Annotated in this window: 44 protein-coding genes and 7 pseudogenes; 29 read left to right on the plus strand and 22 right to left on the minus strand. The window is 69.2% G+C overall.

Going from position 1 to position 56,744, the window contains the following annotated elements:
• Window positions 1–141, plus strand: a pseudogene (locus ACFU5O_RS04825) (hypothetical protein); the annotation flags it as partial.
• 258 nt (window positions 142–399) lie between these two features.
• Here ACFU5O_RS04825 and ACFU5O_RS04830 read toward each other — a convergent pair.
• The 3 genes and pseudogenes from ACFU5O_RS04830 to ACFU5O_RS04840 all read right to left on the minus strand — a co-directional run bounded on the left by ACFU5O_RS04830 (window position 400) and on the right by ACFU5O_RS04840 (window position 4,141).
• On the minus strand, window positions 400–1,509 hold the full coding sequence (locus ACFU5O_RS04830) for a hypothetical protein (RefSeq protein WP_384236452.1): 1,110 nt from the start codon (window positions 1,507–1,509) through the stop codon (window positions 400–402).
• Window positions 1,510–1,522: 13 nt separating this feature from the next.
• Complete coding sequence (locus tag ACFU5O_RS04835) at window positions 1,523–2,881, minus strand: FAD-dependent oxidoreductase (RefSeq protein WP_384236456.1); 1,359 nt, start codon at window positions 2,879–2,881, stop codon at window positions 1,523–1,525.
• Between the two features lie 469 nt (window positions 2,882–3,350).
• Window positions 3,351–4,141, minus strand: a pseudogene (locus ACFU5O_RS04840) (IS5 family transposase).
• Window positions 4,142–4,495: 354 nt separating this feature from the next.
• On the opposite strand from ACFU5O_RS04840, the gene ACFU5O_RS04845 reads away from it, so the two are divergent.
• From ACFU5O_RS04845 to ACFU5O_RS04890, 10 genes are all read left to right on the plus strand, one after another.
• Window positions 4,496–5,005, plus strand: coding sequence for a PhzA/PhzB family protein (locus ACFU5O_RS04845; RefSeq protein ID WP_384236459.1), 510 nt, complete (start codon window positions 4,496–4,498; stop codon window positions 5,003–5,005).
• Window positions 5,006–5,052: 47 nt separating this feature from the next.
• Window positions 5,053–6,219 carry a 3-deoxy-7-phosphoheptulonate synthase gene (locus tag ACFU5O_RS04850; protein WP_384236462.1) on the plus strand — a complete coding sequence of 389 codons (1,167 nt, stop codon included), beginning with the start codon at window positions 5,053–5,055 and terminating at the stop codon, window positions 6,217–6,219.
• Window positions 6,220–6,243: 24 nt separating this feature from the next.
• The gene (locus ACFU5O_RS04855; protein WP_384236465.1) at window positions 6,244–6,867 is read left to right on the plus strand and encodes an isochorismatase family protein; all 624 of its coding nucleotides are present in this window, start codon (window positions 6,244–6,246) and stop codon (window positions 6,865–6,867) included.
• The gene (locus tag ACFU5O_RS04860; protein WP_384236468.1) at window positions 6,864–8,729 is read left to right on the plus strand and encodes an anthranilate synthase family protein; all 1,866 of its coding nucleotides are present in this window, start codon (window positions 6,864–6,866) and stop codon (window positions 8,727–8,729) included. Before ACFU5O_RS04855 ends, ACFU5O_RS04860 begins: the two co-directional genes overlap by 4 nt.
• A complete protein-coding gene (locus tag ACFU5O_RS04865) occupies window positions 8,726–9,079 on the plus strand; it encodes a hypothetical protein (protein WP_384236470.1) in 354 nt (117 codons plus the stop codon). Before ACFU5O_RS04860 ends, ACFU5O_RS04865 begins: the two co-directional genes overlap by 4 nt.
• Before the next feature lie 11 nt (window positions 9,080–9,090).
• The gene (locus ACFU5O_RS04870) at window positions 9,091–9,912 is read left to right on the plus strand and encodes a PhzF family phenazine biosynthesis protein (RefSeq protein WP_384236473.1); all 822 of its coding nucleotides are present in this window, start codon (window positions 9,091–9,093) and stop codon (window positions 9,910–9,912) included.
• Between the two features lie 13 nt (window positions 9,913–9,925).
• Window positions 9,926–10,564, plus strand: coding sequence for a phenazine biosynthesis FMN-dependent oxidase PhzG (gene phzG / locus ACFU5O_RS04875; protein ID WP_384236475.1), 639 nt, complete (start codon window positions 9,926–9,928; stop codon window positions 10,562–10,564).
• Window positions 10,565–10,670: 106 nt separating this feature from the next.
• On the plus strand, window positions 10,671–11,771 hold the full coding sequence (locus ACFU5O_RS04880; protein WP_384236478.1) for a phenazine antibiotic biosynthesis protein: 1,101 nt from the start codon (window positions 10,671–10,673) through the stop codon (window positions 11,769–11,771).
• A complete protein-coding gene (locus tag ACFU5O_RS04885; RefSeq protein ID WP_384236481.1) occupies window positions 11,771–13,135 on the plus strand; it encodes an aldehyde dehydrogenase family protein in 1,365 nt (454 codons plus the stop codon). Before ACFU5O_RS04880 ends, ACFU5O_RS04885 begins: the two co-directional genes overlap by 1 nt.
• Window positions 13,136–13,251: 116 nt before the next feature.
• Entirely contained in the window at window positions 13,252–14,766 is a 1,515-nt protein-coding gene (locus ACFU5O_RS04890; RefSeq protein ID WP_384236483.1) for a GMC family oxidoreductase, read from the plus strand.
• A 355-nt stretch (window positions 14,767–15,121) separates the two neighbouring features.
• Here ACFU5O_RS04890 and ACFU5O_RS04895 read toward each other — a convergent pair whose 3' ends face one another.
• Window positions 15,122–16,102 carry an Lrp/AsnC family transcriptional regulator gene (locus ACFU5O_RS04895; RefSeq protein ID WP_384236486.1) on the minus strand — a complete coding sequence of 327 codons (981 nt, stop codon included), beginning with the start codon at window positions 16,100–16,102 and terminating at the stop codon, window positions 15,122–15,124.
• Between the two features lie 702 nt (window positions 16,103–16,804).
• Between ACFU5O_RS04895 and ACFU5O_RS04900 the strand changes: the two are divergent.
• Window positions 16,805–18,010: pseudogene (locus ACFU5O_RS04900) on the plus strand (hypothetical protein).
• Window positions 18,011–18,781: 771 nt separating this feature from the next.
• On the opposite strand, the gene ACFU5O_RS04905 reads toward ACFU5O_RS04900, so the two are convergent.
• Window positions 18,782–19,336 (minus strand): NAD(P)H-dependent oxidoreductase, encoded by a 555-nt coding sequence (locus ACFU5O_RS04905; protein WP_384236488.1) that lies wholly within the window; start codon window positions 19,334–19,336, stop codon window positions 18,782–18,784.
• Between the two features lie 534 nt (window positions 19,337–19,870).
• On the opposite strand from ACFU5O_RS04905, the pseudogene ACFU5O_RS04910 reads away from it, so the two are divergent.
• Both ACFU5O_RS04910 and ACFU5O_RS04915 read left to right on the plus strand, forming a co-directional pair.
• Window positions 19,871–20,011 (plus strand): annotated as a pseudogene (locus ACFU5O_RS04910) (ISAs1 family transposase); the annotation flags it as partial.
• 169 nt (window positions 20,012–20,180) lie between these two features.
• Window positions 20,181–20,462 (plus strand): transposase, encoded by a 282-nt coding sequence (locus tag ACFU5O_RS04915; protein ID WP_384236491.1) that lies wholly within the window; start codon window positions 20,181–20,183, stop codon window positions 20,460–20,462.
• 158 nt (window positions 20,463–20,620) lie between these two features.
• Here the strand turns inward: ACFU5O_RS04915 and ACFU5O_RS04920 are convergent, their stop codons facing one another.
• Window positions 20,621–21,784 carry a magnesium and cobalt transport protein CorA gene (locus ACFU5O_RS04920; RefSeq protein ID WP_384236494.1) on the minus strand — a complete coding sequence of 388 codons (1,164 nt, stop codon included), beginning with the start codon at window positions 21,782–21,784 and terminating at the stop codon, window positions 20,621–20,623.
• Window positions 21,785–21,964: 180 nt separating this feature from the next.
• On the opposite strand from ACFU5O_RS04920, the gene ACFU5O_RS04925 reads away from it, so the two are divergent.
• Window positions 21,965–23,095 carry a winged helix DNA-binding domain-containing protein gene (locus ACFU5O_RS04925; RefSeq protein ID WP_384236497.1) on the plus strand — a complete coding sequence of 377 codons (1,131 nt, stop codon included), beginning with the start codon at window positions 21,965–21,967 and terminating at the stop codon, window positions 23,093–23,095.
• Between the two features lie 292 nt (window positions 23,096–23,387).
• Here ACFU5O_RS04925 and ACFU5O_RS04930 read toward each other — a convergent pair whose 3' ends face one another.
• The 3 genes from ACFU5O_RS04930 to ACFU5O_RS04940 all read right to left on the minus strand — a co-directional run bounded on the left by ACFU5O_RS04930 (window position 23,388) and on the right by ACFU5O_RS04940 (window position 25,632).
• Window positions 23,388–23,840, minus strand: coding sequence for an SAV_915 family protein (locus tag ACFU5O_RS04930; RefSeq protein WP_384236499.1), 453 nt, complete (start codon window positions 23,838–23,840; stop codon window positions 23,388–23,390).
• A gap of 160 nt (window positions 23,841–24,000) precedes the next feature.
• Window positions 24,001–24,666: a LysE family translocator gene (locus ACFU5O_RS04935; RefSeq protein WP_384236502.1), complete on the minus strand. Its 666-nt coding sequence runs from the start codon at window positions 24,664–24,666 to the stop codon at window positions 24,001–24,003.
• A gap of 120 nt (window positions 24,667–24,786) precedes the next feature.
• Window positions 24,787–25,632, minus strand: coding sequence for a response regulator transcription factor (locus tag ACFU5O_RS04940; protein WP_384236505.1), 846 nt, complete (start codon window positions 25,630–25,632; stop codon window positions 24,787–24,789).
• A 105-nt stretch (window positions 25,633–25,737) separates the two neighbouring features.
• Between ACFU5O_RS04940 and ACFU5O_RS04945 the strand changes: the two genes are divergently transcribed.
• Both ACFU5O_RS04945 and ACFU5O_RS04950 read left to right on the plus strand, forming a co-directional pair.
• Window positions 25,738–27,414 (plus strand): AMP-binding protein, encoded by a 1,677-nt coding sequence (locus ACFU5O_RS04945; protein WP_384236508.1) that lies wholly within the window; start codon window positions 25,738–25,740, stop codon window positions 27,412–27,414.
• On the plus strand, window positions 27,411–29,024 hold the full coding sequence (locus ACFU5O_RS04950; protein WP_384236511.1) for an AMP-binding protein: 1,614 nt from the start codon (window positions 27,411–27,413) through the stop codon (window positions 29,022–29,024). The genes ACFU5O_RS04945 and ACFU5O_RS04950 overlap by 4 nt, the downstream gene beginning before the upstream one ends.
• Window positions 29,025–29,078: 54 nt before the next feature.
• Here ACFU5O_RS04950 and ACFU5O_RS04955 read toward each other — a convergent pair whose 3' ends face one another.
• Window positions 29,079–29,597 (minus strand): GNAT family N-acetyltransferase, encoded by a 519-nt coding sequence (locus ACFU5O_RS04955; RefSeq protein WP_384236514.1) that lies wholly within the window; start codon window positions 29,595–29,597, stop codon window positions 29,079–29,081.
• Window positions 29,598–29,843: 246 nt separating this feature from the next.
• A complete protein-coding gene (locus ACFU5O_RS04960) occupies window positions 29,844–30,674 on the minus strand; it encodes a hypothetical protein (protein ID WP_384236518.1) in 831 nt (276 codons plus the stop codon).
• A gap of 262 nt (window positions 30,675–30,936) precedes the next feature.
• Here ACFU5O_RS04960 and gcl point away from each other — a divergent pair, with 262 nt between their 5' ends.
• Window positions 30,937–32,721 (plus strand): glyoxylate carboligase, encoded by a 1,785-nt coding sequence (gene gcl / locus ACFU5O_RS04965; RefSeq protein WP_384236520.1) that lies wholly within the window; start codon window positions 30,937–30,939, stop codon window positions 32,719–32,721.
• 87 nt (window positions 32,722–32,808) lie between these two features.
• Here gcl and ACFU5O_RS04970 read toward each other — a convergent pair whose 3' ends face one another.
• Window positions 32,809–34,425 (minus strand): phospholipase D-like domain-containing protein, encoded by a 1,617-nt coding sequence (locus ACFU5O_RS04970; protein ID WP_384236522.1) that lies wholly within the window; start codon window positions 34,423–34,425, stop codon window positions 32,809–32,811.
• A 285-nt stretch (window positions 34,426–34,710) separates the two neighbouring features.
• Between ACFU5O_RS04970 and ACFU5O_RS04975 the strand changes: the two genes are divergently transcribed.
• A complete protein-coding gene (locus ACFU5O_RS04975) occupies window positions 34,711–35,517 on the plus strand; it encodes an alpha/beta fold hydrolase (RefSeq protein WP_384236524.1) in 807 nt (268 codons plus the stop codon).
• 255 nt (window positions 35,518–35,772) lie between these two features.
• Here the strand turns inward: ACFU5O_RS04975 and ACFU5O_RS04980 are convergent, their stop codons facing one another.
• Window positions 35,773–36,828, minus strand: a complete 1,056-nt coding sequence (locus tag ACFU5O_RS04980; RefSeq protein WP_384236526.1) for an aldo/keto reductase — start codon at window positions 36,826–36,828, stop codon at window positions 35,773–35,775.
• Window positions 36,829–37,216: 388 nt separating this feature from the next.
• On the opposite strand from ACFU5O_RS04980, the pseudogene ACFU5O_RS04985 reads away from it, so the two are divergent.
• Together ACFU5O_RS04985 and ACFU5O_RS04990 are read left to right on the plus strand one after the other, a co-directional pair.
• Window positions 37,217–37,381: pseudogene (locus ACFU5O_RS04985) on the plus strand (ferredoxin); the annotation flags it as partial.
• Window positions 37,382–37,441: 60 nt separating this feature from the next.
• Window positions 37,442–38,058, plus strand: a pseudogene (locus ACFU5O_RS04990) (FAD-dependent oxidoreductase); the annotation flags it as partial.
• A gap of 34 nt (window positions 38,059–38,092) precedes the next feature.
• Here the strand turns inward: ACFU5O_RS04990 and ACFU5O_RS04995 are convergent.
• Complete coding sequence (locus tag ACFU5O_RS04995) at window positions 38,093–38,707, minus strand: TetR/AcrR family transcriptional regulator (RefSeq protein WP_384236528.1); 615 nt, start codon at window positions 38,705–38,707, stop codon at window positions 38,093–38,095.
• Window positions 38,708–38,841: 134 nt separating this feature from the next.
• On the opposite strand from ACFU5O_RS04995, the gene ACFU5O_RS05000 reads away from it, so the two are divergent.
• Window positions 38,842–39,186, plus strand: a complete 345-nt coding sequence (locus ACFU5O_RS05000) for a DoxX family protein (RefSeq protein WP_384236530.1) — start codon at window positions 38,842–38,844, stop codon at window positions 39,184–39,186.
• 96 nt (window positions 39,187–39,282) lie between these two features.
• Here the strand turns inward: ACFU5O_RS05000 and ACFU5O_RS05005 are convergent, their stop codons facing one another.
• On the minus strand, window positions 39,283–39,735 hold the full coding sequence (locus ACFU5O_RS05005; protein ID WP_384236531.1) for an organic hydroperoxide resistance protein: 453 nt from the start codon (window positions 39,733–39,735) through the stop codon (window positions 39,283–39,285).
• A 316-nt stretch (window positions 39,736–40,051) separates the two neighbouring features.
• Between ACFU5O_RS05005 and ACFU5O_RS05010 the strand changes: the two genes are divergently transcribed.
• The 4 genes and pseudogenes from ACFU5O_RS05010 to ACFU5O_RS05025 form a co-directional block, all read left to right on the plus strand.
• Window positions 40,052–40,687, plus strand: a complete 636-nt coding sequence (locus ACFU5O_RS05010; RefSeq protein WP_384236533.1) for a metal ABC transporter ATP-binding protein — start codon at window positions 40,052–40,054, stop codon at window positions 40,685–40,687.
• Entirely contained in the window at window positions 40,684–41,550 is an 867-nt protein-coding gene (locus ACFU5O_RS05015) for a metal ABC transporter permease (RefSeq protein WP_384236535.1), read from the plus strand. The genes ACFU5O_RS05010 and ACFU5O_RS05015 overlap by 4 nt, the downstream gene beginning before the upstream one ends.
• On the plus strand, window positions 41,508–42,314 hold the full coding sequence (locus ACFU5O_RS05020; RefSeq protein ID WP_384236537.1) for an ABC transporter substrate-binding protein: 807 nt from the start codon (window positions 41,508–41,510) through the stop codon (window positions 42,312–42,314). The genes ACFU5O_RS05015 and ACFU5O_RS05020 overlap by 43 nt, the downstream gene beginning before the upstream one ends.
• Before the next feature lie 874 nt (window positions 42,315–43,188).
• Window positions 43,189–43,824 (plus strand): annotated as a pseudogene (locus tag ACFU5O_RS05025) (PepSY domain-containing protein); the annotation flags it as partial.
• 62 nt (window positions 43,825–43,886) lie between these two features.
• Here the strand turns inward: ACFU5O_RS05025 and ACFU5O_RS05030 are convergent.
• Complete coding sequence (locus ACFU5O_RS05030; protein WP_384236539.1) at window positions 43,887–45,572, minus strand: class I adenylate-forming enzyme family protein; 1,686 nt, start codon at window positions 45,570–45,572, stop codon at window positions 43,887–43,889.
• Window positions 45,569–47,350, minus strand: coding sequence for a CoA transferase (locus tag ACFU5O_RS05035; protein ID WP_384236540.1), 1,782 nt, complete (start codon window positions 47,348–47,350; stop codon window positions 45,569–45,571). Before ACFU5O_RS05035 ends, ACFU5O_RS05030 begins: the two co-directional genes overlap by 4 nt.
• 142 nt (window positions 47,351–47,492) lie before the next feature.
• Between ACFU5O_RS05035 and ACFU5O_RS05040 the strand changes: the two genes are divergently transcribed.
• Window positions 47,493–48,701, plus strand: a complete 1,209-nt coding sequence (locus ACFU5O_RS05040) for an acyl-CoA dehydrogenase family protein (RefSeq protein WP_384236542.1) — start codon at window positions 47,493–47,495, stop codon at window positions 48,699–48,701.
• Here ACFU5O_RS05040 and ACFU5O_RS05045 read toward each other — a convergent pair.
• Entirely contained in the window at window positions 48,688–49,770 is a 1,083-nt protein-coding gene (locus ACFU5O_RS05045; protein ID WP_384236543.1) for a sugar ABC transporter permease, read from the minus strand. The genes ACFU5O_RS05040 and ACFU5O_RS05045 overlap by 14 nt on opposite strands.
• Entirely contained in the window at window positions 49,767–50,963 is a 1,197-nt protein-coding gene (locus ACFU5O_RS05050) for an MFS transporter (protein ID WP_384236544.1), read from the minus strand. The genes ACFU5O_RS05045 and ACFU5O_RS05050 overlap by 4 nt, the downstream gene beginning before the upstream one ends.
• A gap of 181 nt (window positions 50,964–51,144) precedes the next feature.
• On the opposite strand from ACFU5O_RS05050, the gene ACFU5O_RS05055 reads away from it, so the two are divergent.
• Together ACFU5O_RS05055 and ACFU5O_RS05060 are read left to right on the plus strand one after the other, a co-directional pair.
• Window positions 51,145–51,930, plus strand: a complete 786-nt coding sequence (locus ACFU5O_RS05055; RefSeq protein ID WP_384236545.1) for a hypothetical protein — start codon at window positions 51,145–51,147, stop codon at window positions 51,928–51,930.
• A 138-nt stretch (window positions 51,931–52,068) separates the two neighbouring features.
• On the plus strand, window positions 52,069–52,767 hold the full coding sequence (locus ACFU5O_RS05060) for a sigma-70 family RNA polymerase sigma factor (protein ID WP_384236546.1): 699 nt from the start codon (window positions 52,069–52,071) through the stop codon (window positions 52,765–52,767).
• Window positions 52,768–53,137: 370 nt separating this feature from the next.
• Here ACFU5O_RS05060 and ACFU5O_RS05065 read toward each other — a convergent pair whose 3' ends face one another.
• The 3 genes from ACFU5O_RS05065 to ACFU5O_RS05075 all read right to left on the minus strand — a co-directional run bounded on the left by ACFU5O_RS05065 (window position 53,138) and on the right by ACFU5O_RS05075 (window position 56,641).
• On the minus strand, window positions 53,138–54,595 hold the full coding sequence (locus ACFU5O_RS05065) for a catalase (RefSeq protein WP_384236548.1): 1,458 nt from the start codon (window positions 54,593–54,595) through the stop codon (window positions 53,138–53,140).
• Between the two features lie 208 nt (window positions 54,596–54,803).
• Complete coding sequence (locus ACFU5O_RS05070) at window positions 54,804–55,745, minus strand: 2-hydroxy-3-oxopropionate reductase (protein WP_384236550.1); 942 nt, start codon at window positions 55,743–55,745, stop codon at window positions 54,804–54,806.
• Window positions 55,746–55,783: 38 nt separating this feature from the next.
• The gene (locus tag ACFU5O_RS05075) at window positions 55,784–56,641 is read right to left on the minus strand and encodes a TIM barrel protein (RefSeq protein WP_384236552.1); all 858 of its coding nucleotides are present in this window, start codon (window positions 56,639–56,641) and stop codon (window positions 55,784–55,786) included.
• Between the last annotated feature and the right edge of the window lie 103 nt (window positions 56,642–56,744).

Genomic DNA, 56,744 nt, shown 5'->3' on the forward strand with positions numbered 1-56,744 from the left:
CGTCAGATGTGTATAAGAGACAGGCCCCGGACGATCGACTTCGCAGGCTTCGCCGCGATCGCCCACGAGGTGGGCGCGGTCCTGGTCGCCGACATCGCCCACATCGCCGGCCTGATCGCGGGCGGCGCCCCCCCCCCCCCCCCCGACCGGTAGAAGACGAGCGGGCCTTGATTATTCGTGAAATCTTCGAGTTTTTCACAAATAGTCAAGTTATTTACTCTGAGGCCGAGCCTCAGATCCCTCGTTCCTGCACGTCACCGCCGCTTCCTTGGCTGAACTCGACGGGAGTTCAGCCAGGGAAGCTCGCCGCGAGGTACGGCGAGCGCCGCGCCTGATGCATTCACGGCCGCGCCCAAACCTCCTGAAGCAGCATGCAGAGACTAGCGGCACACCGGCGGTTCATGCGACGAACGCTGCCGGATTGTTTCCGGTAGCCGCCTTGGCGGCGTCATCCTGCGGGGAAGTTCGGACCGTCGCAAAGTTGAACGCCTTGTCGCGAATGGTGATTGTCCACGAGAGTCCGGACCTCTCGCCCACGGTAAGTCCCAACACGATGAGCGGCATATGCCACTCGTACTTCACGAGTGTGCCTAGGTCCGCATGGGCGTCCGAGCCGTCGTGCACCGATACATTGCCGTAGTTGTTGACGGCAAAGACGTCGGGCGTGGCAATCATCTTCCCGATTCGGGCCTGGCCGGCTTCGATGAAGTCTTCTCGCCGCTCGATGCGAGACAGTGCGTCTATCTCGCGCCGCTCCTCGGCGCGGTAGTAGTCACGGATCTGGATTCCCGTGCTCTGCTCGATGACGCTTCGCGGCACCGTCAGAAACCGAAGTGTGTTGCCAAGGGGCAGCTTCGGCGAGTAAAGGCTGTTCTTGAGGACGAACATGTTCGCGCTGTCGCGGTCAAGGAAATCTGCCCTCATCTTTTCCAAGAAAGAGCCGATCTTGACTGGCGGCTGAGCGCCTTCGGTGAAGGTGACGGGGAGTTCTTTGCTCGCACCGGAGGGCGAAGTCTGAGCGGGTGGCAAGAAGTCTGCCAGCTCATCGGCCCGGATCTCCAGCTCTGCGAGACCTTGGGCGATCTGGAAGCCGTCCTGCCGGGTCTTCAGGGTCTTCATCAGCGCCTGGTGGAATCGGAAAACCTTGTATCCGTCCTGCAGCGGAAACGGAATACACGTAAAGATGCCCTGCAGGTGCGGATCGGAGCGATAGGTGACGGAGGCGAGCAGAAAGCTGTCGTAGAAGCTTTCGTACTTTTCCGCGAGAAGCCCTTGGAAGGACGAGAGGGGGAAATCCTCAGGAGTGTCGAAGGTCAGCTCCACCAGGTGGCACTTGGAGAAGAGAGGATTCCCACGGAAGAAGTGCTTCATGGCCTCCTCGAACTCGGTGAGATCGAAGGCCCTGTCGACCTTGTATGTCGACAGCGACGGAAAGAACTGCGACGCATCGATGAACGGGAAGGTGGTCAGGGAGAGCCGAAGGATCTTGTCGGCGATGGAGACGGGCATTTGGTTACCTCCATTAACTGGTGTGTGCCGGGAAGCGCTGTCGGCGATTTCCCGTCAAAACGCGCCACATAATGCCCGGGGTGCACAATGTTGTCGGCGGTTCAAGCAAGTACTGGACTTTCAGGAATTTCTCGGCCACGACCATGTCCGTCTCGGCTGCGGCGAGCACCTTGTCCATGTAGGAGTTGATGAGCCGCACGGGGAGTGGCCTCGGGCCTTCGATCTGAGGTAGGGCCAGGTCGCTGCCGGTCGCCATCTTCCAGGCGACGCCGATGGGTTTGGCGGCCTTGCGGAAGAATCGTTGCGCGACCTGATCCAGGTCACCGCTCAGCGAGTCACGCAGCGCCATCGCCTGGAGCGAGGCCACCGTCATCCCCTGGGCGTAGATGGGGTTGAAGCTGGATATCGCATCGCCCACCACCAGCAGCCTGCGCGGGAATCGGGTCAGCTTCTCATAGCGACGGCGCACGCTCGCCGGGAACCGGTGCGCGGAAATCTCGCTGAGCGGCTCAGCGTCGCGGATCGCCGCGAAGACGTGTTCGGGAACCAACGGCCTGGCGAACTCCACCCACCCGGCCGGGTCGGTCGGCGGATGGTGGTCGCGGTAACCGATCAGCGTCAGGATCCAGCGGCCGTCCTCTTCCTCCAGGAATTCCGCGCCCTTGGGGCTCCCCGGTGCGTGCCCGATGATCACGACCTTCTCACGGCCCATCGAACCAGCGGCCGGCCGCAGATACCGGCTGGTGTACATGATGTCGACGTCGATACGCTCCTCGAGCGGCGGCTCGTATCCCATCTCGACCAGCCACTTGGTGGTCCGTCCAGACCGGCCGGTCGCGTCCACCACCAGATCGGCGGGGATCACATCCTCGGAGCCGCTGCCCACGTACCTGACACGCACACCGGTGACAGCGCCGTTGTCCGAGGTGGTCTCGAGGCCGGTGACCTGGCACTCGTCGATGAGCTTGATCTTCGCAAGACCCCCGATCCGGGCGCGGAGCCGACTCTCCAGATGCGGCCGGCTCGGCTGGTAGGTGCGGGACAGATCGGCGTACTCGCCGGCCATGCACAACAAGTGCCCGCCCAAGCTCATCCGCAGCTCGGCTGGTCCGTCGATGACGGGCGCGCCACCGGCAACGAAGTCGTCGAGTATCCCGGGGAACAGCTCCTCGAAGATCTTCGCACCCTTGGAGAGCAGGCCATGAGCGTGGCGGCCCTGCGGCACACCTCGCCGCTGAGTCCGCTGCCCCTCCGGCAGCTGGTCACGCTCTACCACCGTTACCCGGTCGAATGCCTCGGAGAGCACCCGGGCGGCAAGTAGACCCGAAATACTCGCTCCCAGCACCACCGCATGTTCACCGATACGCTTCACTGGAATTCCTTCTGGTTGGGCAAGTGTCTTGTGTGGGGTATGTCATGCAACATATGGGTGATCGCGGCCGATGCTCGGGCGATAGTTTCCCGAATCCTTCGATAAGGAAATCATCGAGGTGGTGCGCACCGCGAACATAAGTGCCCCATAGGTTTGGCCACCGCACGTGGCGCAGTATTGGCTTGTTCGTTCCATCGAGCGCGGCTCGCGTGGCCGAAATTCACGTCGGATGCGAGGCTCCAGCGCGCGCCCGCGGCCAGCCGGCGGCACGTGTCCGGGCACCGGTGCCGGGCCGGAGCTCCGGGCTGCCGGTAGTAGTAGTCGCGGGCGTCCCTCGTAGAGGGGACAGGAGTGCAGGCGGGCAGCGGGCCGGCTCCCGGACGGTCGACTGGCCGTCGCTTGAGCCCCGATCGGTGGCTCGGGGCTCGGGGCTCAGGGCTCAGGGCTCAGGGCTCAGGGCTCAACACGATCATGGTGTCGGCTTGTTGATCCTTCGCCAGTAGATGAGGGCGCATGCGAGTGAGACGAGTGAGACGTGGAGGTCGGGGCGTCGTTCCCAGCGGGTGGCGAGGCGCTTGAACTGGTGGAGCGGGGCGAAGGTCCGCTCGATGACGTAGCGGAGCCTGCCGAGGCCGCGGGTGTCGGGCTCGCCTCGACGGGAGATGACAGGCAGGACCCGACGCCGGGTCAGCTCGCGTCGGACGGCCGACTGTCGTCACCCTTGTCACCGGGAAGGGACTCGGGCCGCTTGCGTGGCCGACCCGGTCGGCCGGCCGCGGACGGGACGCCGTCGACCAGGGCGAGTGCCCGGGTGATGTCGGGGACGTTGCCGCCGGTCGTGATCACTTTCAGCGGCGTGCCGCTGCCGTCGCGGATCAGGTGGTGTTCGCTGCCCGACTTGCCGCGATCGACCGGCGACGGATCAACCCTGGCACCCCTCTTTCCGCCCGCACGTGGGAGGAGTCCACGCAGGCGCGCGTCCAGTCGATCCGCCGGGCCGCGTTCAACTCCGCGAGCAGTGCCCGGTGGACCTGGTCGAACACTCCCGCTTCCGTTCACCGGCACAGCCGGCGCCAGCAGGTCTGCCCCGAGCCGAAGCCCGGTTCAGGCGGCAACTGCTGCCACGTGATGCCCGTGAACGAGCACGAACAGGATCCCCTGCAGGCACAGCCGGTCGTCCACCGGCCGCGGTCCCGGGGAGCGCTCCGGCCACGGCGGCAGGACCGGCTCGATCAGCGCCCACAGCTCGTCATCGACCATCCACGGTGCACTCACACCACCACAACGGACGAATCGTCACACCGGACACGGCCCACCAGCCCACAGCCACAAGATCGTGTTACGAGTACTCAGGCGGAGTCGCGCCCGCCATGGAGCAGATCCCTCAGACGGTGATACCGGCTGGAATTTTTCGGCCAGACAGCGGTGATCGGCTTCCCGAACCAGCCAGGGTATGAACAAGATTCCGCCTACCCGCCGAGCGCGGGAGGGGGGTTCAACAGAAATCTCATGAACCAATGCATGATTGTGCTCTTTCGGCGTCGTCATGACTTGTTGGGTCTGCCCTTGTGCGCGCGGTGATCCCGCTTTACTTCGGCACTACAGGAAGAGCCAATGGTCGACATCACCGGCACCGCTGAAACCACCGATACGTTGTCGAGCTCCCGCGGCGACGCGGAACTGCGAGCGAGCAACCGTGCGATCGTGGCGCAGTACATGAATACCCGCGGGGAGGATCGCCTGCGTCGGCACCTTCTGTTCACCGAAGACGGCACCGGTGGTCTCTGGACGACCGAAACTGGGCAGCCGATCGTCATCACGGGCAGAGACCGACTGGGTGACCACGGCCAATGGTCGCTCAAGTGCTTCCCCGACTGGGCCTGGACGAACATCGAGATCTTCGACACGCAGGACCCCAACCAGTTTTGGGTCGAATGCGACGGCGAGGGAACGATCCGCTTCCCCGACTATCCCGACGGCCACTACCGCAATCACTTCCTGCACTCCTTCCTGTTCGAGAACGGGAAGATCAAGCGCCAGCGCGAGTTCATGAACCCCTGCCAGCAGTTCAGGGCTCTGGGCATCGCCGTCCCTCAGGTCAAGCGGGCCGACATACCGACCTGAACGCCGTTCGCCGGGCGTCTTCTTATCAATCAATGGAGAAGGTCGTTATGGGAAACATCCTTGCCGACATCGATAGGGCCCAGGCGCGCCATCAGCCCGAATGGGACAGTCCCTCACAGGTCGAGCTCGTACGAGCGATGCTGTCATCCGTCACACCGCTGGTGACCGCGGCGCAGGTAGAGAACCTCCGCTCCCACCTGGCCCGCGTCGCCACCGGCGAGATGCAGGTGCTACAGGCCGGGGATTGTGCGGAGGACCCAGCCGAGTGCACCGCTGGGCACATTCAAGGCAAGACCGGACTCATCGACCTGCTCGCCCAGAATCTGGAGACCGCCACCGGCAAGCAGACGCTGCGGGTCGGGCGGATCGCAGGGCAGTTCTCCAAGCCCCGCTCCAGCCAGGTCGAAAAACTCGGCGATGACGAACTGCCGTCCTTCTTCGGACACATGATCAACGGGCCGGAGCCCACCCACGAGAGCAGGCGTCCCGATCCACTGCGCATGCTCACGGGCTACATGGCGGCGCGGGAGATCACGACGCAGCTCGGGTGGGTCGGGTCAGCACCTCGGCTTGACGGACCTGTCGTCTGGACCAGCCATGAAGCGCTGCTTCTGGACTATGAGATGTCGATGCTCCGAGAGCTCGACGGCGGTCGGCACCTGCTCGGCTCCACCCACTGGCCGTGGATCGGCGAGCGGACCCGGCAGATCGACGGCCCGCACGTCGCACTGCTCGCCCAGGTGGCCAACCCGGTCGCCTGCAAGGTCGGCCCGTCAATGACCGCCGGCGAGATCGTCGAGCTGTGCGACCGGTTGGACCCGGAGCGGGAGCCGGGCCGGCTTTCACTCATCGTGCGCATGGGCGCCGACCTCGTCGCTGACAGGCTGCCCCGGCTCGTCGAGGCTGTGCAGTCGGCCGGGCACCCGGTGGTCTGGCTCAGCGACCCGATGCACGGGAACACCGATTGCTCGGCTGACGGCACCAAGTACCGGCTCGTGGAAACCGTCGCCCGGGAAGTCCGCGGCTTCCGGCGGGTCCTGGACCTGGCGGGGGTTCCGGCCGGGGGGCTTCACCTCGAGGCGACCCCCGACGACGTGACCGAGTGCGTGCTGGACACGGCCGAGCTGGGGTCGGGCCCCGTCACCAGCCTGTGTGATCCGCGACTCAACACCCCCCAGGCCATCAAGGTGGTCTCGGCGTGGTCCGAGTACTGAGATTCCTAGAGAGGGAGCCTTGTGATGACGGGAATACCGCCGATCGCGCCTTACAGACTGCCGCCGAGGGATGCGCTGCCGGAAAACACCGTGCGCTGGACCGTCGACCCGGATCGGGCGGTGCTCCTCATCCACGACATGCAGAGCTATTTCCTCAAGCCCTTTGAGGACGGCATGCGCAGCGAATTGGTGAGTAACATCGCCGACCTCAAGAAGCGCTGCGGAGCGCTGGGGGTGCCGGTGGCCTACACCGCCCAGCCCGGCGGGATGACGGACCGGCAGCGTGGGCTCCTGAAGGACTTCTGGGGCCCCGGCATGCGCACTGACGAGACCGAACGCGCGGTCGTTCCCGAAATCGAACCCGACGCGGACGACTGGGTGAGCACGAAATGGCGCTATAGCGCGTTCTTCGGGTCGGAGCTGCTGCAGCGCATGCGCGCGCTGCAGCGTGACCAGTTGATCATTTGCGGCGTCTACGCCCACATCGGTGTGCTGTCGACCGCTTTGGAGGCGTTCTCCAACGACATCCAGCCCTTCCTGGTCGCTGACGCGCTCGGCGACTTCTCCGAAGACCGCCACAAGATGACCCTCGAATACGCGGCACGGTGCTGCGCCATGGTGGTCCGAACCGAGGACGTGCTCGCATGAGCGCCCTGCTTGAGCAGGTTCTCGCGCTGGAACTACCCGCCTTCGCGATCATCCACCGTCCCGAAAGCGGTTCCCCCGGCACGCTGGACATCCTGACCGGCCAGGTGACCGAGTTCAAGTCGCTGGACGACATCCCGTTGGCCGACGACTCCGGGCCGGGTCCCGCGCTCGACACGCTGGTGCTCGTCCCCTACCGGCAACTGGCCGATCGCGGCTTCGCCGCGCGGGAGGACGCCACCCCCCTGCTCGCGATGAGCCTCACCGCTCGCGACACGGTGCCGGTCGCCGAAGCACTCGCCGGCTTCCCGCAGGTCCCGACGGAATTGGCCGACGGACACTTCGACGTGGACGACGACGCCTATGCGCAGATGGTGCGCCAGATCGTCACCGAGGAGATCGGCACCGGCGAGGGTGCCAACTTCGTGATGAAGCGCTCGTTCGTCGCGGACATCGGCGACTACTCGCTGACCGGCGCCCTGTCGTTCTTCCGGCGGCTGTTGGAGCGCGAGGAGAAGGCCTACTGGACCTTCATCATCCACACCGGCCGCAACACTCTCGTCGGTGCGACACCGGAGCGCCACGTCTCGCTCGCCGGCGGCACGGCCGTCATGAACCCGATCAGCGGCACGTACCGGTATCCGTCCGGCGGCCCCACCTTGCAGGGGGTCATGGAGTTCCTCGCCGACACCAAGGAGACCGACGAGCTCTACATGGTCCTCGACGAGGAACTGAAGATGATGGCCCGGTTGTGCGATGACGGGGGGCGCGTCCACGGGCCGTACCTGAAGGAAATGGCGCGGCTGGCGCACACCGAATACCTGATCGAAGGCAGGACCAGCCGCGATGTGCGCGAGGTTCTGTTCGAGACGATGTTCGCCCCGACTGTCACCGGAAGCCCGCTGGAGAGCGCCGCCAAGGTCATCTCGCGCTACGAGCCGAAAGGACGCGGCTACTACAGCGGGGTCGCCGCGCTGATCGGACGGGACGCGGCCGGACAGCAGACACTTGACTCGGCGATCTTGATCCGGACGGCCGACATCGATCCCGGCGGCCGGATGAACATCTCCGTGGGGGCCACACTGGTGCGCCACTCCGACCCGATGGCTGAGGCCGCCGAGACCCACAGCAAGCTGGCGACCCTGCTCAACGCGCTCAAGTCCGACCGTTCATCCGGCTACGCGGCCAACCCGGAGGTCCGCGCCGCCCTGGAGCGCCGCAACGAGGGGATCGCGGACTTCTGGCTCCGGGACAACGATGACCGCCCGTCGGCCGGGGCCTCGCTGGACGGCATGAGGGCACTGGTCGTGGACGCGGAGGACACCTTCACTGCGATGCTCGACCAGCAGTTGCGGTCACTGGGGTTGTCCGTGGAGGTCCGCCGCTTCGACGAGCCGTACGACGTGGCGACCTACGACCTGACGGTCTTCGGTCCCGGTCCGGGAGATCCGCGGATGACCTCCCACCCCAAGATCGCCAAGCTGCGGCAGTCGATCGATACCGCGCTGGCGAGTCGCCGGCCGATGCTGGCCGTGTGCCTGAGCCATCAGGTGCTCAGCACGAAGCTCGGCTTCGAGCTGCACCGCCGCGAGGTACCCAACCAGGGCGTACAGCGTGAGATCGAACTGTTCGGCGTGCCCGAACGAGTGGGCTTCTACAACACGTTCGCCGCGCACAGCGCGGTGAGCGAGCGAACCGTCGAAGGGATCGGCGTGGTCGAGCTGAGCCGAGACCAGGAGACCGGCGAGGTGAACGCGCTACGCGGGCCGGGCTTCGCCTCGATGCAGTTCCACGCCGAGTCGGTGCTCACCGTCGACGGCCCGCGCATCATCAGAGAGGCGATACAGGGGGTGCTCGGCCGATGAGAGTGGATGTCGTCTGGTGGGACCTGGCCAGGTCCCACCAGACCGTCGAATCCCTGGAGAAGGATCTTCGTGACGGCTCCGTCGAGCCGTGGCACGAGGTTGAGGGACTGCGCCTGAAGCTGTGGATCGCCGACCGTGAACGCGGCCGTTGGGGCGCGGTCATGTGGTGGGACTCGGACGTTCCGGCAGATCAGCAGCTGCCCCCCAACCGGGCGGCCGAGCTGATCGGGTACGCACCCGACCACCGCGCCAGCTTCGACGTCGCAGCACTGGCCGAGGGGATCGACTCGCTCGGCCTCGCCTTCTCCGCCGGGCCCTCGGTACCGGCACAAGCCCTGGAGCGCCGGTAATGCACCGATACATGGTCGTAGACGCTTTTGCCAGCGAGCCCCTGCTGGGCAACCCGGTCGCCGTCTTCTTCGACAGCGAGGATCTGACCGGTGAGACGATGCAACGCATCGCGAAGGAGATGAACCTCTCCGAGGTCACCTTCGTGCTGCCGACCGAGCAGGACGGCGACGCACGGATCAGGATCTTCACCCCGGTGAACGAACTGCCGTTCGCCGGGCACCCGATGCTCGGCACGGCCTTCGCGCTCGGTCGGACCTGGGGACGCGACAGGCTGCTGCTGGAGACCGCGATGGGTGTCATCCCGTTCGAGCTGGGCACCCGCGACGGCGCCGCGTGGGTCCAGATGGAGCAGCCGGTTCCCAGTTCGAAGCCCTACGATCTCGCCACGGAGCTCCTGGCCGCACTCGGGGTCAGGTCATCGACGGCCCCGGTCGAGATCTACCACAACGGGCCGCGTCACGTTTTCGTGGGGTTGAGCGACGTCGGGGCGCTTTCCGCTCTCCACCCGGATCATCGCGCCCTCTCGCGCTTCCCCGACATGGCCGCAAACTGCTTCGCCAAGGCGGACGGGGGTTGGCGGACGCGGATGTTCTCCCCCGCCTACGGCGTGGTCGAGGACGCGGCGACCGGTTCCGCTGCCGGGCCTCTCGCGATTCACCTGGCCAGACACGGGTTCGCCGAGTACGGGCAGGAGATCAAAATCACCCAGGGCGTGGAAATGGGACGCCCGTCGGTCATGAGGGCGACCGCCGAAGGGGTCGGCGAGTCAGTCAGCTCGGTCCACGTCGGCGGGCACGCCGTCATGGTTGCCGAGGGAACAATCAATGTCTAGCGGGGGGCCTTTCATGGACGCAAGTGGATACGAGTCCCTCAGCGGGAAGGTCGACCTCCCCTTCCCCGAGTACGACAAGCCGCCGGCGGAGCCTCTCCAGCTGGTGCGCAGCTGGCTTTCCCAGGCACGGGAAATCGGAGTCCGCGAGCCCACCGCGCTGGCGCTGGCCACTGCGGACTCCCGCGGCCGCGCCTCCAACCGGGTGGTCGCGATCATCGATGTCACTGACCTCGGTCTGGTGTTCAGCAGCCACAGCTGCAGCCAGAAAGGACGTGAAATCGCTGCTACGGGGTGGGCGTCGGGTTTGCTGTACTGGAGAGAGACCGGTCAGCAGATCATCGTCTCCGGTCCGGTCGAGCTGCTGCCCGACGCCGAGTCGGACGCCCTGTGGTCCGCCCGGCCGATTCCGTTGCACGCCATGTCGACGGTCACCGAGCAGAGCGAGCCGCTGGAGGACGTCGAGGCTCTGCGCGCCAGGGCACGCAGCCTGGAACTGACCGGGGAGCCCCAGCCACGGCCGGAGTTCTTCGTCGGCTACCGGCTGCAGCCCGACGTCGTCGAATTCTGGTCCGCGAGCTCGGACCGCCTGCACCGCAGGCTGCGCTATGACCGCGACGCGCTCGAGTGGCGTACGAGCCGGCTGCAACCGTAGTCCCCGCTCCTTCGACAAACCCTCCTGGCGCTCACCGCCTTTCACGGCTTCGGCGGCATCGTCGTCGTGCCCGGACACACCCGACCCTTTCCATGAGGAAGAAACAATGCCGCCTACCGCAGACCAGATCCTGGATCTTCCGTTCGACGTCCAGCCCGATCCGGACGAGTTCATCCGCGCCGCCATGGAGTGGCACTTCAATCCCGAGACCGGCTGCAAGTTCTGGCTGGACCGAGCCGCTACTCTCGGCTTCGATCCGCGAGCCGATGTCAAGACGCACGAGGACCTCCGGCTCTTCCCGAACGTGGCCGCGGAGCTTCGTGACGTCCGCGGCGAGGACCTGATTCCCAGGGGATACGGAAATCAGCCCGACGTGGTCGGGTTCTTCGAAAGCGGCGGCACCACCGGCGCTCCGAAGCGGGTCGTTCTGATGCGGGACTGGCTTGACCGCATGGTGAGCTGGAGCAACGCGAACCTGGACCGCCACGGTGTGCCGCGCGGAGGGAACTGGCTGGGAGTCATCCCGACCGGGCCGCACGTCGTGGGCACCCTGTTCCGGCAGCACGCCGTGACGCACGGCCGCCACGGCTTCACGATCGACCTCGATCCGCGCTGGGTGAAGCGGCTCGTCGCCGAAGGTCAGTTCGGGCAGGTCGACGCCTACGCCCAGCACCTCATCGACCAGGCCGCCGACGTCCTGCGGACGCAGGACATCGGCCTGCTCACCATCACGCCCCCACTGCTGGAACGGCTGGCCAGGGACGAGAAGCTGGTCGCCCTGGTGAACGAGCGGGTGAAGTGCATCAGGTGGGGAGGCACTCAGATGGACGCCGACTCCCGGCACCTGTTCAAGACCGAGGTGTTCCCCGAGGTCGCGCTGTGCGGCGAGTACGGAAGCACGATGATCATCGGGGTCGCGGGCGAGCGCGCCGGGATCTCCGTCGACGATCCGTGTGTCTTCGACTCGTTCTCCCCCTACGTGACCTTCACGGTCGTCGATCCGAAGAGCCTCGAGCCGGTGTCCTACGGAGAGCGGGGCCGGGTGCTGGTCAACCACGTCAGCAAGTCCTTCCTGCTGCCCAGCAACCTGGAACGTGACCTCGCCACTCGGATTCCTCAGGTGAACGGCTTGGTCGGGGACTCGGTCGCCGACATCTCCACGGTCGCGGTCTTCGAGGACGAGGACGTCATCGAGGGGGTTTACTGATGATCGACCTGCCCGCGCTCGGTGCAACGGGTGCCTACCGCTCCAGGAACATACAGACGGTCACCGATGTGGCAGGCACTGCCCTCGCGGAACTGAGCCTCGTGCCGCCGTTGTACGTCAACCGGACCATGGCGGCGCTGCGCCGGAGCAGCATCATGCCGGCCGACGAACGGGCCGACGCGATGATCCGTGCGGCCAAGCTCTTCGCGACCGCGACGATCGACGGCCTGACCGTCGAGGAGTACCAACACGCTGTCAGCAGGGTCGGTGGCGTCCCGATCTCCTCCGTCGTCACGGCGACCACGACGGTCGCCGAGCGGGTGGCGAAGGCTCATGCGAGCGTCCAGTACGCGCGCCCGCGGGGGGCGGTCGACAACTGGCGCGATCCGCTGACGCGGACCGGGCGTTCGGTGTGGACACGGCGCGGAGACGTGTTCGCCGTGCACGCCGCGGGCAACCACCCCGGCACCCACAGCATCTGGCCGGAGGCACTGGCGCTGGGCTACCGCGTCGCGGTCCGCCCGTCGAGCCGCGATCCCTTCACCCCGCACCGGCTCGTGGCGGCACTGCGGAGCGCGGGATTCGCCGACGACCAGGTGGTGCTCCTGCCCACCGACCACGCCGGTGCCGACGCCATCCTGCACGGCGCCGACCTGGGGATGGTGTACGGCGGCGAAGAGGTGACCCGCAAGTACGGCGAGGCCGCGACGGTGCTGCCGCAGGGGCCGGGTCGGTCGAAGATCCTCATCACGGCCGACGCGGACTGGCGCGAACACCTGGACGTGATCGTCTCATCCGTGAGCGGCCACGGCGGGACCGGATGCGTGAACACGACAGCCATCTTCGTGGAGGGGGACCCGACTCCGCTCGCCGAAGCCGTCGCGGCGCGGTTGTCCGCCGCGACCCCCTTGCCGCCCGAGGATGACAAGGCCGTACTCCCCGTACAGCCGGTCGCGGTCGCCAAGGCGATCGAAACGCACCTGCTCAAGAAGGCGGCCGGCGCCCGGCCCTGGCTCGGCGGCGACGGCGTCGTGGGCGAACTCGGGGACGGGAGCGCCGCGCTGCTGCCCGCCGTCTTCCAACTCGACGATCCGGCCGCTCCGCAGGCAGGTGTGGAACTGCCGTTCCCGTGCGTGTGGATCGCGCCGTGGACACCCGAGGCCGGCACGGAGCCGCTGAAGAACACGCTCGTGCTCAACGCGATGACCCACGACACCCAGCTCATCGACCGCCTGCTCGGCGAGCCGACCATCAGCAACCTGTACCTGGGAAGCCGGCACACCCACTGGATGGATCCCTCGGTACCGCACGATGGCTACCTGGCCGACTTCCTCATGCGGAACAAGGGTGTCATCCGGAACTGAAAGTGGTTCTGGCAACGCTCACGGTCGCACCGTGAGCGCGGTTCCGATGTCGCCCGCGGCGGCTCGCCACCGGGACGCTCCCTCCACAACTCCAACGAGATCGAAAGGGTCCTACCTTGTCCCACTCCGTCGAACCGGCCGACGTCCTGATCGTCGGCGGCGGGTCGGCCGGCGCAGTGCTCGCCGCGCGCCTGAGCGAGAACCCCGCCCGGCGCGTCGTGCTGCTCGAGGCCGGGCCGGACTACGGCCCCACCCGGTTCCCCGACGCGCTGCTCGACGCCAACCGCATCGCCGATCTCGATCACGACTGGGGATACACCTCGCGGGGCGGGCGACTGAGCCCCTCGATGATCGCCCTGCGCGGCAAGGTGATGGGCGGGAGTTCCGCCGTCAACGCCGGCGCCGCCCTCCGCGCCCGCGCCCGCGACTTCGCCCGCTGGGCCGAGAACGGGCTCGACGACTGGAGCTTCGCCGACGTCCTGCCGTACTTCCGCGCCCTGGAAAACACCCCCACCGGCGAGGACGAGTTTCACGGGCGAAGCGGGCCGATGCCCGTGCGCCAACTGACCGACTCCGAGCTGACGCCCGCGCACCGTGGCTTCATCGACGCCGCAGTCGCCCTTGGCCACAAGCGGATCACCGACTTCAACGGTGCCGAGCAGGACGGCGTCGGAGCCTTCGCGGTCAACGTCCTCGATGGGATCCGACAGAACACCGCACTGGTCTACCTCACCGCTGAGGTGCGCGCTCGCCTGAATCTCACGGTGCACGGTGCCGTCACCGTCGACCGGGTCCTGTTCCGCGGTGGCAGTGCGACCGGAGTGGTCACCGCCGACGGGACCGTGCACAATGCCGACGAGGTGATCCTCTCTGCGGGGACCTACGGAAGCGCGGCGATCCTGCTGCGCTCCGGCATCGGCCCCGCCGGCGAACTGGCGTCGCTCGGCATCGAGCCCCTCGCCGACCTACCCGTCGGACAACACCTGCAAGACCACCCTTTCTGCCCCGCGGTCCATGCACTCGCCCCGGGGCGAGGGGAGATGGCTCCGGCCCTCGGCGCACTGCTGTGGACCGCCTCCAGCGAGGCCGCGGACGGTGAACTCGACCTGAACGTCGTCGCCGTGCATCCCAACGGGGCTCCGTTCATGCCCGCCGGCGGCGTCATCGCCCTGTCCACGGCTCTCGTGCTCCCCGACGCGCAGGGCACGCTGCGCCTCGCCAGCCGCGATCCGCTTTCCCAGCCCTTGATCGACCACAACTACCTCGGCACCGAGCGCGACCGCCGACGCATGCTCGAAGGCGTACGAATCGCCCGTGATCTGGCCCGTGACCCGGCACTCGCGCCGTCGCTCGCCGGGCTTCTGATGCCGCGCGAACTGCCCGACGAAGCCGAGGAACTGACGCGGGTGATCGAATCCAACCTCTCCATCTACGGTCACCCCACCTCCACCGCCCCTATGGGTGCCGCCGACTCGCCTCAGGCCGTCGTCGACTCCCGCGGAGCCGTGCACGGAATCGCCGCCCTGCGTGTCGTGGACGCCTCGATCATTCCGTACGTGCCCTCCAGCGTCACCAACCTCACCACGATCATGATCGCCGAACGCATCGCCCACCTCGTCTACAACCACTGATAACCGTAGGCTGCCGAGAGGCCGGCCACTCACCTTGATGATTTTGGGGCCGAGCCCCGAGCCCCGAGCCCCGGGCCCCGCGTTCCTGCACGTCACCGCCGCTTCCCCTGGCTGAACTCGGCGGGAGTTCAGCCAGGGAAGCTCGGCTCGGGCGCGGCGAGCGCCGCATCCGACGGGTGCGGTGGTTCGGCGCACTTCACGCAGGCCAGGCCACGTCATCAGACCTCTGGTCGAGGAAACGAGGCTCACGCTACGGATCTGCGGGAGCCGGGGGTGAGATTCCCCCGGGCAAGCCGACATCTCGCACGCTGCTGAAACCCTGGACTGATCGACTGATGGAGGCTCCGAACCCGCGTCAGGCTGAGTTGCTACGTTTGGGGCTGCTGTGCAGGAACGGACTGCAGGTTTTCAGAGTCCTCTGGACAGGACTTGTTTCGAGCATGCGGATGGAGTCCAGCGCGCTGAGCCTATCGGCCAGGTAGTCATGCAGTTCACTGGGACTCTTGCACAGGACGAGGGCCACCAGGTTGGTTGGGCCGGTGGTAGAGGCCAGGAAGGCTAGTTCCCTGTGTTGGATCAGGGTGCTCGCTACCTGGTTCAGGTGCGCGGGGGCGACAGACATCCACAGCAGGGCTTGCGTGGTGATGCCGTATACCTCCGCACTTATCTCGACGTCGAAGGTGAGCATGCCGCTGGCATGCAAAGCAGCGAGTCGGCGCGTAATCGTCGAGGAAGACTGGCCGGTCTCGGCGGCGAGGTCTGTGTAGCTGATGCGGCCGTTGTTCTGCAACGCGGCCAGCAGGTGCCAGTCCGCCTGGGTCAGGGATGAGCGGAGCTTGGGCTCGTCAGCGTCATCTGACGAGTCGAGTGCTCGGCGTAGTTGTTCCTGCTGCTCGTTGGTGAGAGCGGTAGTGTGCCCCTGCCATGCGGTGGGACCGCCTAAATAGGTGTGCAGCAGGCGGTGCGCCGACACCTCGGCGATGTTGGCCACACGAGGGATCTCGCGGAACAGCAGCGTATGGTGCGCCGCGGAGTTCATGACGAAGCATATTTCGGTTCCCCCGGACACGAGCCGCACCCAGGTGGTGTCGTCCCGCCGAGCCAGGCTGTACGCGACACTCTGAGCGGTGTTCGGGCTGGCCGTGAGCCTCAGAATCCACTTCCCACCTGACGGTTGCCGCGGGTTCACCACCCCGACAACGCGAAGCGACAGCTCGCTGCTCAGCCGCCCGTAGCGACGGGCGACCGTTTGCGTGGAGACGCCCAGAACCTCGGCGATCCGGCTGAACGGCGCCCGACCGTCGATACGCAGGGCATGAATAATACAGTGGTCCAAGTCATCGACTGTGGGGACCGTTGGCTCAGAAAAATCGCCCACTGGCCGTCTAGGACCAGGGGCGCTCAGCAAGGTTTGCGGCACCAGTTTTCCCTCGGGTAGCATGGAGAAGGGAGGGCCTCGTCAATGGACTTGGCTGTCGGAGACGGCGTTTTTCATCACCAGGGCCCCGGCGAGTTCCGTTCCACGGTGATGGTCAGCCAGTTCTCGTGATCGGTCATGCTTTGCCGGACTCGGCGCGCGGGCATGGAGTCGCACAATCGTGGTTCAAGGAATGCGCGTTCGGTGTCACCAGCCTGCCGGCCTCGGACGCGAGACCCAGCGACCTGGCGGTCCGTCAACAGCTGCACTGGTCCGCCGAGTACCGGCACCACGTCTTGGATGACACCTTCGAGGAGGAGCGCCGCCAGGCCCGCACTGCACGCCTGCCTGGGAACCTCTCCACCCTGCACGACCTGGCATTCCAATGCAGCCGCTGCCACTACACCAGCCCCCCGACCAGCTCATGAACTACTACGGACCATGACCACTCGCCGGGGTCCTGACTTATCGCCAGGGCTCGGTCGGCGGAATCCACTAGGTTCAATCTTCGGGCGAGTGTACATGTTCTCGCTCTTCGTGGGTACGGCGGTCCGCCCAGCAGGGAGCTGACGATCAATAACTTCGGTGTTCTGTGGGGTGGTTGGGTCGTAGGAGCCAGGTGTGACGGAGGGGATCGAGACGGCGCTGGTGGAGAGGTTCGCACGGTTGCTGCCGCATCTGGATGAGCGACGTCGGCGTCTGGATACTCGGCGCGGGTGCGCGGGCGCTGGGACCACGGCGGGATCCGGGTGGTGGCGCGTGCCGCAGGGGTTTCGGAGGACACCGTCTCTGCGGGGCGGCTGAACTGGACGCAGGAATGTCGCCCTCGGTGCGCGTGCGTCGGCCCGGGGCGGGGCGCAAGCGGCTGCGCGAGCAGGACCCCGGCCTTGGTAGCCGCGCTCTTGGCGCTGGTGGAGCCCGGGAAGCGCGGAGATCCGGAGTCCCCCTTGCAGTGGACGACCAAGTCGACCCGCAAACTGGCCGCCGAGCTGTCGGCTCAGGGGTACCGCATCGGCGCGGACACCGTGGCCGCCATGCCGCGGACGCCGGCGGGGCGAACGGCTACCGGGTGCGGGTCGAGCACCGCCTGTTCTCCCGGATCAGCGCCAACTGGCGCGGCAGGCCGCTCACCAGCCATGAAGTCGTCGTCAACACCATCGGCGCGACCACGACCCGCACCGGGCTCATCGTCCGCGCCGAACTCGACCCCGGCGCCCACCCGACCGGTACCACCGTTCCCGACCACGTCATGGACCGACTCCCCCTGGAGCCGCACGAGTGGCACGGCACCTGGAACTACAGCATCCGACCCGAACCGCCTGGCCCCGAACCCCCGGCGCCCGCCACCGGAGTTCGGCCGCTTCCCCGCGGGGGACAAGGCCCCCCGTATGGCTGCACCGTCCCAGCCCGACCGGCATGGAGCCCGCCGCCTGGCAGACTCTGCTCGGCCGCTACCGCGACTACCTGAACGAGCACCCGCCGATCATGATCCCCGGCAAGAAGACCGGCCCCGGCACCGGCAGCCACTACCTCTCCATCGCCGACCGCCTCCTGGTCTGCGTCCTCCTCAAGACCCGCTGGTCCCTGCCCCAGCCGCCGCTGGCGTCCCTCCTCAGCGTCTCCAAGGCCATGATCGGCGCCGCCGTCCGCGACGTCGGCCGCGACCTCGCGGCTCTCGGGCACACCGTACCCACTGGTGCCATCACCGTGACCACCGCCGAGCAACTCGCCGCCATCGCCGGACACACCCTCGTCCCGGAGAGCACAAGATCCCGAAGTAATTTTCCGGCAGCTCCCTGGCCTCAGCCTGGGAGCGCAGGAACGTAGCCCAACTCGGTCCGTTACGTCGTGGGGCCGGGTCGATACCGTGCCTCTTGAGGATCTCCCAGACGGTGGAAGGCGCCACCGTGATCCCGGGACCTGCCAACTCCCCGGAGATGCGGCGATACCCCCAGCCGTCGTTCTCGCGGGCCATGCGCAGCACGAGCCTCGCGATCGAGGGATGCCGGCGCGGACGCCCCGGGTTCTTGCGCCGCGATTTCTCCGCCCAGCGTCGTTTCACCAGGTCCGGGTGCCACTTGAGGATCGTCACGGGGTTGACGGGAAGTCAGGCCCGCGTGCCGGGCTCGAGGTATCAGAGCCAGGAACGCGGCGAACAACGCCCGATCCGCCCATGTCAGCTTCGGGCGCGCGGTCACGAGACGCTCGAGCAGCGCGACCTGGTGGCGAAAGAGAAGGATCTCCGCGTCTTTCCAGGCCGCCGAACGCCGTGAGAGCCGCAGCCACACGGGTACCCGCAGCGTCAGAAGAAACACGAATCGTAGACACACAGCCGGCGATCATCGCCGAACCGGCACGAAGACCTGTGCCCTGCGGGTGACCTGCACGGACGGCATTACCGGCAAGCACAGGAGGAGTTGTTCGGCCGCCGCCCGTAGGGTTTCAAGACTGCTTCACCGAGGCTGAGTCGAGCTTCCTTCGCTGAACTCCCGTCGAGTTCAGCGAAGGAAGCGGCGGTGACATGCTGGAACGCGCGGCCTGGGGCTGGGCCCCAGAGTAAACATCGTGAAGACTCGAAGAATTCACGAATAATCGAGGTCAGCCGACCGGCGTCTCACTGGTCGCGATGAGCCTGCGGTATTCCTTGGCGTTCAGGACGAGGTCCTCGTCCGACGGGTCGAAGATCATGCCGTAGACGGAGTGAAAACCCTGATAGTCAAGCTGGCAGAACTCCAGCGTTTGAGCGACCGGGGCGAGGTACTCCTCGAGGGTCCGTCGGGCGAGGCCTTCCGCGGCGTAGGTCTCCAGCTGGCTGCCGACCGTGACGGCCAGCCAAGCCTTCTTGCCCTGCAGCGCGGAGGCGGAACCGTCGAAGGTGAAGGCGAAACCGTGAACCAGCACCGCGTCGAACCACGCCTTGAGCAGCGGGGTTATGTTGTACCAGTAGACCGGGAACTGGAGAACGACGGTGTCGTGCTCGCGCAGCAGCTGCTGCTCGCGTGCGGCATCGATCTTGAAATCGGGGTAAGTCTGGTAGAGGTCGTGGACGGTGACGTTGTCCAAGTCCTTGATCTCGGCGAGCCAGGTGGCGTTGCCGCGGGATTCCGTGAGGTTCGGGTGGGCGACAATGACGAGGGTGCGATTGGTGGTCACTGACTGTTCCATTTCTCGTGTAGGACGCGAACCCGTGTGCGTCCTCACTGTCAATAATTGGCGAGCGGGTCGGCCGTGTCCGCGGTCATGCGTTCTTCTCGAGCGCTTTGAAAGGGCGATCGTTTTCGGACCGAGCGGCTGTGTCTCTGTAAGTAAAGGCGGTCGGTGATCCGAGCGGCGTTTGTCACGCAATATTGACGGACTCGTTCCACCGGAGACCGTCCGGGTGGTGGATATTCACGCGCACCCCCAACGCCCCGGGGGCGTTTCATAGTCCTGGTGATCACGTGAGTCCGCAGGTCGCGGTGGTGCGAGAAGTGCGGGTCGGGCCGTCACGAATGCAGCGAAGCTCCGGTTGAACGGGGTGACCTTCCCAAGTCGCCCTGAAGTGCCGGAGCTTCGGTGTGCCGCCAGTGTGGCACCGTCTGCCTGACCAAGTCGCCCGCTGTGGGCAGCGTGACGGGATTGCCGTTGGTGGAGCGGTTGCGGGTGCTGCCCGATCCGCGGCGGCGTCGGGGGGTTCGTCACCCGTTCGTGGCGGTGCTGCTGGTCGCCGCCTCGGCGGTGCTTGCCGGCGCGCGCTCGTACGCGGCCATCGGCCAGTGGTCCGGGAATGCTCCTCAGCACGCCCTGGCCCGCCTCGGAGCCCGGGTCGTCGGGGCGCTGGGTGTGCGGGTCGCACCGAGTGCCGCCACGATCCGGCGGGTTGTCGGCCTGGTCTGCCCCGGCGGCCTGGCCGACCTGACCGGCGCTGATCCTGCCGGAGCGGACTCGGTGGCCGTCGACGGCAAGGCCGCCCGAGGCTCCCGGCACGGCGAGCTGCCCTGCCCACCTGCTGGCCGCGATGACCGGCGACGGCCGCACCGTCACCCAACTGCGGGTTCCCGACAAGACCAACGAAGTCACCTGCTTCGCCACGCTGCTGGCGCCCTTCGACCTGACCGGGGTCACTGTCACAGCCGACGCCCTGCACACCCAGCGCACACACGCGCGCTTCCTGGTGGAGGAGAAGAAGGCACACTACCTGCTGGTGGTCAAGGCCAACCAGCCCTGGTCGCGACAACGGGTGGCACAGCAGATGCTGTGCCACCCGCCTTCGTTACCCTCCGCAGCCGCGTGCAGTTGAAGGTGGTCGGCGGTGCGGGAGGGTCAGCCCCAAGGAGCGAGGGAGTACACCCAGCGTGGGCGGGCTGCGGATTCTCCCCAGATTCTCCCCAGGGGGCCCTGCAGGCCGTTTCCAGACGTTCGCAAGAGCTAAGTTGATCAACGGTGCTGCTCTGCGGTCTACAGCCAGTCGCGCTTCTTGAAGATGACGTACAGGCTCACGCAGACCACCGCCATCAAGAGGATCGCGAAGGGGTAGCCGGCCGCCCACTGCAGCTCCGGCATGTTCCGGAAATTCATGCCGTAGACGGTTCCCACGAGTGTGGGTGCAAACAAGATGGCCGCCCAGGAGGAGATCTTCTTGATCTCCTCGTTCTGCTCGAAGCCCGCTTCCGCCAGCGCCCGCATCTCGGCGTTCTGCTGCTGTGTCACCAGGGTCGTGTTGACCGCCAGGATGTCGGCCAGGGCCTGCCGGAAGCCGTCCACGCGCTCACTGGTGTGGGTGACGTGGTCGGCTACGTCGCGAAGGTAGCGCTGGAGCTCCTCGTCCGTGCCGTACTTGGCGAAGCCTGCCATGAGGCCGTGCAGCATGCCCACCAGCGGACGGGTGGCGCGCTGGAACTCGACCATCTCGCGGGAGAGTTCGTAGATGCGGCGGGATGCCGCCGGGTCACCGCTGAAGACTTCGGTCTCGATCTCGTCGATGTCGTTCTGGACGCCCGCGACGACCGGGGCGTAGCCGTCGACGACGGCGTCGAGGATCGCGTAGAGCACCGCCTCCGGGCCGAGGGCGAGCAGTTCCGGGTTGTCCTCCTCCATACGGTGGCGGACCGCGGAGAGATCCGGCGCCGCTCCATGGCGGACCGTGATCAGGAAGTCCTTGCCGACGAAGACATGGAGCTCGCCGAAGTCGACCTCCTCAGGGGCGTCGAGATACCGGGCCGCACGCAGGACGACGAAGAGGGTGTCGCCGTAGCGCTCGAGCTTGGGGCGCTGGTGGGCTTCCAACGCGTCCTCGACGGCGAGCTCATGGAGGTCGAACTCCTCTGCCAGCGAAAGGAGTTCGGATTCGGTCGGCTTGTGCAGGCCGATCCAGGCCATCCCGGCCGGTTCCTCGCGCAGCAGGCGGAAGGTTTCGGCGAGCGAATCCGGCGTCGAGACGCGGCGGCCGTCGCGGTAGAGCGCGGCCTGGACAATGCTGCCCTGGTCCTTCTGGACGGGCGCGGAGGCCGCCGCGGGCGGCGGGGGGCCCGGCGGTGCGGATGCGTCGACCTGCTGGGCCGGGTGGCGGCGCCAGGCGTGCTTCTTCAGATTCGGCGTGGGACGTGCCCGTCGGTCGGACATCCTGGTCACCTCCCGTGCGGCGTAGCTGTGGCCCTGCTCAGCGGCCAGGGAGCAGAATATACGGGCTGAATTGCACCGGCATGGCGGAACCGGCAAGAGCGAGGCCCATGATCCCTCAGGACCGGAACCCTGAAGGATTGCGGACAGAAGCTGTCCGCAATGGCGCGTAGCGTGCTGGTCATGGCTTCGAAGACACGCCGCATCCATCCTGAGCTCGGCCCGCGCGCCCTCAACCGCGCCACCCTGGACCGCCAGCTGCTGCTGCGCCGTACGCCGCAGCATCGGATGCCGGCGAAAGCGGCGGTGGAACACCTCCTCGGCCTCCAGGCGCAGAACGTCAAGCCGCCGTACTACGCACTCGCCGCCCGTCTGCACGGATTCCGCCCCCAGGAACTCTCCGCGCTGATGGAGTCGCGCGAGGTCGGGCGCATGGTCACGCTGCGTTCCACGATCCACACCCACACCGCGGCCGACTGTCTCACCCTGCGCCCGTTCGCCCAGGCAGGAGGCCCGGACAGGGAGCTGAAGATGTTCATGAAGCGCCTCGACGGCGTGGACCTCGAGCGGCTTGCCGCATTCGGCAGGGAGCTGCTCGAGGAGCGCCCCCGCCCGGTCAAGGAGCTCCGCGAAGCCCTCCTCGCACAGTGGCCGGACGACGACCCGCTCGCCCTCACCACTGCCGTCCGCTGCATGCTGCCGCTGGTTCAGACCACCCCGCGCGGGCAGTGGGGCACGAGCGGCCAGGTCACCCTGACGACCACGGAGCAGTGGTTCGGCCGGCCCCTGGAAGACGCCCCCGAGCCGTACGCGATCGTACGGCGCTATCTCGCTGCATTCGGGCCCGCCTCTGTGAAGGACATGCAGACCTGGTCAGGTCTGACCCGGCTCCGGGACGCCTTCGAACGGCTGCGCCCCGAGCTGCTCACCTTCCAGGACGAGAACGGCGTCGAACTGTTCGACCTCCCGGACGCACCCCGCCCCGATCCGGAAACCCCCGCTCCGCCGCGCTTCCTCCCCGAGTTCGACAATCTGCTGCTTTCCCACGCCGACCGCAGCCGGGTCGTCCCCGCCGGCTTCCGGGCGCGGACGTGGAAGGGCAATCAGGCCTACCGCGTCTTCCTCGTCGACGGCTTCCTCGCCGGGGTCTGGAAGCTGGAGGAGACCGGGGACTCGGCCACCCTGACCGTGGAGCCCTTCGTGGAACTGACGCGGGAGCAGCGCGCTGCCGTGGCCGGGGAGGGCGAGCAGATGCTCGCCACCATGAGCCCGGCAAAGGCGCTCGACCTGCGGTTCGGGGACGTCACGGGCTGACCGCCCCGCTCCGGCCGCGGCCCGCCGCCACCCCAGGGACACGCCGCGTTGGGCTGCCGCCGACGCGCCACCTCCCTGCCACGCTTCTTCGGGGTCTCCGAGTCGTGCGCGTACGCCGTAGCCGGCCGGGCGCTCCAGCAACCCGCCGAACAGCGGGGCGAGTTCGTCACCCGGCCCTTCGTCAGGGTGTGCAGGGTGATGTACCGGTCGATGCTCGGCGCAAGCCGGGCCGCACGGGCCGCGTCATGGACGAGGGCGCTGCGCCGGTGCTCGTAGTGGGCCCGCCCCGGGCTTACGAGCCGACGCCCCGCCACAGAAGATCCCCGACGCTCGCACGCGGCGTGGGACGACTGCCGGCGGGGCACGGGCGAACGGCTCGCGCGCCAAGGCGCGGAAGGACCGTGCGGGTGGGGGCGGTCCCCGCGAGTGCCACGCGCTCGTGAGAAGCGACGCCCGGGGGCGCGGTGTTCGTGGACCCAGGGTCCACCGTCACCGTGGTCACGCCCAGCGGCTCGGAGAGCGCGCGCAGCGCCGGCTCCGCCAGCCTCACCCACGACTGGTCCTCACCCAGGACGGCCTTGAGGCGTCGCTCGCTGGTGAAACCGACGGCGGTGCGTACACCGAGCGGTGTGCGCATGAAGCGCATCTGGTGTCCCCCGGCAGATCCGAGCCGAACTGGTACGAACAGCGGCCCTGCCGGGCGAGGTTCGTCGGGGTCCGCTTCCTCGATGAGGAGGCTTTCCATGGGTGCCCTCCGGGATGAGTTCCGAGTGCCGTACATGCGTACCGGCACTTCGAAGCTTTGCCCGCGGCCCGCTCAGGCGGTGCGGAGCGGCGGAATCATTGACGCGTCACTGATCCGGACGAGGCACCCTTTGACGCTCTCCTGACGACGGGCCGCCGTGTCAGTCCGCGCGCCCCGTCGCCGCGACCGCCACCCCCAGCCCGATCATCGCGACGCCGCCCGCGCCGCCGACCAGCGAGAGCCGCCGCTCGGAGCGGGCGAACCAGTTGCGGGCCGCAGCCGCGCCGAGGCCCCACAGGGTGTCGGTGACCAGCCCGATGCCGATCGGGACCAGGCCCAGAAGCAGCATCTGCATGGGCACATGGCCCTGCGAGCGGTCCACGAACTGCGGGAGCACGGCGGCGAAGAACACGATGCCCTTCGGATTGGTGACACCGACCACCACGCCGTCCACGACCGTCCGCAGAAGCCGCCGTGGCTGCCCCGTCCGCCCTGCCTGACCTCCGGCGGTGGATGCCATCGCGGAAGCCGTCAGTTTCCCACGGTGCCGGAACGCCTGAACGCCCAGATGGACCAGATACGCGGCGCCCGCGAGCTTCACGGCGAGAAACACGGTCACCGAGCGCTCGACAAGTGAGCCGACACCGAGGGCGACGGCGACCACGAGGACGTACGACCCGAAGACATTGCCGAGGACCGTCGCGAGTGCCGTACGCCGCCCGTGCGCCAGTGCCCGGCCGATCACGAACAGCACGCTGGGCCCCGGAATCACGATCACCAGCACCGACATCGCCGTGAAGGCGAGGATCCTGTCCGCCGACACCATCTCGTACACCCTTCCCTGAAGGCCGCGCCGCGTACGACCGCCGCCCGTCACCGCGACCGCGCACTGTCACACGTGACCGCATGCCGTCACCCCTCACACGTCACCGTGTGCTGTCACTCCTCACGGCAGCAGCCCGGCCCGCCGCGCCGCCACCACCGCCTCCAGGCGGGTGTGCGCGCCCAGCTTGCGCATGGCGGAACGCAGATAGGCCTTGACCGTCTCCGGCCTCAGGCCCAGGCGGTCGGCCGCTGCCGCGTTGGTGGAACCCGTCGCGACGCAGGCAAGCACATCCAGCTCCCGCGGCGCCAGGGCCGGGCCCGCCGCGTCTGCCCGCGCGCCCGCGCCGGCCAGGCGGTCGCACACCGAGAGCAGCTCCGCGCGCAGCGACGCGTCGACGCTGCGGGCGGCAAGGGCGCGAAGTTCGGAGTGGATCTCACGGACGTCCTCCCGGACGCCCGCCCGCCCGGGCGACTCCGGCTCACGGGACGCCGCCACCAGCCGCCGTCCCTCGTCCCGTACGACCAGTCCCTGCTCCACGTCCCGCGCGGCCGCGACGGCCGCGTCGAGGACCCGGTCGCCCAGCGGCAGCGGCCGGCGCAGCGCTCCGTACAGCACACCCCGTACCTTCCTGCGCACGACGACGGGCACCGCGAGCACCGATCGCAGGCCCTCCGCCGCCACCGCCGTGTCGTACTCGTGGCTGATGTGCCGGGCGGTGCGGTAGTCGGCCACGGCGCAGGGGCGGGACAGTGCGATCGCCTTGCCGCCGAGTCCGCTGCCCGACGAGATCGCCAGTCCGCGCAGTGCGCCGGTCACGGCGCCGTTCAGCTCGGCGATCCGCATCTGACGTGGCTCGTGCAGCAGACCGCCGAAGGCGATCTGCAGTCCTGTGTCGCGGCGGAGCCGGAGCAGTGCCGTCCGTATCTCTCCCGCGTCCTCCGCCGAGGGTGAGGTCGCTGAAGTCATGCGATTCCGGTCCTCCCGACGGCACGGCACCCCCGTACGGGGGTAGTGAGACTTGCGTCACCGATTACACGATGCCCATGACCGGTCCCGCAATGAGGAGGACACATGACGGCAGGCGGAGAGACGGAGAGGTTCCGGGCCGCCCGGGACTTCCTGCTCGAGCACCGGGAGGACTACGCGACGGCGTACGAAGGGTTCGCCTGGCCGCGCTTCGAGCGGTTCAACTGGGCGCTGGACTGGTTCGACGTGATCGCCGACGGCAATGAGCGGCCGGCGCTGCACATCGTCGAGGAGGACGGTGCCTCGGTCCGTCTCAGCTTCGCCGAGATGAGGTCCCGCTCGGACCGCGCGGCCAACTGGCTCCGCTCCCAGGGCGTCCACGCCGGCGACCGCATCCTCGTGATGCTCGGCAACCAGGCCGAGCTCTGGGAGACGGCCCTCGCCGCGATGAAGCTACGGGCCGTCGTCATCCCGGCCACCCCGCTGCTCGGCGCGGTCGATCTGCGGGACCGGGTCGAGCGGGGACAGGCGCGGCACGTGATCGTCCGGTCCGAGGACACCGCCAAGTTCGACGACGTGCCGGGTGAGTACACACGGATCGCCGTGGGAGGGGCGCCGGACGGCTGGCGGTCGTACGAGGAGGCGTCCGAGGCCCCGGAGAACTTCGAGCCCGACGGCCCCACCCGGGCCGAGGACCCCCTGATGCTCTACTTCACCTCCGGCACCACGGCCCGGCCCAAGCTCGTCGAGCACACCCATGTCTCGTACCCTGTCGGCCACCTGGCCACCATGTACTGGATCGGGCTCGTGCCCGGGGACGTCCACCTCAACATCTCGTCACCCGGCTGGGCCAAACACGCCTGGTCGAACCTCTTCGCGCCGTGGAACGCGGAGGCGACCGTGTTCATCCACAACTACAGCCGCTTCGACCCGGGTCGTCTCATGGCAGAGATGGACGATGCGGGCGTCACCAGCTTCTGTGCCCCGCCCACCGTGTGGCGGATGCTGATCCAGGACGACCTGAGCCGGCTGCGCACGCCCCCGCGCGAGGTGGTCGCCGCCGGGGAGCCGCTCAACCCCGAGGTCATCGAGACCGTTCGCCGTGAGTGGGGCGTGACGATCAGGGACGGCTTCGGGCAGACAGAAACCGCCGTCCAGGTGTCCAACAGCCCCGGGCAGCTGGTCAAGGCGGGCTCCATGGGGCGGCCCAGCCCCGGTTATCGCGTCGAGCTCCTCGACCCCGTCAGCGGTAAGCCGGGTGCCGACGAGGGCGAGATCGCCCTCGATCTGTCGGACGTGCCGGTGGGCCTGATGACCGGCTATCACGGCGACCCGGAGCACACGGCCGAGGTGATGGCCGGCGGCCACTACCGCACCGGCGACATCGGTTCGCGCGACGCCGACGGCTACATCACCTACGTCGGTCGCGCCGATGACGTCTTCAAGGCGTCCGACTACAAGATCTCGCCGTTCGAGCTGGAGAGCGCGCTGCTGGAGCACGAGGCGGTGGCAGAGGCAGCGGTCGTACCCGCACCCGATCCGGTGCGCCTGGCCGTTCCCAAGGCGTACGTGGTGCTCGCCGAGGGCTGGGAGCCGGGTGCCGAGACCGCGAGGGCGATCTTCGCGCACTCACGCGCGGTCCTCGCACCGTACAAGCGCATCCGGCGTCTCGAGTTCGCCGAGCTGCCGAAGACCGTCTCCGGGAAGATCCGCAGGATCGAGCTGCGCGAGCGCACCGCGCAGGGCAGCACGGTCGAGTACGACGAGGGAGATCTGCGATGACACGACCGACGACGGTGTCGTACACGCACGGTACGGGCACGGTCGCGCTGCTCGGCGACACGATCGGCCGCAATCTGGACCGGGCGATCGCCGCCCACCCGGAGCGGGAGGCGCTGGTCGACGTACCGTCCGGGCGCCGCTGGACGTACGCGCAGTTCGGTGCGGACGTGGACGAACTCGCGCGGGCGCTGCTCGCGCGCGGGGTCGCCAAGGGCGACCGGGTCGGCATCTGGGCGGTGAACTGCCCGGAGTGGGTGCTGGTGCAGTACGCCACCGCCCGCATCGGCGCGGTCATGGTGAACATCAATCCGGCGTACCGGGCCCATGAGCTCGAATACGTCCTGCGCCAGGCCGGGATCAGCATCCTCGTCGCCTCCCTCGCCCACAGGACGAGCGACTACCGTGCACTGGTCGACCAGGTCCGCGGCAACTGCCCTGCGCTGCGGTCCGTGCACTACATCGGTGACGACAGCTGGACGGAGCTGGTCTCGTCCGCCGCAGCCGTCGCGCCGGAGGAACCGGCCGCCCGCGAGGCGCAGTTGTCGTGCGACGATCCGGTCAACATCCAGTACACGTCCGGCACCACCGGATTCCCGAAGGGCGCGACGCTCTCCCACCACAACATTCTCAACAACGGCTACTTCGTGGGGGAGATGATCGCCTACACGGAGCAGGACCGGGTCTGCATTCCGGTTCCCTTCTACCACTGCTTCGGCATGGTCATGGGGAATCTGGCGGCCACCTCGCACGGCGCTTGCATGGTGATCCCGGCGCCGTCCTTCGAGCCGGCCGCCACCCTGCGGGCCGTGCAACAGGAGCGCTGCACCTCGCTCTACGGTGTGCCGACCATGTTCATCGCCGAGCTCAACCTCCCCGACTTCGCCGCATACGACCTGAGTTCGCTGCGCACCGGCATCATGGCGGGCTCACCGTGCCCGGTGGAGGTGATGAAGCGGGTCGTCGCCGAGATGAACATGGCGGAGGTGTCCATCTGTTACGGCATGACGGAGACATCCCCGGTCTCCACCCAGACGCGGCGTGACGACGACCTGGAACGCCGCACCGGTACCGTCGGCCGGGTGCTCCCGCACATCGAGGTCAAGGTCACCGACCCGGTCAGCGGCATCACGCTCCCGCGTGGCGAGGCGGGCGAGCTGTGCACCCGCGGCTACAGCGTGATGCTCGGCTACTGGAACGAGCCCGAGAGGACCGCCGAGGCGATCGATCCGGGCCGCTGGATGCACACGGGCGACCTCGCCGTCATCCGGGAGGACGGCTACGTCCAGATCGTCGGCCGTATCAAGGACATGATCATCCGCGGTGGCGAGAACGTGTACCCGCGCGAGATCGAAGAGTTCCTGTACGCCCATCCGAAGGTCGCCGACGTCCAGGTGGTCGGCGTACCGGACGCGAAGTACGGCGAGGAGATCCTGGCGTGCGTCATCCCGCGTGACCCGGCCGATCCGCCGACGCTCGACGATCTCGCCTCCTTCTGCCGCGAGCAGCTGGCGCACTACAAGATCCCGCGGCGGCTGGAGATCCTCGACGCCTTCCCGATGACGGTGAGCGGCAAGGTGCGGAAGGTGGAGCTGCGGGAGCGTTACGGCTGAGCGGGCGTTTCGGCTGGGCGGGGGATACGGCTGGGGGTTACGGCCGAGTGGGCGTCACGTCCGGGCGAGCTCCCGCCTCATGGAGACGCGTGGCCAGCGGTCCAGACCGTGCTCGGCCTCGGCGTGCCGTATCTCCCTCAGCCCGTCGGTGAGTTCGTCCTCACCGAGGACACGGAAGCCGAGCCGCGCGTAGTAGGGCGCGTTCCACGGCACATCGGTGAACGTCGTCAGGGTGAGCGCGGTCAGACCCTCGGTCGCGGCCACGTCGGCAAGATGGTCGATCAGGCGGCGGCCGAGTCCGCGACGTGCGAAGTCCGGGTGGACGGACAGCTGCTCGATATGGGCTGCTCCGTCGACCGGGTCGCTGATCAGGTAGGCCACGGGCCGGTCGTCGGCGTCGTCCGCCGTCACCCACGCGCCTCCGGTCAGGCGGTAGTGCTCCAGGACCTCGACCGAGGGTGGTTCGTCGTCGGCGATCGTGGCCATGCCGAGAGAGCGGAAGGGCTCGCCGGCCGCCCTCTCGATGTCCTGGAGCAGGGGAAGGTCGGCGACAGCTGCCGGACGGATGCGCATGCGGTGAGTATCGCTCACAGCCCGCAGAAGCGCCCCGTGTTGATGACTACCTGCCTGCGCGCTCGCGCAGCGGCAGCAGAGTGACGCGCCCGTCCCCCGTCCCGCGGCTCGTGCCCCCCGAATGGGGGGTGTCCTGTGGAGGGGGCCCTGGGCGAGGGTACGCGGACGGAGGGCCAACTCGCTGTCGCCGCCGTACGGGACGCCGCCCCGCCACCTGTGCCGCAAGGCGCACCACCCGCCTCCCGGTCAGGCGCCGGCCCCCGCCGACAGCAACTCCTCCGCAGGGCCGTTCACCGGCTGCGGCGTGCCCGTGAGGTCCATGACGAACAGGGGGACACCGAGGTCGTCGGCGCGGGAGCGGGCGTCGGCGGCGTAGCCCGCGAGGGAGAAGAACACGCTCATGGACGACGAGTTCATCCCGTTCAGCCAGAGGCACTCCACGGCGCGCAGCGTCGCCGGCCGGGTGCTGGGCTCGACCTGGGCGATGAGGCCCGGCCCGCGCAGATCGATCCCCTGAGCGGTCCGCTCCTCCGGCCGGACCACCTCCTGGAAGCCGAGCCACCGCAGATACAGCGCGGCCGCGGTCACCGCGTCCCGGGCGGTGCGGATGGTGACCGGATGGAATGCGGGACGCGGCGGGGACGCCGTACGCGGCAGCGGGATGTGCGCGGGACGGCCCGCAATGCCGCCGGAGGCGTCCGGGCCGGCCGCGGGCGACGATCCCTGCGCCCCGGGCGGCGGAAGGGACCCCGCCGCGCCCGAAGCCGCCGACTTCGTGCGGGGCGACGCGGACGCCGAGGAGGCCGGGGTCGCCGTCACCGGACGTACCGGGACCCGCAGGACCGTCCCGCACGGGCAGCCGAGCTCGGGCTGGGGCCACTGGTCCTGGCGTCCGCAGGCCAGACAGCGGACCGTGACCCAGTCGTCGGTCCAGGTACGGTGCCGGATCGGCTCCGCCGGAGCGCCCCGCATCAGTGGTGGGGCGACCGGCGCACCGCACGCGCACGGGTAGACGGGCGCGGCGAACGTGTGGGTGCGGCGGCAGACCGAGCAGCGAACCGGTACCTGATCTCCCATCTCTGTCCCCCCTCAGGCCTTTTCGGCTCTGCGGCGCTGTCGCGCCTTGGGGACCATCGTCCACCAACCGTGAGCCCTTGGGGAGAGAGTTCGGCCATCCCGCTCCCGAGGCCCTGACCGCTTCCCTTGACGCCGCCTGGCACGCGCCATACATTGATTCCGAATAGTAGAAACAAACTTCCGTATGATGGAATAGGCACGGAATCGATGCTCTCAGGTGGCGCGACAGAGCCCGATCCGCCAGGTCGAAGCAGGAGCTCCCATGCCTCGTATGACCGCCGCCCGAGCGGCAGTTGAGATCCTCAAGCGCGAAGGCGTCACCCAGGCGTTCGGTGTGCCGGGCGCGGCGATCAACCCCTTCTACAAGGCCCTCCAGGAGGGCGGAGGCATCGACCACACCCTCGCCCGCCATGTCGAGGGCGCCTCGCACATGGCCGAGGGGTACACCAGGACGGCCCCCGGAAACATCGGGGTCTGCATCGGTACGTCAGGACCCGCCGGCACCGACATGATCACCGGTCTCTACTCCGCGACCGGTGACTCGATTCCGATCCTCTGCATCACCGGCCAGGCGCCCACCAGCGTGATCCACAAAGAGGACTTCCAGGCCGTCGACATCGCCGCGATCGCCAAACCGGTCACCAAGGCGGCCACGACCGTCCTGGAGGCCGCTCAGGTCCCCGGCGTCTTCCAGCAGGCCTTCCATCTGATGCGCTCCGGCCGGCCGGGACCGGTCCTCATCGACCTGCCGATCGATGTCCAGCTGACCGAGATCGAGTTCGATCCCGAGACGTACGAGCCGCTTCCGGTCTACAAGCCGTCCGCGACACGCGCCCAGATCGAGAAGGCGCTCTCCTTCCTCCTGGAGTCCGAGCGCCCGCTGATCGTCGCCGGCGGAGGCGTCGTCAACGCCGACGCCTCCGGCCTGCTGGTCGAGTTCGCGGAGATCACCGGCACGCCCGTCATCCCGACCCTGATGGGCTGGGGCACCATCCCCGACGACCACGAACTGAACGCCGGGATGGTCGGCCTGCAGACCTCGCACCGCTACGGCAACGCGAACTTCCTGGAGTCCGACTTCGTCCTCGGCATCGGCAACCGGTGGGCCAACCGCCACACCGGTTACAAGCTCGACGTCTACACCCGCGGCCGCACGTTCGTCCATGTGGACATCGAGCCCACCCAGATCGGCAAGATCTTCCCCCCGGACTACGGCATCGCCTCGGACGCCAAGGCTGCCCTGGAGCTCTTCGTCGAGGTCGCGAGGGAGCTGAAGGCCGAGGGCAGGCTGCCCGACCGCTCCGGCTGGGTCGCCTCCACGCAGGAGCGCAAGGCCACGCTTCAGCGCCGAACGCACTTCGACGACGTGCCCATGAAGCCGCAGCGCGTGTACGAGGAGATGAACAGGGCCTTCGGCCCCGAGACGCGCTACGTCACCACGATCGGCCTGTCCCAGATCGCCGGCGCCCAGATGCTGCACGTCTACAGGCCGCGCCACTGGATCAACTGCGGCCAGGCGGGGCCGCTGGGCTGGACGATCCCGGCCGCACTGGGTGTCGCCAAGGCCGACCCGGAGGCCCAGGTCGTGGCGCTGTCCGGCGACTACGACTTCCAGTTCATGATCGAGGAACTCGCGGTCGGTGCCCAGCACCGGATCCCGTACGTCCACGTCCTGGTGAACAACTCCTACCTGGGCCTGATCCGTCAGGCGCAGATCGGCCTGGACATCAACTTCCAGGTCAATCTGGAGTTCGAGAACATCAACTCGCCGGAACTGGGCGTCTACGGCGTCGACCACGTCAAGGTCGTCGAGGGTCTCGGCTGCAAGGCCATCCGCGTCACCGAGCCGGACGACCTGCTGCCGGCCCTCGAGGAGGCCAGGAAACTGGCCGCCGAGTACCGCGTCCCGGTCGTCGTCGAGGCGATCCTGGAGCGGATCACCAATATCTCCATGAGCCGCACCGCGGACATCAGCGACGTCTCCGAGTTCGAGGAACTCGCCACCGAGCCGGGCCACGCGCCCACCGCGATCCGGCCCCTCGTCTGACGGCGGCCGCAGCGGGTGAGCGGCGGCCCCCGCCCCGGGACGGCGGGGCGGGGGCCGCTTCATGTGCCGGTCCGGGTACGGGCCGTGTCAGCCCTGACAGACCCCACGGGCATGGTCGAAGGTGGCGGTCGCCTGCGCGTACCTCCACTGCGGGGTCAGCAGCTCGGCGTCGAGCTGACCGGCCGCCTCCGGGCTCTCCACGATGTAGCCGAAGTCCTGCAGCCAGGAGGGATAGAGGTTCTTCGACCCGATGTAGAAGGCCGAACCGTCCACCGACACCAGCTTGTGGTGCTGTGCGTAGGGCTTCCCGTCGGCCCATGTGGCGCTGTCGGAGCCGCGAGCGCTCGCCAGCTGCAGGTTGCCGCACATCGCCGCCGTCGCGTCCTGGCGGCCGCCGGTGATCAGCGCGAGGCGGCTGCGCAGCACATCGCTGATCTCGTTCAGCGACTTGATCTGCGAGTAGCCGCCGCTGCCGACCGCACCGCGGTTGGCCGGGTCGCTGACGACGATGCGGACCTTCACGCCGGCGGCCATCTTCGCCGCGAGGGCGTCGTAGAGGCGAACGTCGTACCGCGGGAGCGGAGGACACGTGGCGTTGAGATCCTGCTGGGAGATCTCGATGTGGCTCTTCGCGCTCCCGATCAGCGCCCGCAGGGCGCTCTCCTCCGGGTTGACCGTGTCGTAGTCGCGGTCGGCGTTGGTCCGGTCGGGCAGGCCGATGACGCACTTGGTGTCGGACGCGGTCGGCAGCGCCGGCCGGAACGCCGACGACGGGTCCGACACGCTGATTCCGACCCCGAGGCCGCCGACGGCGATCACCGGAACGTTCCCGGTCGCCGGGGTCCGGGCGGGGTCGGTCTCCTTCTCCATCGCCGGCATGCACTCGGCGCCGGGCGACGAGGCGAACCAGACCTTGGCGAAGTTGCTCCTGTTCCGGCACGTCCAGTCCCAGAGCCGGTCCAGGTACCTGCCGGCGGAGCCCGCGGCGGGACCGGTGAGCGCGAGATCGACGTCTGACACCGGGTGGGTGGTGTCGATGTAGTCGCCCTTCCAGCTGTTGATGCCGCCGGTGATCGCCGACCGGCCGTCCACCACCAGGAGCTTGGAGTGGTTCCACGAGAACGCGGTCTTGGAGGTCGTCATCGACGCGACGTTCAGGGTGATGTCGTCGGCGGCCTCGCCGAGCTTGGACCTCAGCTCGTCCCGGTACTTCGACGGCACGACGTTCATGTGGTAGATCGGCGCCGCCCCGACGAGAACGCGCACCTTGAGCTTGTTGCCGGCCCCCGCCGAGCGCTTGAGGCCCGCGACGATCGCGTCCTGGAACGCCCCGTCGGGAAACGGCGCCAGGGTGGATATGTCGACCGTGCGGGTGGCCTGCGAGATGTTCTCGGTCATCTTCGCCAGCAGCCGCCGGGTGCCGGAACGGTCGGCACAGGTCGCGTCGCCCCAGCAGCCGGGGGTCTGCAGCAGCCAGCCGGCGGGGCCGCCGGAAGAGCTGTCCAGCCTGTTGCCGCCGGTGCGCTCCCACACCTGGCCTTCGAGTCCTGGTGACACCTGCCGCAGCGTCTCCTCGACGGCGTCGAGATGCGGCGCGGGCGATTCGGCGGAAGCGGGGGCGGCGGACAGGACGGAGACCGCCAGGCCAAGGACGGTTGCGGTTCCCGCGAGACGGGTTAAGCGATGGAGCCGGGGGCGGGCCAATTCGGGATCCTTATCGGTGGTCGGGTCTTCCTGGCATGTTGAACAGGCGCGGCACAGCCGGGCAGCACGCGGCCGTCCACGGGCCGGCAACGGCGCGGTGGTTGATCAACTCCACGAAGTTACCAGCCAGTCGGAATGCGGTCCGCACGGTGACCACGCGGCGGGAGGCTGGTGCGCGGGGGGTGTGCGGGGGGTGTGCGGATGCGCGATGAGTTTCGCGGCCGGCCGGAGTCTTCACTCCCGTCACCGCGACCGCGGACGACCACTGCCGGAAGGACGACAGCCATGGCCACCACCCACACCCTCGATGTCCCCGGCGCGCGCCTGCACTACGAGGTGCGCGGCACGGGACCGCTGCTGCTGGTGATGGGGGCGCCGATGGACGCGGGGGCGTTCGCCCCGCTGGCCGAAGCGCTCGCCGACGACCACACCGTCGTCACCCACGACCCACGGGGCATCTCCGGGAGCATCCTCGACGACCCGGCGCAGGACTCCACCCCCGAGCTGCGGGCGGATGACGTCGCCGCCCTCCTGGACGCGCTCGGAGCCGAGTCCGCCGACGTGTTCGGCAGCAGTGGCGGCGCGGTGACGGGGCTCGCGCTCGTCGCGCGGCATCCCGGGCAGGTACGGACCCTCGTCGCGCACGAGCCTCCCCTGCTGGAACTGCTCCCCGACGCCGACGAGCAGCGTGCCGCGACCGACGACATCATCGCGACGTACCACCGGGAAGGCGTGGGGCCCGCGTGGGGGAAGTTCATGGCCAACGCCGGATTCGTCGGCGCGGACGGCTGCGCCCCCACTCCGGCGCCGCAGCAGCCCTCAGCTCAGGACCTTGCCAACAGCGCCCGCTTCTTCGCCCATGAGCTCCGGGGCACCGCCGGTTACGCGCCCGACATCACCGTACTGACGGCCGGCCCGGCTCGTGTCGTCGTCGGCATCGGCGTCGCCTCGGGCGGGCTGCTCACCTACCGGACGTCCGAGGCACTGGCCCGACAACTGGGTTCTTTGCCGGTCGAGTTCCCCGGCGACCACGGCGGCTTCCTCGGGCAGCCCAAGGAGTTCGCCGAGGCGCTGCGGGATGCGCTGGCCTGACAGGAGGGGGATGCGGTGACGAGCCGGCGACGGACCGGTCCCGTCGCAGTGCGGCGGGACCGGCCCGGACGGCGCACGGCACAGACAGGTTGGCGAAGGCCACGTCCCAGGTGTTGTCGACCGGCAGGCGGTGGAGGCATCGAGGTGCCCATGGTCGGCAGTGCACGAGACGGCCCCGAACCAGAGGCTCCTTGCGGCAGGAACGCCCGGGGTGAGCAAGGCTGTTCACATGAACTGCGGCATGCACCGGCCAGGTCAGGCCACCGGCGCGGCGGGCGCGGTCACCAGGCCGGTGTCTCCGCCTCGTGCCCGGTCGCGCACATCGGCGACCGTTTCGTGAGGCACTCCGAGCGGTACGGCGCTGACCTCGGAGAGACGCGTGAACTGCTCCGGGGTGAGCTCGATGTCGAGGGCGCCGAGGTAGCTTTCGAGCTGGCCGAGGTTCCGCGGCCCGATGATGGGGATGAGTGAGGTCGCCGCGCGCGCCGCCCGCTCGCGCAGCCAGGTCACCGACACCTGTGCCGGCGTCGCGCCCGTCTCCCCGGCGATCGCCAGGACGGTATCGACGACCGCGGTCTTCTGGTCCGTGTCCTCGGTGTGCACGAGCCGCTTCAGATCGGTGAGCCGGCCCTCGGTGCCGCCCCGGTACTTGCCGGTGAGCAGTCCGCCGCCGAGGGGGGACCACAGCGCGGCGCCGAGTCCGAGGCTCTCGGCCATCGGCAGCAGCTCGCGCTCGGCCGTCCTCTCGACGAGGCTGTATTCGACCTGGATGCCGACGACCGGCGCCCAGTTCTTCAGGTCCGCGAGGGTGGCGGCCAGGGGGACCCGCCATGCGGGGAAGTCGGACAGGGCGCCGTGGAGAATCTTGCCCGAACTCACCAGATCGTCGAAACCGCGCAGGATCTCCTCCATCGGTGTCAGGTCGTCGGGGAAGTGGACCCAGTACAGGTCGACGTAGTCGGTCCCGAGACGCTTCAGGCTCGCCTCAAGAGAATGGATCATGTTCTTGCGGCTGTTGCCGGTCTTGGAGATGTCGGGCTCCTGCGTAGCCCCGTTGGTGAATTTGGTGGCCAGGACGAAGTGGTCGCGGTCCGCGGCGAGGGGCCGGCTCAGCAGTGTTTCCGACTCGCCGAACTGGTAGCCGTCCGACGTGTCGATGAAGGTGCCGCCGGCTTCGGCGAACCTGTCGAACATCCTGCGTGCCTCGTCGGGCTCGGCGCCGGCGCCCCAGCTGGTGCCGAAGTATGCGGCACCGAGCGCGTACTCCGAGACGCGCAGTCCGGTGCGGTGTCCGAAGGTTGTGTAACGCATGGAGTCTCCCTGGTGTGGAGCTGGGATCCGTTCCTTGGTTCATCCCTGCGATTCGGTTCATTATGGAATCTTCATGCATGTTCCCCCTATTACCGTATCTTTCGCTCGAACGATGGCGGGCTGTGCCGGTGGGAGCGTGGGGTGGTGAGGGTGCCCGCCCGAGCCCGGCTCTTCGTACCTGCTGATGCGGCGCAATTCCGGCGCCCGGTGCGCACTGGATGCGCAGATCCGGGATCTGGTGCGCAACGATTCCGGAACGTGGCCGGCGGCCTGCGGCGGGATGCGGTCCTTGGTGGGCCGTGCTGCACTGAAAGGGCAGACGTGATGGCGTGCGCGCGTGGTGGTGGGACGAAACGGCCGATCCTCAGGGTTCGGAAGGGGCGTCCAGATGAAGATCATCGTGGATCTCACGCGGTGTCAGGGTTACGCCCAGTGCGCTTTCGCCGCGCCGGATGTGTTTGCCATACAAGGGGACGAGGCGCTGCTGTACGACACCGATCCGGACGACGCTCAGCAGGAGAAGGTCGTGCGGGCCGCGGCGGCCTGCCCGGTCCAGGCCATCTTCCTCGACCGTGAGGACGCCGGGAACCGGCAGCCGGCGTCCGAGACGCGCGTGGCTGCCCCCAGCCCTGGGGAAACGTTCAAGCGTGCAGGGCGCATCGTCATTGTCGGGGCGTCCCTGGCCGGCCTGCGGGCTGTGTGACGCTGCGCCGGGAGGGCTTCACCGGCTCGCTGACCGTGATCGGGGACGAGCCTCACGCACCCTATGACCGGCCGCCGTTGTCCAAGCAGGTCCTCATGGGTCAGGTTCCGGCACGGCGGACCGGACTGCCGCGCCGCGACGAGCTCGACGCGCACTGGCGGTTCGGAGTCGCGGCCACGGGTCTTGACCTGAGCGGCAAGCAGGTGCTGCTGGCCGATGGCGCGAAGGTGGGATTCGACCGGCTGCTCATCGCCACTGGGGTGCGGGCGCGCCCGTGGCCGAACGAGGCAGAGGCCGCGCTCGACGGGCTGTTCGCGCTGCATACGCCGGAAGACGCGGAAGGGTTGCGGCAACGGCTGGCGGCCGGACCCGGCCGGGTGCTGGTCATCGGTGCCGGGTTCACCGGCTGTGAGGTTGCCTCCGCCTGTCGCGAGCTGGATGTGCCGGTGACCGTCGTCGAGCGGGGCAAGGTCCCTTTGTCCGGGGCGCTGGGCGCGGTGATAGGGGGCATCGCGGCGCAGATCCAGCCCGGCCGTGAGGCGGGGCGGTTGTGATTTCTGATCAAGGCCGGCAGACGCGCTGTACGAGGTCCTGCCAGCCCTGTGCGATCCGCTCCTCGGTCCGGTGGGCGGCTTCGGTGAGGTCGGACGCCGACAGGTAGAGCAGGAGGGGGCCGTCCAGGGCGGCGGTGAGCTGGACGGTCAGGACGTCGAGGTCAGCAGCGCCGAGGTCTGTCTGTCCCAGCAGCATGCGGATGTGCATCCGGGAGAGGGGCGTCTCCGGTCCGGCAGGTACGGGCTGGCTGCCGTCCAGGGCGGCGCGGGCGATCTCGCGGTGCCCGATGAGGAAGCCGACTCGGGCCCGGCCGTAGGCGATCAGGCGGTCCAGTGGCGCGGCGCCCGGGCCCAGCGGCGGCGGTCCGGACAGCACCTGCTCCTGGAAGGCCTTCTCGTCGTCGTCCAGGAGCGCCTGGAAGATCCCCGCACGGCTGCCGAACCGGCGGAAGACCGTCCCCTTGCCCAGGCCCGCCCGCTCTGCCAGCCCGTCCATGGTCAGTTTGTCCGCGCCCTGCTCGGCGAGCATCTCGCGGGCTGTGGCCAGGAGATGCAGCCGGTTGCGTGCGGCGTCGGCGCGCTCGACGCGCGGCGCTCCCAAGGGCAGGACGGTGCGATCCACAGGACTCACTCTATCGGCCGGAATATTAAGCGGGGTAAAGTCCGCTTATGCTTTCGTGCGCCGGCATCGCCGACGAGTGACGCCGCGTGCTGCCCAGTTCACCACCGCTCCCTATTCAGTTCTCGAGGACCTCCATGTTCATCGCCACCATCGTCGTCTCCGCCCTGCTCGCCGCGCTCCTGGTGTTCTCGGCCGTCGGTAAGCTCCGCAACGACCCCGCCCAGCTCAAGGTCATGGAGACCGTCGGGTTCCCCGCCGACAGACTGTGGCTTCTGGCCACCGCCGAGATCGCGGGCGCCGTCGGTCTCCTCGCCGGCTTGTTCTGGTGGCCGCTCGGCGTCGCCGCGGCCATCGGCGTCACCCTCTACTTCATCGGGGCGGTCGGCTCCCACCTGCGCGTCCGGGACTCCGCCACGAACGCGGCCGTCCCGCTCGTCCTCGCCGTCGCCGCACTCGCGCTGCGCCTGGCGACCACCTGACCCCGCGCGGTTCCCGCTGGGGAGGCGGACCGATGACCGCCACGGATCACCGCGCCGCATCTGCCCAGGGTGTGATCGACCTTCCGCGCCGTCGGCTCACCCGCTCCCGGTCGAGCCGACGTCGTGCCCGTTTGCGGTCAGCGTGACGTCGATGTTGCCCCGTGTGGCATTCGAGTACGGACACACCTGATGTGCGCCGGCGACGATCCGCGCTGCCTGCTCAGGATCCTGAATCTGCGGCAAGGTCACATGGAGCTCCACGGCAAGCTTGAAACCGCGGTCCTCGGTGGGAAGGAGGCTGACGCGACTGTCGATCGAAGCGTCGCCCGTCTCGACGCGTTCGCGACGAGCCACGACGCCGAGTGCACCCTCGAAGCAGGCCGCATAGCCCACCGCGAAGAGCTGCTCGGGGTTCGTGCCACCCTCTGTGCCGCCCATCTCTGCCGGTGCGCGGAGCCGGACGTCCAAGGCGCCGTCATCGGTCCGCCCGTGGCCGTTCGTGCGACCGCCTGTCACGGTCGCCTCCGCCGTGTAAAGAACTCGTGCCATCTCGGCCTCCCTTCCGGACCTGCAGAATGCCCAGCCCACGGCCGGGACCTTCTTCCAGTGTCCGATGGTGTCGCCCCCGATGAGCCCGGCGGCGTGGTCCGCAGGCCGGCGTGTCGAACGGTCGGCCCGGTGCGTGTACATGCACGGCTACTGTCAGTCATGTCACGGGTGCAGGTCCGGCAGCGCGCGCTGACCACCCGGTGAATTTCCCTCTTCTGCCCGGGAACTCGCAGGACGCCTCCTCCGACTACTGACGCGTGGACAACCGCCCGTGCGGTTGTCCACGCACGACGGCGGAAGTCAGAAGGGTGCATGAATGGGCGGGCTGGACGTACGCATGCGGGGGGTCGCCTGCCGCCATGGCCGGGTCGAGGCCGTCGCCGACGCTGACCTTGAGATCGCGGCCGGCGAGCGCGTGGCGCTGACCGGGACCAACGGCTCGGGCAAAACGACCCTGTTGCGTGCCGTTCTCGGCCTGCACCGGCAGGTGACCGGCACCATCCTGGTCGGCGGCCGCGGCACCCGCTCGGCAGCCGAGTGGGCGTGGCGGCGCCGGGCCTGTGCCTGGATCCCGCAGAAGCCGGCCGTCGGACGGTTCCCGCTCCGGGGCGACGAACTGCTCGCCAGCAGCGGCGCACCGGCCGATGCCGCGAAGGCGGCGGACCGGCTGGGGGTGGGCGCTCTGTCCCGACGCCCCCTCCACACCCTCTCGGGAGGGCAGCTGCAACGCATGTATCTCGCCCGGGCGATCGGCTGCGTGGCTTCGGGGGCGGAGGTACTGCTGGCCGACGAGCCCACCGCGGCCCTCGACTTCGCGGGTCAGGAGGAAGCGGCCGACGTCCTGACCACTCTGCCGGTCACGCTCGTCGTGGTGACCCATGACCGGACGCTCGTCGAGCGGTGCGACCGCGTACTGGAGATGGCCGCCGGGCGGCTGAGGGAGGTCCGGTGAACCTGGCCGCCGCCGACGTCGGTGCGCTCCTGCAGCTTGTTCCCGTACAGCGGGCCGGGTTCGCGCTGCTGCTTGCCGCGATCGGCCTGCCGGTGGTCGGTGTGATCATTGTGGGACTGGACATCATGCCGGTGCGATTCGCGATGATGCACGTCGCGCTGCTCGGTATCGCCGTCGGCCTGCTGACGGGTCTCGACCCGATGCTGTGCGCGCTCGTGGCGTGCGCTCTGTCAGGCGCGGGCGTAGCCCCGCTGGCCCGCACCCCGGACGGACTGTCCGGTGCGATGGGCCTGCTGATGAGCCTGGCCATCGCGGCCGCGCTGCTCGTCCTCGCCGTCTCGGGTGTCAACGCCTCCGGCGCGTTCGCCCTGCTGTGGGGGTCCATCCTCTCGGTGGGCACTGCGGACCTGGTCGTCCTCGCGGTGCTCGCCGTCGTCGTGCCGGGCCTGTTCTGGTGGCGCCGCCGGGACGTCGCGCTGCTGCTGTACGACCGGGAGCTCGCCCAGTGCTCCGGTGTGCCGGTGCGCGGCCTCACCGTGGCCTTGCTCGTCCTGGTGGCCATCGCGGTCGCCGGAGCCATCAAGCTGACCGGCGCCCTGCTGGTCGATGCCCTGACCCTGTTGCCCGCGCTCGCCGCGCGCCGCCTGGGGGGCTCGCTGGGGTCGATCACCCTGTGGGCGGTCGGCATCGGCGTCGTGGTCAACCTGACGGGGTTCCTGGTGGCCCTCTGGCTGGACTGGCCACCGGGCCCGGTCCTTGTCCTGACCGCGGGGGCAGTCGTCCTCGCCGTCCATCTCGTACCTGAACGGAGAAACAGCTCATGGCGCGCACCCGCGTCCGTTTCGCTTCCCTCGTCGCACTGAGTGCGGCGCTCCTCCTCACCGCCGGCTGTGGCAGTGACGAAGACGGCGACACGTCGGCCAAGGCCGGTGCCGACAGCAAGGACAAGCCGGTGGTGGTCGTGACCACCACGTGGGAAGGCGCCTTCGCCAAAGCCGCCGGCGCCGAGGACGTGAAGGTCATCGTGCCGCAGTCCGTGCACCACGCCCCCGACTACGACCCGAAACCATCCGACCTCGCCGCCGTCGCCGGGGCCGACTTCGTGCTGTACGCGCCCTTCGAGCCGTATGCCGCGAAGATCAAGGAAGCGGCCGGGTCCAAGGCGAAGCTCGTCGAGGTGAACCTCGACAACGACGCGGTCAAGGTCGGTGCCGAGGTGACGCGGCTGGGCAAGCTGTTCGGCACCGAGGACTCCGCGGCGAAGTGGAAGAGCAGCTTCGACACCAAGTACGCCAAGCTTTCCAAGGACGTGAAGTCCGCCTGGCCCGGCGGGAAGAGCCCGAACGTCGTCGCCCAGGTCTTCACTGCCTGGTCGGCGAAGCTCGCGGGCGCCACCGTGGTCGGCACGTACGGCCCGGAGCCCGTGACCCCGGCGCAGCTCGCCGAACTGTCGAAGAAGAAGCCCGCCCTGGTGCTGGACAACGCACACATGTCGACGGGCACGGTCCTGCCCGACTCCGGTGCGAAGCAGGTGAGGATCGTCAACTACCCGGGGGACGACCTGGACCTGTTGCCCGTCTACCGCGACGCGGCGTCGGAGCTGAAGAAGGCGATGGGCTCGTCCTGATCCGTCGGCCACGGCACTCGCCGTAGTGGTCAGGGGCGGTCCTGTACGAACTGCCCCTGACCGTTGGGGCATCCCAGGAAGTCTCGTGTGATTCACGCCACGCCGCGAGCTCCACGCTGCATTCGTACGCCGCTTGCAGCACCGGTCTGCATCGCACAACAGCCGTTCCACACAGGTGTGATGTACGCCGGGAGGGCGGAGCCGCCTCCCATCGGCCACGGACACCTTCTGTCCGAACCTGCGGACACCCGCCCGAGCCCTGGCTAGGTTGTGCCGGTGCGCAGACAAGCAAGCCGGGTGACGCGGACCTCGCAGGGTCTGCTGTGCGCTTCGGCATGCCTGGTCCTGGGTGCCGTGAGCCATGTCGCCGCCGGTGGCCGACTGCCGGGCCCGGGACCGCTGATCGCCCTCTTCGCCGCTCTCACCGTGACGTGCACCGTGCTCTTCGGCGGTCGTCGGCGCCGCTTCGACGTGACCATGCTGATGCTGGGCGGCATGCAGCTCGCCCTGCACCTCTTTCTGCACCACCTCCCGATGCCGCACGGCAGCGGGTACCCGATGCCTGCCTCGCACAGCGGCCACTCCGCTGCCGGCCACATGTCCGACTCCCACATGTCAGGCGCCCACATGGCGGCCGGGCAGGAAGCGGGATCTGCCATGACCGCGGGAGTGGTGTCGGCACATGCCCTCGCCACCCTCGGAACCGCGCTCTGCGTCATCTACGGCGAACGGGTTCTGACCCGACTGGCCGCGCTGGTCATGCCGTACATCTGCCGCCGCCTGGTGGTGACATCCCCGGTAGAGCCCCGTCCGCATGCCACTCCTCCGGCCGTGGTGCACGCGGCTTTCGGGGTTCTGCTCGCCCGTTGCCGCCCTGCTGCCCGGGGCAGAGCCGGCCCCCGAGGACGAGCACGCGGAGCATGCCGGGCACGGCGCCGCCAAGGACACCGCGTCGGCGGACCCGGCCGACTTCGACGCCGCTCTTGCTGCGGCACGAAAGGCCGGCCTGGGCAGCACGGTGGAGGTGACGCCTCCCGCCGACGCCGCCAGTGCCTGGACCGTGGCCCAGGGCGACAACGTGTGGCCGGTGCACTACGACCAGGTCGCCGTGGACGTCGGGAAGAGCGAGGTCACCTCGCACAGCAGGTGGGCGGACCACCCGGCCTTGGCCAAGCTCAGCAAGCTGGGCGTCCAGGGGCACATGGGTGTGCTGTTCGGGATCGCCAACCAGATCGTGCTGGCGGTCATCGCCCTCGGCCTGACCTTCGTGACGTTGTGGGGATACCGCATGTGGTGGCAGCGGCGGCCGACCCGCGACGACCGCAAGGCCGCATTCGGAAAGGCCCCGGCCCGTGGGACGTGGCGTCGGCTGCCGCTGCCCGTGCTGATCCTGGGCGTACCGGTGACCGCGGCCCTGGGCTGGGCGCTTCCGGTCCTGGGGGTCACGCTGCTCGGGTTCCTCGTCGTGGACCTGGCTGTCGGGCTCGTCCGGCGGGGCCGCGCGGCGTAGCGAAGGGCGGGAGGGCGCGCACCGGCGCGCCCTCCCGCCCCGTTCTCCGGCCGGCTTGTGGGTCAGCCGGCCTGGGCCAGACGGGCCGTCGTGGGGGCCGGGTGCGCGCTCTCGGCCACGCGTGCCCGCAGGGCCGCGCGGTCGGGCTTGCCCGCCGGAGTCAACGGAAGCTCCTCGACGACCAGCAGGTGTTCGGGGTGCTTTCGTTGCTCCAGCCCGCGCCGGGTGAGGTGCTCGCACAACGACTCGAGCGTCGGGCCGTCCCCGGAGCGCGGCACCACACAGGCCGCCAGCCGCTCTCCCATCAGCCTGTCCGGCACACCCACGCACACCACGTCACGAACCAGCGGGTGTGAGATGAGCTCGCGCTCGACCTCGGCGGGACTGACGTTTGCGCCGCCGCGGATGACGATGTCCTTGAGGCGTCCGACGACGTGCAGGCAACCGTCCTCGTCGAGGAAACCGAGGTCCCCGGTGCGTACCCAGCCGTCGGCCGTGCGGTAACGGGCGTCGAGCCCGGGGTCGCCCACGTAGCACAGCGGAGTCATCGGTCCGCGCGCGACGATTTCCCCTACGCGGCCCTCCGGCAGTGCCTCGAGGGTCTGCGGGTCGGTGATGCGGATCTCGGCCACGCGGGCGTCCGGCCGGCCGGCGACCACGCCGTAGCTGTCGGTGGGCGGTGTCGTGTTGTCCAGCCCTGTGTGACAGTTGACGCCGTCGGCGGAGCCGTAGAGGTTGACGACGGGGCAGCCGAACGCCTCCGCAGCGGCTGCTGCGGTCGTCTCGTCGAGAGGCGCACCGCCGAGTACGAGGGCGGTGGGGGAGGGGAGCTTGTCACCTGCTTCGCGGAGCCGGTCGAGCATCATGCGCACCATGGTGGGCACTCCGAGGATGTGGGTGGGCTCGTGTTCCCGTACCGCCGCGAGTGCGGCTTCCGGGGTGAAGTGATCCAGCAGGACGAGTGTGCCACCGTGCCGCGCGAGGGTGACCGCGGTGCCGTTGGAGCCGAAGGCGGTGGAGAGGGGTACCAGGAACAGGCAGCGCGGCGGGGTCCTGTCGGGGATGAGCGAGGCGAGGAAGTTGCCGCGTCCGCCGGCCAGTGCGTTGTGCGAATAGGCGACCATCTTCGGCTCCGCCTCCGAGCCGGACGACACGAGGATGCGGGCCGCGCTCTCGGGGTCGGGGCGGGCGGGTACGAAGCCGCCGGGGTCGGAGCGCATCAGCTGCGAGAGCGGAATCGTTCCTTCTGGGGCGGTGGCCGGTCCTGACGCGATGACGTGGGCCAGTGAGGGCAGCGCCGTGGACAGGGTGTGCAGGTCGGCGGCGTGACGGGAGCCCCGGTGTTCGATCGAGGCGATGACGGCGACGGCTTCGGCGCGGCGCAGCAGGCACTCGGCCTCCAGGCTGCCCCGGCCGACCGGGAACGGGAGGGCGACCGCCCCCAGGGCGGCGATGGCCAGATCGGCGATGACCGCGTCGCGGTTGTTGGGGAGTTGGACGCCGACCACGTCGCCCGGTCGGATGCCGAGGTTTCTGAGGCCGGTGGCCAGACATCGCACCTTGCGGTCCAGGGCGGTGTAGCAGAGCTTGCCCTTGGCATCCAGGACGGCGGTCCGGTGCAGGTCCGCGATCTGGCGTGCGCGGAACAGGCTGTAGAGGTCGAGGTCGGGGCAGGTGCCGTCCACCACCCAGGACCGGCGGAGTTCGGCGGGCAGCAGGTCGTGCAGTGCGTTCTTGCCGGGGGTCATGCGAAGCTCCAGGGGTCGGGGACGCTGAGGACGCCGTGCGTGTCGCGGCTGATCGAGCCGGCGAAGCGCGGGTCGTCGTGCAGTCCGGACAGGTCCGTCGTGACGGGTGTCGCGGTGAGCCCGTGGGCGCGGCACTGCCGCAGGGCCTCGTCCGTGGACAGGTTGCGCAGGTCGTACGCGGCTGCGGCGGTGGCACAGTCGTCGCTGGGCGCGATCCAGCCGTCCGCCGTCGGCAGGGGACGGCGGAATCCGCTCGGTTTCCTGGGGTTCTCGCCGCGCACGGCCCGGGCCAGGGCGGGCGCGGTGAGGGTGTCGGCGGCGCCGAGCAGCGAGGAGTCCACGCGGACGCCGTGGCCGGTGCGTTCGCGCAGCAGCAGCCCGGCGAGCACGGCCTCGGTCCCGATCAGCCCGCCCAGCACGTCGAGGAGGGTCATCAGGGAGGGTGCCGGCGGCTCGCCCTCGGGGCGTACGGCCTCGCCGACACCCGTGCGGGCCTGGACCATGAAGTCCGTACCCATCGGAGCATCGGGCAGCCGGTCTCCCCAGCCGCTGGTGTACGCGTGGACGAGTGCCGGGTTGACCTCGGCGAGGTCGTCTGCGTCGAGCCCCAGTTCGGCCGCCTTGCCAGGAGCCCAGTTGTGCAGGAAGACGTCGGCCTCCGCCGCCATTTCCCGCAGTCGGCGGCGGTCGCCCGGAGACTTGATGTCGATCTCGACGGCCTGCTTGCCCCGGTTGAGGGCGAGCCAGCGGGCGGAGATCCCTGAGCAGGCGGGTGGCATACCGCGCAGCGGGTCACCGCCGGGGGGTTCTATGCGGATCACTTCGGCACCGAGCAGTCCCAGCAGGTGTGCCGCGAGGGGAGCCTGGATGCGCCGGCCGGCTTCGAGGACGGTGAGCCCTGCAAGCGGCCGGGCGGGGGTCGGGGCGGGCGCGCCGTTCCCGGGGCCGGTGGGCCGGAGGAGGTCCAGGGACCACGGCGCGGCGCCGTCGTGCTCCGCTGCCCTGTCGGCGAGAGTTCCGAGAACGCACACCTCGGCGCCCGAGGCCGATGCGGCCCGCCGGATCCGCTCCAGGGCGTGTGCCTGCGTCGTGGTGTGCAGGACGTGCGGAAAGGGGGCACAGGCGGTGGCGTACCGGAACTGGAACGGCCGCCAGCCGGACCGTATTGCGTCGGCCGGTGCGTCCAGTGCGCGCCAGAAGCCGGCCCAGGCACCCGGATCGAGGGTTTCGAGTTCGAACAGGACACCGTCGGCCGACGTGAACGGCGGTCCCCCGGGGGCGATTTCGGCCGCCTCCCCCTCGTCGGCCCCTGCGGCGGCGAGGTACTGGGAGACGGAGAGCAGTCCGGCATGGTCGGCACGCGTCGTGAGCCGGGTCGGTGCGGCCGCACCGCGCGCCTGGGCCAGCAGTCCGGCGAGCATCCCCTGCACCGTGAGGACGGCGGTCGCCGTGGCCGAGTAGTCGGCCGCCAGGCCCCGCGGCGCGCCGTCCCTGCGTCCGTGCACGGCCATGATGCCGGTGGCCGCCTGCACCGTGGCCTCGTCGCCGATCCCGGTCCCGGGACCGGACCAGGTCGTGTGCGCCTCTGCCGGCTGGAAGTCCCCGCCGGTGAGCAGGGTGTGACCGGTCGGCGAGTCGCCGGGGGCGTGGTCGGCAGCCTCGGCGCCGAGGCGCCGCAGACGGTCGGCGACCGCCTTCATGATCTCCGGGGGTCCCGAGGTGTCGAAGCGCAGTGTGTCGAGTGGCCGGACCGTCCGCGTGGTGACTGGTGACGCCATGCCTCTCCTCTCCTGGCGGCGGCGGTGGCCGTCGCCCGGGTTGTTGGTACGCGGGAACTCGGGCCGGTTCGCACCCGACCAGTTCCACGTAGGAGCAGTCGGACAGCCGTTCCCATGGGTTCCCGCGAACTGGAGGAGAAAAGTGGCGAGTCGAGAAGGCAGGGGCACCGGTCGGCCGCAACGCGGCGACGACACCGTGCAGTTGCGGAAGCGCGTCGAGGACTTCATCGGCAGGTGGGTGATCCCGAAGGAACAGGTCCTGGACGCGGGCGGGACCGTAGCCGCGGCAGCCATGAGCGACCTGCGACATCAGGCACGGACGGACGGACTGTGGGCCCTGCCGCTGCCCGGGGAACTGGGCGGCGGCGGACTGACCCTGGCCGAGTACGCCGAACTCGCCGAAGCCGAAGGGGCGAGCGATCACGGCGCGACGGCACTCGGATCCGCCTCGCTGCTGGACGTCCGGATGCTCGCGCGGCACGGCGGCGCCCGCGTACGCGAGGACTACCTGAAACCCCTGGTGACCGGGGACATACGCAGTTGCTATGCCATGACCGAGCCCGACGTGCCCGGCACGGACCCGTTCATGACCGGCACGCGCGCCGAGCAGCACACGGACGGGAGCTGGTCCGTCACCGGCCGCAAGTGGTTCACCTCCGGAGCTGCGGACGCCGATCTGGTCACGGTCCTGGCTCGCACCGACGGAACGGCCGGCGACCGTGACGGGCTCTCCCTGCTGCTCGTTCCCACCGGCTCCCCAGGCTTCCGGCTGGTGCGGGAACTGCCCCTGCTCGGCGCGGCCGGCCAGTGGGAGATCGAACTCGATCACGTCACCGTCCCCGGTGACCACATGCTCGGCCAACGTGGACAGGCGCTTGCCGTAGCGGGCGAGCGGCTCCAACTGGGGCGCACGCTGCGCTGTCTGCGCTGGCTCGGCCAAGCCCGCCGCGCGTTCGACGTCATGTGTGAACGGGCCGTCGCCCGGAAGGGCTCCCGCGGCCCGCTCGCCGGGAACCAGCTCGTCCAGCAGCACGTGTTCGACGCACTGCTGGCCCTGCGCACGACGCGCCCGCTCGTTCACGAAGCCGTGGCGCTGATCGCCGCCGGGCGGGACGCGCACACCGAGGTGGGCCTGGCCAAGGTCGCAGCGGCCCGCATGCTCCAGCAGGTCACCGATTCCGCGATACAGGTGCACGGTGCGGCCGGGCTCGGGCCGGACACCGCGCTGCCGGCGCTGTTCCGCACAGGGCGCGCTGCCCGCATCCTGGACGGTCCGGACGAACTCCACATCACGTCCGTGGCGCGCCGGGTCCTGCGCGGCTACGGACAGGAGCCCACTACACCGCGGTGATGTCGACCAGCCCGGAGAGGACGGCCAGGCCCAGCGCCAGGAAGAAGTCGCCCCAGATCAGTTCGTGCCGCACGGCATGGCCCCTTCGGGCGTCGTAGCAGCCGTCCAGCAGCATGCCCGCGGGGCGGTCACCGTCGCCCGCGGACAGGTGGGAGGAGACCAGCCGCCCAAGGATCGCGGCGGCCCTGTCCGAGAACTCCGTGGACCGAGCCCCACGAAGACGCGCCAGTTTGAGAAGTGCAACAGCGGTGATCGCCGCAGCCGACGTGTCCAGGGGCCCTTCCGGGCGGGTCTCTTCGGCCGGAGGCACGAGTGGCCCGGTCAGGACAGAGCCGTCGTTCAGCAGCTGTTCGGCGGCGGCCTCCAGACGGTCCGGCCGCCGTCCCCGGACCTCACGACTGTGCAGGGCGTCGGCGACCGCCAGCAGCAACCACGCCCGGCCACGGCTCCAGCCCGGCGCCGGATCGTCGCAGGGCTGCCAACCCGTCGCTGCGGCGAAGTGCCAGGCCGGCTGCAGGTGGCGACCGTCGTCCCCCAGACAGAGGTCGAGGTGGCGGTGCAGATGCTGGCCCGCCACTGCGGCTCCCTCGGGACCTGAGGCGGCAAGCAACTGCACCAAACCCGGAACGCCGTCCACACGGGCCAGCATCCGGGGCCCGCCGAGCGCCGATCCCCAAGGCACGAGGCCGAGTTCGTGGTCCATGGCGGTCAGACAGGCGCGGGCGGCGCGCCCGCGAAGTGCGGCCGCCCGGTCGTCACCGACAGCCAGAGCGGTGCCGTACCAGAGGATCAGACCCCGGGTGGCTGTGTCCGCCTCCGCCCAGGGTGCGAGGCGCGCCGTGCACGCCGATGCCGCGGCCCGGTCGTCGCTCCCGCCGGTCTGCCTCGCTCGCAGCCACAGCAGCCCCGCCCAGAACCCACCGGTCCACGAACCCCGGCCGGTCGTTGTCCACCGGCCGCCGGCCGGATCGGCGAACAGCGGGAAACGGGTGCCGACTTCCGCATAGGTGACAGCCACTCTCTCCAGGACCGCCGCCAGAGCCTCGTCGAAGCGTTCCTGCGAACTCATGCCGACGCACCCGCCCGCTCACGCTGCTCGCGTACGGCCCAGGCGAAAGCCACAACTGCTGCTGCCGCGAACTCCGCTGCGACCACCAGCCAGCCCGTCCCGTAGCGGCCGGCTTCCGCAAGCAGACCGAAGAACGGCGGCCCGACGGCGAAACCGGCGAAGAACCCGGCGGCGACCAGCGCCGAATCCTGCCCCGCCCGGCCGGGTTCGGCACGCTGCATGACCACAACCATGGTCACGGCGTTGCCCGACACGGCGAACACACCCACGGCCACAGCAGCCACCCATGCGAGCGGAGGGACCCAGAGCGCCGCCGTGAGAAGACCGGCCGCCCCGACCGCACCGGCCGCAAGCCATCCCGGGAGCCGTTCGGCGCGCCCCGGCCGGGCCGCCTTCGACCACCCCACCCGGCCCGCGACTCCGGCGACACCCAGCACGGCGACGAGGCCACCGGCCGCGGTGGGTCCCAGATGGAGCTCCTGTGCCCCGAACAGGGAGAGGTAGGTGTTGACGGAGGCGATGCCGCTGCCCAGGAGCAGCGAGAAGGCCGCCAGCCAGGCGACATGCCCGCGGCGCGCGAGGGACGCACGCGTTCGGGCCGGCGGCGGTGGCGGATCGACCGGCAGGGCGCGCAGCGTCCAGAAGGAGGCCAGGACTGCCGCACCGGCGGCCGTCCACACCGCGCCACGCCACCCGATTCCACCGGCAAGTGCCGCGAGAGGCAGTCCCGCCGCAAAGGCCCCCAGCTGGACGCCCGACTGCTTCATCCCCGTGACCGCCCCCCGCCGCGCGGGCGGGACGGCGGCGAGAATGGCCTTGTTCGTCGCGGGGTTCGCCAACGCCTGAGGCAGGCCGCCCAGCGCCACGGCGGCCAGGAGCAGTCCGGTTCCCGGCGCGGCACCGATCGCCGCCAGCGCGGCGGCCGTCACCGCCAACAGCACAACGAGCCCACGCCGAGCACCGATTCGGTCCACGATCCGGCCACTCACCGGAGACAGCACGGCAGCCGTACCGAAGCCGATCGTCGTCGTCAGGCCGAGCACCGTGGCGGAGATCCCCAGTTCGTCCACCAGCCGAGGGCCGAGCGCGCCCAGCAGGAACAGCTGCAGCATCGAGAAGGCCATCGCGCACGTGAGAAGAACCGTCAGCCCTCGCGCCGTCCGGCCGTCCGTATCCGCTGTCGACGCCGCCACCGTTGCCCCCTTCCGCGCCGCGGTCCCTCCGGCGGCCATGCAGAGAAGTCGGACACGCCACCTCCCCAGTTCCAGGCGCGCCTTGTGGTGTACACCACACCTACTGAAGTGAGGTGCCGGTCCTTCAATTTCCGTACCGGCCCGTGCCCATCACGGGAGGGAATGCAAGGATGAGTCCGCCATGACTCCAGGCCGATGTTGCCGCGCGGTACGGGCTGCCACCTTCGCAGCCGCCTGTGTGCTGCTCGCGGTCATCGGCCACACGCTCATGTCGGGGACAGCCGTTCCCTGGTGGGCCATGTCGGCGGCGTTCTTCGCCACATGGGCGTCGGCATGGGTGCTTGCGACCCGTGAGCGGCGCGTCCTCTTCGTCACATCGGCCACCGTCGTCGCCCAGGCCGCTCTGCACACAGCATTCTCACTGGTGCAGGCGACCGTGAATCCCGCGCTGCCGGAGAGTGCTTCCTTCACCCGGCAATGGGCCGCGTACCTGCTGTGCGGGTCGAAGAGCCCCATCACACTCCCTGGTGCTGAACCGCTCAGCGTTGCCGGAGACGCAGGCGGTCACGTGCACGCGTCCCTCCCCGCCCATGCCCACCCGGTGCTCCCCGACGGGAGCGGCCATTTCCACCACGCCATGGGGGCGACAGGGGACAGCACGCTCCCGTCCGTCGGACATGACATGGGCGCCCACATGTCGCCGACCGGCATGCTCGCGGCCCACCTTCTGGCCGCGCTGCTGTGCGGTCTCTGGCTGGCGCACGGCGAGCGGGGCGCGTTCCGCGTTCTGCGGGCACTCGCCGGCTGGCTGGTAGCTCCTCTGCGCCTGATCTTCCGCCTGACCGCGCCACCGCACCGGCCTCGCATCCACGTCCGCCGAGCACGCCGAGCCGTCGTGCTGCGGCAACTGCTCCTCGTCACCGCCTTCACCACGCGGGGTCCACCGACCGGGACAGCTGTCGCCTGACAGCTGGATCCCCGGACGCGCGTCGTCTTCCATCGCGTGCTCCGGGCATCGGCCATGCCGTCCGGCAGGCCGTACCACTCACCCGCCCCGCCGATCACGCGGGAGCCGGATCCCGAATCGTTCGAAGGACAAGTGGCGATGACCCCTGCCCTGCCCCCACACCACAGCACCCCCGGCGACACCGAACCGACGAGCACCGCGCGGAGCGCGGATGAAGCCGTGACCCGGTGGGCGCTGGCCGCGCGCGGCGGCGACCCCGAGGCTGTGGACCGCTTCGTACGCGCATTGCAGCGCGACATCTGGCGCTATGTGGCTTACCTCAGCGCCGACGCCCAGGCCGCCGACGACCTGACGCAGGAGACCTTCCTCAGGGCGCTGGGCAGTCTCCACCGCTTCGAGGGCCGTTCTTCGGCGCGGACCTGGCTGCTTTCCATCGCGCGGCGCACGGTGGTCGACAGCCTTCGCCATGCTGCCGCGCGTCCCAGGCTCTCGGACTGCGACGACTGGCAGGCAGTTGCGGAGCAGGCCCAACCCCGTGAGGTCCCGGGCTTCGAGGACGGGATAGCACTCGCAGAACTTCTGGCGGCCATCCCTGCGGAACGCCGTGAGGCGTTCGTGGTCACCCAGCTCCTGGGCCTGCCCTACGCCGAAGCGGCCCAGGCCATCGGCTGCCCGGTCGGCACCGTCCGCTCACGCGTGGCCCGGGCACGATCATCGCTGATCGGCCTCCTCACGGACGTCGACACACCGGTCGCCGAGGACACACGAGTACCTCTGAACGACCACCGTCGGCGTTCAGAGGCGAGGACGTCGCCCGGTATGGCGGCCGTGGCCTGACGTTCTCGAGGCTCCACCCTCGTTGCACGGGGTGGAGCCTCCACCGTGGGCAAGGCAGTCCGCTGTGCCGGATCGAGCCGGTTCGGCCGCTCGGGCCCGGGCCGTGTGGACGGGCCGCTGGGACCGCGGCGGGGCGATGGGCTTCCGGCCGGACCTTCCTTCAGGTCAGGAAGGGGGCAGGGAGGGCCCGTACCACCGCACTGGCTCGCACGCCGCCGCGGTCCTCACGCGCGGCGCCGGCCGTATGACCGGCGCCGTGTCCTCACCGCGGACCACCCCTCATGCGGGTCGGCGGTTCGGACGGCGTACGGGGACGGGCCGGAGGCCAACTCCCGTACGCGGTCTTGGTGTTGCCGAAGGTCCGGCCTGCTCAGTCCTCGCGCAGGACTCGGACGGCTTCCTCGACGCGCTTGCCGTAGTCCGGGTCGGCGGCGTGGAAGTGGGCCAGGTTCTTCTCGACCACGTCGTCGCGGGTGACCTGGGACAGGCCTCCCGCGATGTTCGCGACCAGGCGCTTCTTCTCCTCCTCCGACATCAGGCGGTAGAGCTCACCGGCCTGGAAGAAGTCGTCGTCCTTGGAGTGACGCGGAGCTTCGTGCGTGCCCGTGTGGCCGTGGACCGCCAGCGGGGCCGACAGGGCGGAGTCCGTCTGCGCGGGACCGGAGTACGAGTTGGGCTCGTAGTTCTTGTCGTGGCGCGAGCCGTTGCGCGTCGCCATGAAGCCGTCGCGGCCGTAGTTGTCCGCGGTGGTCGCCTTCGGGGCGTTCACCTGCAGCTGGGTGTGATTGACACCGAGGCGGTAGCGGTGGGCGTCGGCGTACGCGAAGAGACGGCCCTGGAGCATCTTGTCCGGCGAAGGGCCGATGCCGGGTACGAAGTTGTTCGGAGAGAACGCCGCCTGCTCGACCTCCGCGAACACGTTGTCGGGGTTGCGGTCGAGCACCAGCCGGCCCACGCGCTGCAGCGGGTGGCCGTCGTGCGGCCATACCTTGGTCAGGTCGAAGGGGTTGAAGCGGTAGTCCGCCGCCTCGGCCGCCGTCATGATCTGCACGTACAGCGTCCAGGACGGGTTCACACCGCGCTCGATGGCCTGCAGCAGGTCGGTCTGGTGGCTGTTGGCGTCCTTGCCGACGACCTCGGCGGCCTGCTCGGAGGAGAGGCAGCGGATGCCCTGGTTGGTCTTGAAGTGGTACTTGACGAAGAAGGCCTCGCCTTCTGCGTTGGTCCACTGGTACGTGTGGGAGCCGTAGCCGTTCATGTGGCGGTACGAGGCGGGTATGCCCCTGTCGCCCATCAGCCAGGTGATCTGGTGCGTCGCCTCGGGGGAGTGGGCCCAGAAGTCCCAGACGTTGTCCGGCTCCTGCTTGCCCGTGAACGGGTCACGCTTCTGGGAGTGGATGAAGTCGGGGAACTTGACCGGGTCCTTGATGAAGAAGACCGGGGTGTTGTTGCCGACGAGGTCGTAGTTGCCCTCCTCGGTGTAGAACTTCAGCGCGAAACCCCGTGGGTCCCGGACCGCGTCCGCGCCGCCGAGCGAGTCGGCGACGGTCGAGAACCGGATGAACGTCTCGGTCCGCTTGCCCACCTCCGAGAGGAAGGCGGCCCGGGTGAACCCGGTGACGTCGTCGGTGACCTCGAAGTAGCCGTAGGCACCCGAGCCGCGGGCGTGCACGACACGCTCCGGGATGCGCTCCCGGTTGAAGCGGGCGAGCTTCTCCAGCAGATGCTGGTCCTGGAGGAGGAGCGGTCCACCGACGCCGGCGGTGGCGGAGTTCTGGTTGTCGGCGACCGGGGCGCCGGACTCGGTCGTAAGCACGCGCTGCGACATGGTGGCGAAGGTGACCTTCCGTGCGGGGGAGCTGCTGAGCGTGCCAGGAGCGTAGGTTCGCCCCGACGAGAACGTCAACAGTTTGTTGAATTGAAGGGGGTGGATCCGGGCCGTGGCTGCGCCTGGGCGCGACAGGACAGGTGTCGGCGCAGCCACGGCCCGGACGTTCGGGGGTCGGCGGATCCCCGGGCCGAGGAAGCGGGCCGGGTCAGGCGGCCGGCCGGCCGGAGAGTCGCTCGACGGCGCGCAGCAGGGCGGAGTGGTCCAGACCGCCGTCGCCCTGCGCCCGCAGGGAGGCGACCAGTTGGGCGACCACGGCGCCGACGGGCAGGGCGGCACCGACACTGCGGGCGGCGTCCGTGACGATGCCCATGTCCTTGTGGTGCAGGTCGATACGGAAGCCCGGCTTGAAGTCCCGGTTCAGGAAGTTGTCCTTCTTGCGGGTCAGCACCGTGGAGCCGGCCAGGCCGCCGTTCAGGACGTCCAGGGCGGCCTGGAGGTTCACACCGGACTTCTCGAGGAAGACGACGGCCTCGGCGCACGCCTGGATGTTGACGGCGACGATCAGCTGGTTGGCGGCCTTCACCGTCTGGCCGGAGCCGTGCGGCCCGCACAGCACGATGGTCCTGCCCAGCGACTCCAGGATCGGCAGAGCCTCGTCGAAGGCCTCCTGCTCGCCACCGACCATGATCGAGAGCACCGCCTCGACGGCGCCGGCCTCGCCGCCGGAGACGGGGGCGTCCAGCACGCGGATGCCCTTCTCCGCCGCGTTCCTGGCCAGGTCGACGGAGGTCTGCGGGGTGATCGAGGACATGTCGATCAGCAGCGCGCCCTGCTTCGCGTTCTCCAGGATGCCCTCGGGGCCGTAGGCGACCGCCTCGACCTGCGGGGAGGCGGGCACCATCGTGATGACGACGTCGGCGTCCCTGACCGCCTCGGCGATCGATCCCGCCGTGGTGCCGCCGGCGGCGGCCAGCCGGTCCAGCTTGTCCTGCTCCAGTGTGAAGCCCGTGACGGAGTATCCGGCCTTCAACAGGTTCTCGGACATGGGAGAGCCCATGATGCCGAGACCGATCCAGGCAACTCTCGGAGGGGCTGGGCGGGAGGAATCCGGCTGGGCCGGGTTGGCGGAGTCTGCGAGGTTGCTCATGAGAGTGTCTTCCTAACGGCTCTGGTACGTCATCGAGTTCAGCGGGCCGCGCGGGCCTCGACCGGAAGCCAGTCGAAGGCCTCGGAGCTGGGGCGGTCGCCTGGCTTGTACTCCAGACCGACCCAGCCGCCGTAACCGGCCTTCCTCAGCTCGGAGATGAGCTCCTCCAGCGGGAGGGAGCCCGTGCCGGGCGCGCCGCGGCCCGGGTTGTCGGCGATCTGTACATGGCCGGTCCTGTCGGCGTACGCCCCGATGACCTGGCTGACGTCCTCGCCGTTCATCGACAGGTGGTAGATGTCGAGCAGGAACTTCGCGTTCCCGAGGCCCGTCGCCGCGTTCACCTTGTCCACGATCTCGATCGCGGAGGGAGCGCTCACCAGCGGGTAGAGCGGGGACTCCGGCTTGTTCAGGGCCTCGATCAGCAGGATCGCCCCGACCCGGTGCGCCGCGCGGGCCGCCATGGCCAGGTTCTCGAGGGCGAGCTCGTCCTGGACGGCCGCGTCGACTCCTTCGACGCGGTTGCCGTACAGCGCGTTGAGCGCCCTGCAGCCGACCGATGCGGCGAAGTCCGCCGCGAAGTCGATGTTGGCGCGGAAGCGGTCCGACTCCTCGCCGGGGACGGAGAGGGCGCCCCGGTCCGGCCCCGGCAGCTGTCCCGCGTAGAAGTTCAGGCCCACCAGCCGGGTGCCCGCGTCCACCAGTGCCTGCCTCAGGGAATCGAGCTCGCTCTGGTCGGGCGTCGGGGTCTCGGTCCAGGGCCACCACAGCTCGACCGCGGTGAAGCCGGCCGCCGCGGCGGCCGCGGGGCGCTCGAGGAGCGGGAGTTCCGTGAAGAGGATCGACAGGTTCACATCGAAGCGCTGGTCCGTGACTGCGCCTTCTGGGAAGCGGGCCATGAGAGGCGGCGCTCCTTCCGTATTGCGGAAGTTTGTTTCTGCTTAATGGAAGATTGCCCGGGGTGGGGGAGGCGTGTCAAGAGCAGGTCCGTATGACGCCGGC

It is taken from the genome of Streptomyces sp. NPDC057445 (assembly GCF_042802855.1).
GTDB lineage: Bacteria > Actinomycetota > Actinomycetes > Streptomycetales > Streptomycetaceae > Streptomyces.

What these genes read in the sequence shown, in the direction of transcription:
- ACFU5O_RS04830 (WP_384236452.1), bottom strand. Translation starts at nt 1,509, where the DNA reads ATGCCCGTCTCCATCGCCGACAAGATCCTTCGGCTCTCCCTGACCACC.
- ACFU5O_RS04845 (WP_384236459.1), top strand. Translation starts at nt 4,496, where the DNA reads ATGGTCGACATCACCGGCACCGCTGAAACCACCGATACGTTGTCGAGC.
- ACFU5O_RS04850 (WP_384236462.1), top strand. Translation starts at nt 5,053, where the DNA reads ATGGGAAACATCCTTGCCGACATCGATAGGGCCCAGGCGCGCCATCAG.
- ACFU5O_RS04855 (WP_384236465.1), top strand. Translation starts at nt 6,244, where the DNA reads ATGACGGGAATACCGCCGATCGCGCCTTACAGACTGCCGCCGAGGGAT.
- ACFU5O_RS04860 (WP_384236468.1), top strand. Translation starts at nt 6,864, where the DNA reads ATGAGCGCCCTGCTTGAGCAGGTTCTCGCGCTGGAACTACCCGCCTTC.
- ACFU5O_RS04865 (WP_384236470.1), top strand. Translation starts at nt 8,726, where the DNA reads ATGAGAGTGGATGTCGTCTGGTGGGACCTGGCCAGGTCCCACCAGACC.
- ACFU5O_RS04870 (WP_384236473.1), top strand. Translation starts at nt 9,091, where the DNA reads ATGGTCGTAGACGCTTTTGCCAGCGAGCCCCTGCTGGGCAACCCGGTC.
- phzG (WP_384236475.1), top strand. Translation starts at nt 9,926, where the DNA reads ATGGACGCAAGTGGATACGAGTCCCTCAGCGGGAAGGTCGACCTCCCC.
- ACFU5O_RS04880 (WP_384236478.1), top strand. Translation starts at nt 10,671, where the DNA reads ATGCCGCCTACCGCAGACCAGATCCTGGATCTTCCGTTCGACGTCCAG.
- ACFU5O_RS04885 (WP_384236481.1), top strand. Translation starts at nt 11,771, where the DNA reads ATGATCGACCTGCCCGCGCTCGGTGCAACGGGTGCCTACCGCTCCAGG.
- ACFU5O_RS04915 (WP_384236491.1), top strand. Translation starts at nt 20,181, where the DNA reads ATGACCGGCGACGGCCGCACCGTCACCCAACTGCGGGTTCCCGACAAG.
- ACFU5O_RS04920 (WP_384236494.1), bottom strand. Translation starts at nt 21,784, where the DNA reads ATGTCCGACCGACGGGCACGTCCCACGCCGAATCTGAAGAAGCACGCC.
- ACFU5O_RS04925 (WP_384236497.1), top strand. Translation starts at nt 21,965, where the DNA reads ATGGCTTCGAAGACACGCCGCATCCATCCTGAGCTCGGCCCGCGCGCC.
- ACFU5O_RS04930 (WP_384236499.1), bottom strand. Translation starts at nt 23,840, where the DNA reads ATGGAAAGCCTCCTCATCGAGGAAGCGGACCCCGACGAACCTCGCCCG.
- ACFU5O_RS04935 (WP_384236502.1), bottom strand. Translation starts at nt 24,666, where the DNA reads ATGGTGTCGGCGGACAGGATCCTCGCCTTCACGGCGATGTCGGTGCTG.
- ACFU5O_RS04940 (WP_384236505.1), bottom strand. Translation starts at nt 25,632, where the DNA reads ATGACTTCAGCGACCTCACCCTCGGCGGAGGACGCGGGAGAGATACGG.
- ACFU5O_RS04945 (WP_384236508.1), top strand. Translation starts at nt 25,738, where the DNA reads ATGACGGCAGGCGGAGAGACGGAGAGGTTCCGGGCCGCCCGGGACTTC.
- ACFU5O_RS04950 (WP_384236511.1), top strand. Translation starts at nt 27,411, where the DNA reads ATGACACGACCGACGACGGTGTCGTACACGCACGGTACGGGCACGGTC.
- ACFU5O_RS04955 (WP_384236514.1), bottom strand. Translation starts at nt 29,597, where the DNA reads ATGCGCATCCGTCCGGCAGCTGTCGCCGACCTTCCCCTGCTCCAGGAC.
- ACFU5O_RS04960 (WP_384236518.1), bottom strand. Translation starts at nt 30,674, where the DNA reads ATGGGAGATCAGGTACCGGTTCGCTGCTCGGTCTGCCGCCGCACCCAC.
- gcl (WP_384236520.1), top strand. Translation starts at nt 30,937, where the DNA reads ATGCCTCGTATGACCGCCGCCCGAGCGGCAGTTGAGATCCTCAAGCGC.
- ACFU5O_RS04975 (WP_384236524.1), top strand. Translation starts at nt 34,711, where the DNA reads ATGGCCACCACCCACACCCTCGATGTCCCCGGCGCGCGCCTGCACTAC.
- ACFU5O_RS04980 (WP_384236526.1), bottom strand. Translation starts at nt 36,828, where the DNA reads ATGCGTTACACAACCTTCGGACACCGCACCGGACTGCGCGTCTCGGAG.
- ACFU5O_RS05000 (WP_384236530.1), top strand. Translation starts at nt 38,842, where the DNA reads ATGTTCATCGCCACCATCGTCGTCTCCGCCCTGCTCGCCGCGCTCCTG.
- ACFU5O_RS05005 (WP_384236531.1), bottom strand. Translation starts at nt 39,735, where the DNA reads ATGGCACGAGTTCTTTACACGGCGGAGGCGACCGTGACAGGCGGTCGC.
- ACFU5O_RS05010 (WP_384236533.1), top strand. Translation starts at nt 40,052, where the DNA reads ATGGGCGGGCTGGACGTACGCATGCGGGGGGTCGCCTGCCGCCATGGC.
- ACFU5O_RS05020 (WP_384236537.1), top strand. Translation starts at nt 41,508, where the DNA reads ATGGCGCGCACCCGCGTCCGTTTCGCTTCCCTCGTCGCACTGAGTGCG.
- ACFU5O_RS05030 (WP_384236539.1), bottom strand. Translation starts at nt 45,572, where the DNA reads ATGACCCCCGGCAAGAACGCACTGCACGACCTGCTGCCCGCCGAACTC.
- ACFU5O_RS05035 (WP_384236540.1), bottom strand. Translation starts at nt 47,350, where the DNA reads ATGGCGTCACCAGTCACCACGCGGACGGTCCGGCCACTCGACACACTG.
- ACFU5O_RS05045 (WP_384236543.1), bottom strand. Translation starts at nt 49,770, where the DNA reads ATGAGTTCGCAGGAACGCTTCGACGAGGCTCTGGCGGCGGTCCTGGAG.
- ACFU5O_RS05055 (WP_384236545.1), top strand. Translation starts at nt 51,145, where the DNA reads ATGACTCCAGGCCGATGTTGCCGCGCGGTACGGGCTGCCACCTTCGCA.
- ACFU5O_RS05060 (WP_384236546.1), top strand. Translation starts at nt 52,069, where the DNA reads ATGACCCCTGCCCTGCCCCCACACCACAGCACCCCCGGCGACACCGAA.
- ACFU5O_RS05065 (WP_384236548.1), bottom strand. Translation starts at nt 54,595, where the DNA reads ATGTCGCAGCGCGTGCTTACGACCGAGTCCGGCGCCCCGGTCGCCGAC.
- ACFU5O_RS05070 (WP_384236550.1), bottom strand. Translation starts at nt 55,745, where the DNA reads ATGAGCAACCTCGCAGACTCCGCCAACCCGGCCCAGCCGGATTCCTCC.
- ACFU5O_RS05075 (WP_384236552.1), bottom strand. Translation starts at nt 56,641, where the DNA reads ATGGCCCGCTTCCCAGAAGGCGCAGTCACGGACCAGCGCTTCGATGTG.